This window comes from Arthrobacter sp. BG5, assembly GCF_056680155.1.
The window spans coordinates 1983590-2038477 of sequence record NZ_CM155268.1; the positions used below are offsets into that span (position 1 = coordinate 1983590).

Genomic DNA, 54888 nt, shown 5'->3' on the forward strand with positions numbered 1-54888 from the left:
AACTCGGTGAACGCCAGGCGCAGGCGCTGGCCCGTTCCCTGGCAAACGAGCGGATCGGCCTGCTCTACGCGTCCACCCTGATCCGCACCCAGCTCACGGCTACCCCGCTCGCCACCACCCGCGGCCTGGACATCGAGGTGCTGGAGGGGCTGCGGGAAATCGAAGCCGGGGCGCTGGAGAAGCTCACCGACCGTGAATCCCACCTGCGCTACCTCGGCACCGTCTTCGCCTGGACCGCGGGCGAACTGGACCGGCGGATGCCTTCCGGCCCCAGCGGCCACGACTTCTTCGAACGCTACGACGCCTCGATCGCCCGGATCGCCGCCGCAGCCTCCGCCGGCGACGACGGCGCTGCCGTCGCCGTCGTCAGCCACGGTGCCGCGATCCGGGTCTGGACCGGATTGCGCGCGTCCAATGTCGAGGCGGAGTTCGCGGCGCGGCATGTGCTGGCGAATACCGGCATCGTGGCGCTGGAGGGAGACCCCGACGCCGGCTGGCGCCTGATCCACTGGGATGACAGCCCGGTGGGCGGGCTCACCCTGGCGGACCCGACGGCGGAGGATCCCACCGGCCGCCCCGCCTGAGGCGCCGGCGGTGATTTCGCAGAACCCTTACCTGCAGGAAACACCACCGAAACCGCCGCTCCATAGCCTTGGTCTGCATAACCCTTCGGCGAAGCGAGGCAGCGATGCAGACCAATCCGCGGCTCAACATCCGGCAGGTCCCCTGGACCAACCCCGTGGGCGCCGACCTGCGGGCAGCCCAGCAGGCGGAACTGGATGCCCGCTTCGGCCACAGCGCGCACGAGGCGGGGCCACCGCCGTCGGAAGCCGACACCGCCGTGTTCCTGCTCGCCTACGAGAAGGGCTCCGGACAGCCCGTGGGCTGCGGCGGGCTGCGGCTGCTGGACGAGCACACCGCCGAGATCAAGCGGCTCTACGTGCTGCCGTACACCCGCGGTTCGGGCGTGGCCAGTTCCATCCTGGCGGCGCTGGAGGGGCACGCCCACGCCCTGGGCATCACCACCCTGACCGCGGAGGCGGGGTCGGTGCAGACCGACGGGCGGCAGTTCTACCAGAACTCGGGCTTTGTGGCCGTGCCGAACTTCGGCCCGTACATCGGCGTCGAGCACTCGTACTGCTACGCGAAGCGGATCGATTCGCACAGCGCCGCGCACACCGCGATGGCCTAGGTTCTCAGCGATCGACGGCGGCAGCGCCAGTGCGTCGGGCGGGTAGCCGCAGCAGGCGGTCGCGCAGCGGTTGGGCACTTTCCGCGAGCGCCAGCCGTGCCATGGCGGACGATGCCACTCGCAGGGCCTGGCTGCGCAACAGCCGCTGCCTGGTGTAGGCCTGCAGTGCCGCCGGGATGGGCCTCGTGTTGAGCAGCTCCGCGAGGGTGACGGCGTCGATCAGCGCCTCACATGCGCCGCGTCCCAGGTTGGGTGTCATGCCGTGCGCCGCGTCGCCCACCAGCACCGCCCGCTCCCGCCGGTAGCTGCCCGGAAACGGCACCGTCCACACCCGCTGCGCCAGCGTCCCCGCCGGCTCAGCAGCCCCCAGGACGCGGACGACGGCGGGAGCCCCGCCCCGGAAACGCGTGCGGGTCAACTCCAGCGCCTCCTCGACGTCGATGCCGCCGGGCCCCAGCTCCGAGCGGTAGGAGGCGTACCAGTAGGTCCTGCCGCGGGAGGCGGGGGCGATGCCGAACAACTGCCCGCGGCCCCAGTATTCACCGCCGCCTCCGGGCGGCACCGGCTCCCCGATGACTCCGCGCAGTGCCAGGTAGGGACTCAGCCTGGCACTGGCGTGCTCGCCCCAGACACTCCGGCGCACAACGCTGTGCACCCCGTCGGCGCCGACCACGAGGTCCGCCCCGGGCAGGGTGGCCACCGCGCCGAAGGCCCTGGCCGCTGAGGCGGGCACCGCGGCGTCCAGCAGCCGGAGCAGGTCCGCCCGTGAGACGCCGGTGAGGCCGACTCCCGGGGACTTGAACAGAACGTTCCCGAAGCCGTCCCGCAGCGCCATCTGTTCAAAGGTTGAGCCGGCCGCACGGACGGCCGGAAGGATGCCGATCCTGTGCAGGGCACGCTGGGCCTCCGGCCACATGGCCAGGGACGTCTCCACCGACGGCGACTCTTCGCGCAGTTCGTAAATCGTCACCTGGAAGCGGCCGGGATCAAGGTGCGCGGCGAGCGCCAGCCCCGCAATGCCGCCCCCGACGACTGCCACATTTTCCATGCCCCGAGTCTACGGCCCGCACCGACGCAGTCCGGGAGACTATCGATTCGATAGGCATAATCAGCTGCTGCTGATGGTGCTCACCGGCTTGACGATGTACCTCGTCTACGGCAGGTCCGGGCCGACGGCAGCGGCAACGCCGCGGCCCGTGGCCCGTCAGGCCCAGAAATCGTCCCACGTGGCGGTGTCCGTGGAGTACTCGCGGCCCTCAGCGATCTTTCCGTCGCGGACCACGAACGCGATGACGTTGCCCATGTCCAGTGTCTTGCCGTTGCTTTCAGCGTTGGTTTGCTGGATCGCGACCGTGTGGTTTTCCCCGCCAACGATGTCCGCGACATTGGCCTGGAAATTACCCTGGGTGCGCGCTCCCAGTTCGCCGAAGTAGGCCAGGATCGCGTCGCGGCCCTGCTTCGTTCCCGATAGCACGCCGCTTCCGGCCACGTGCCAGACTGCGTCCTCCGCGAACAGCTCGCTGAGGGTCGCCATATCCCCTGCGTTGAAGGCCTCGTACCCCCGCCGGACCAATTCAACATTCTCTGCGGTTCCCATGATCGGACACCTCTCCGTCGTCCTTGTCGGGCATGCTGGGACGGTTTAAGGCTAGTCCTGGCCCGGGGTGCTGTCGACGGAAATCTGCCCAGCTGCCGGAGCCGGCGGGGCTCCTAGCGGCCTGCGGGCCAGCCGGTGTAGGCCTCGGCCAGGTAGGCGCGGCCGTGCCGCGAAGACACCACGGAATTGAGTTCGCCGAGCTGGCGGGCGCGGGCGAAGTCGTCGGCGTCGGCCGGGGTGTGCAACATGGAGGTCATCCAGTAGGAAAAATGCTGCGCCTTCCAGACCCGGTCCAGGGCGCGGTCGCTGTACAGGTCAAGGAGCATGGTGGACCCGGTCTTGTAGAAGCTGTCCAGGCCCTCGAACAGCACCCGGACGTCGTGGATGGCCAGGTTGAGGCCCTTGGCGCCGGTCGGCGGGACGGTGTGGGCGGCGTCGCCGGCCAGGAACAGTTTGCCGTGCCGCATCGGCGCGTGCACGAAGCTGCGGAACTTGAGCACCGTCTTGTCGATGACCGGGCCTTCCTTGAGTTCGAAGCCGTTGCCGTTGACGCGGCTGCGGAACGCCTCCCAGATGCGCTCGTCGTTCCAGTCGTTGACGTTCTCGTGCGGGTCGCACTGGAAGTACATCCGCTGCACGGTCTCGGTGCGCTGGCTGATCAGCGCGAAACCGTTATCCGAGTTGGCGTAGATCAGTTCATCGGAGCTGCGCGGCGCCTCGGCCAGGATGCCGAACCAGGCGAAGGGGTACTCGTGGAAGTACCACTTTCGGTCCGCCTCGGGGATCTGGACCCGGCAGTGGCTCCGCGAGCCGTCTGCGCCGGCGATGAAGTCGGCCTGCAGCTCGAACTCGGTGCCGTCGGCGTCCGTGAACCACACCCTCGGCGAACCTTCGATGTCATGGATGCTGGTCTCCGTCACGCTGTACCGGACGTCGCCGCCGTCGGCTTCCCGGCGCGCGGCGAGGTCCCTGAAGACGTCGGTCTGGGGGTAGAGCCAGACCGACTCGCCCACCAAGTCCTGGAAGTCGATGCGGTGGCTTTCGCCGTTGAACCGCAGTTCGATGCCGTCGTGTCGGTCGCCGTCGCGCAGCACCCGGTCGGAGACGTCGCTGTCCACGAGCAGGTTGACCGTACCGTGTTCGAGGATGCCCGCCCGGACGGTTTCGGAGATTTCCTGCCGGCTCCGCAGTTCGACCACGGTGGACTCGATGCCCTCTTTGGCCAGCAGGTGGGAGAGCATGAGCCCGGCGGGGCCGCCGCCGACGATGGCCACCTGGGTGGTGATGACTTTTCGGGCTGCCATGGTGTCCTCGCTTCGTTGCGGGTCCGGAACCGCGTGGCGGGTGCACGCGCCAATTCCGGACCGGATCGGTCTTCTGGCTAACAGTGTGCCCCCGGAGGAGTGATCCGGGTTACACGTCTTCCATTGAACGGAAATCAAGGGCCGCGCGGGAGTCCCCCAGCCGGCGTCCGATGCCCCGCGCCGCTGTCTGCAGCGCCGGCACCAGCGCCTGCAGGCGCATCTCGCGCAGCGGGACCACGACGCCGAGCGCCGCCACGGTCCGCTTCCTGCTGTCCCGCACCGGGACGGCGATTCCCCAGGTATCGGGATCCACCACCCCGGCCAGCTGGGCAAACCCCTGGCCGGCGGCTTCGGCCAGGAGGGCTCGAAGGTCACCGGGCCGGAGCTGGCCCGCGGGATCGCTGAACTGGCGCAGGTACGCGGACTGCACGGCGGCCGGCTGGTGGGCCATCAGGACCACCCCGGCGGAGGAGAGGTGCACCGGCATCCGTCCGGCGATCTTCGCGCGGTTCGCCACCGAGCCGCGGCGGGACAGCCGCTCCACAAACAGGGCGTCCCAGCCGTCCAGCACGGCCAGGTTCACGTTTTGGTTCAGCACCTGCTGGATGTCCTCCATAAACGGCATCGCCGCCTGCCGGAGGGCAAGCGTCGGCGAATTCCGGTTGACCAGTTCCCACAGCCGCAACCCCAGCCGAACCGACCCGGCGTCGCCCAACTCGAGCAGGCCGTGCCCGGCCAGCTGCCGGACCAGCCGGTGCGCAGTGGTCAGCGGCAGGCCGGCCCGGTCCGCGAGGTCGGAGAGCTGCAGGGCCGCGGAGCCCTCGGGGAAGGCCTCGAGCAGGCGCACCACGCGGTCCACAACGGAGTCCCCCGACCCGGAATTAGCCACGTGTCCCGCCTCCTGCGAACTGTTGTCTGCCTGGGACCAGTCTTCCATTGAACGGCCACCGCCGCCCGTCCCCTACTGCGAGCTACTTGGGCTGTGGGGCCAGCCGGCGCCAGAGGGCCGGGGCCAGCACGACGCCGACGCCGACTGCCGCTCCGATGACGGTCTCCAGGAAACGGTCCCGCAGCAGGACTCCCGCGGGCACCGGAGCCACCAGCAGGGTCGAGATCAACGCCAGCGGGGTAACAAAGATTTGGGCCAGCATGTATTGGCGGGCGATGAACATCTCGGCGCCGAACTGGCAGGCGGCAATGACCAGCACGGTCTGCCAAGGGGCCGGCTCCAGCAGCAGGATTGCGGCCAGGAGCACCAGCCCCAGCGCGGTGCCGATAATGCGCTGCACGCCGCGGCTGATGCGGTGGCGTGTGCTGTGTCCCACCAGCGGAACGACGGCGGCCACCATGGCCCAGTAGTTATGGCCGAAGCCGAGCCATTCGCCGGCCAGGGTGGCGAGGGCGCCGGCCAGCCCGGCCGCGACGAGGTAGCCCACCGCTTCGAGCCAGGCCACGCGGCGCTCCTCGGCGGTCAGCCGGACACGCCGGGGCCATGCCCACGGCTGGCGGCGGCCCGGTGCCACCCGGGAGGACGGGCCGACCAGCAGCGAGAACGCCACGGTCAGGACAGCCACCAGCATTCCCTGCCAGAGCGGCGGCTGGCTGGGGATCGAGGCGATGGCCGCGAAAGCGAAGATGTGGAACAACGATCCGGCCGGGCGGAGCCGCCACCAGGCCACGACCAGGGAGCAGCCGCCGGCCACCAGCGTGGTTGCGAGGACCTGCAGCCAGGTGGTGGCGGACGGCGTGAGCGCGAAGGCTGACCCGGCGCGGGCGGTCAGGGCACCCAGCAGGATCACGGCGAGCATGAGCGAGCCGGCGCGCAGCTGCAGCACGAACCGCCGGCCGTGGGGCTCGTTCCGTCCGTAGATCCCGGCGAAGGCGCCGAAAGAGGCGAAAATGGCCAGATCCAACCGGCCCAGCAACAGCAGCGTGATCAGCGGGACGAAGACGCCGACGGCGCAACGGATCGCGGCCTGGTGGTCCTTGTTGGCTGGAGCCATGGTGAACATCTCGGCGAGCAGTTTCGCGGGCTTCACAGGTGGAATGTGCTTTCCTTTGCAGTCGAACGGGAAACGACGGCGGCACTGGCATCCCCCTGAATCGTACGCCGGATCCGCTGCCGAACCGGTCTTATCTTCCATTCAACGGAAGAAACGGCAGGCGCGTGGGGTGGTAGCGTCTATCGGTTGAACCACCCACCCCGCACCATTTCAGAGGACTCCATGCTCAAAGGATTCAAGGACTTCATCCTGCGCGGCAACGTGATCGAATTGTCCATCGCCGTCGTCGTCGGCACGGCCTTCACCGCACTGGTCACGGCCTTCACCACGAACATCGTGAACCCGATCGTCGCCGCGACGGGCGGCGTCCACGCCGACGGGCTCGGCTTCGCCATTTGGCCCGGAAACTCCAAGACTTTCGTGAACATCGGCGCCGTCATCACGTCGTTCGTGACTTTCATGATCACCGCGGCGGTGGTGTATTTCATTTTCGTGGCGCCGATGAACCGGCTCAACAGGATGGTCAAGCACCGGCTGGCCACCCAGGAACCCGAGGAAGAGCCACTCCCGGCGGACACCGCGCTGCTCGCGGAGATCCGCGACCTGCTGGCCGGCCTGGCCGGAAGCGGAGGAACCGCTGAGCACGCGGACGACGGCGCCCGTCCCGGGCCGCTCCCGGGCGACAATCTTCACCTGTCCGCAACGGCCCCGAAACAGCCGGCGGACACGATGGGGAGATGAAGCCATGGCCGACGGACAGACCGGTGCCCTGAGCCTCGCCGCCCACCCCTGCGGAATCGGCGCGGGCGCACCGGCTGGCCGTCCTTGCCGAGATCCTCGCCTACCGGCAGGCTTCGGCGCACGGGAGCTAGGACAGCTTCGGAGGCAGCGTCATCCGGATGGTCAGCGCCTCGTGCTCCACTTCGACCCTGAGGTGCTTGGCCTTACCGATGTGGTCGCCGTCAAGCTGGAACTCCAGTTCGTGCTCGAGACTGATTTCCGCGGTCTTCCCGGCGAAATACTCCACCGACTTGTTCTTGCCGTTCTTTCGGCCGAACATGCCCGCCAGCACGCTGAACCAGCCCAATTTGCCCTTCGGGGCCAGGAGCAGCACGTCGAGGATGTTGTCATCCAGCCTGGCGTCCGGAAAGACCTCCACCCCGCCGGTGATTTTGCCGCAGTTGCCCACCATCACGCTGCGGATCCGGCGGCGGACCGGGTGCTGGCCGTCGACGCTGATTTTCACCCGCACCGGCTTGCCGGGCAGGTGCCGGATGCCGGCCTCCACATAGGCGAGCCAGCCCACCCGGTCCTTGAGTTCGTCCACGGTGTTGGCCATGATCGCCGCGTCATAGCCAAGGCCGGCCATGACCAGGAAGAGCTGTTCGTCCTGGCTGTGGTCCAGCGTCGCCTTGACCACATCCACCTTGACGTCCGCGCCGTTGAGGATGTCGTAGCTGGCCGCCACCGGGTCGCTGATGTCGACGTTCATGTTGCGGGCCAGCAGGTTGCCGGTGCCCATTGGAACCAGGCCCATGGGCGTCCCGGTGCCCGCAAGAACCTCGGCCACGCAGCGGACGGTTCCGTCGCCGCCGGCAGCAATCACGACGTCGACCCCCGCCGCGAGCGCTTCCCGCGCCTGGCCCAGGCCGGTGTCCTCGGCCGTGGTCTCCAGCCAAAGCGGCTCGCTCCAGCCCTCCGTTTCGCAGAGCCGGTAAAAGGCTGCTTTGAAGTCCTCGCCGGAGGATTTCATGGGATTGACGATCACGGCGGCGCGCTTAGGCTGAACGGTGGTGTCCTGCGCGGCATTGGTCTGAGTCATGGCGTCCTTTGGCAAGTAGGCGGGAGGTGCCCGCAGGGAAATCCTATCGGTGCCGGCGGCCAACTCTTGCAGCGGGGCGCGGAATCATGGACGCGCTGTGCGGCCGGTCACTACACTGGCCGTGTCGAGGAACTGAAGCGTGCCGGCTCGGCCGGTTGCCTCTCCGGATTCGCCGGGGCGGCCGCGTTCCAGGCGCGGAAGGCGGGGGCACATGACCGGACCAGAAGAAAACTATTCAGCCGAGGCTGAGGCATCAAGCAGGGATCCGCACGACTGGGGCCGCGCGATGGCGCTGGCCCTGACCCGGCTGGCGGAGCAGCTGGCCCCGGAAGACAGCGAAGACATGCACGCCAGCCTCGTGGACCGGCCGCTGAACCTGCTCATCCGTGACGAAGCGGCCGGGGTCACCATCACTGTATCGACGCCGTCGGGTGCCGCGCGGTGACGGCCGGCTGAAATATTGCCGTGCGATTCGCCATTTCCCGGCCTTGTTGTGCCAGACTGGGCGGGAATTACCGGCCCGCTGCGGACCGGGACACTGATCTCATTTGGGGGAATGATGACAGAGCGCGCAAATTTTGACGCCGGAAAACAATCCGATTCTTATCGCCGGGCCGAGCCGGGCCATGGCCAACTCTGGCCGGACGGCGCGCCCTGGCCGGATTCCTCGGAGCACCGGCATGCGCAACTGCCGGCGCTGCCCCTCCCCAAGGCCCGGCCCGAATCCCGCGACCGCCGGATCCGGGGCACCGTCCTTGCCGTGGCCGCGGTCGTGGCGGCGATCGCGCTCTGGCTGATCCTGTGGAAGCTGGGCTGGCCGGCGTCGATCATTGGATTTCTGACGGCTGCCGCGGCCGCCTGGTTGTTCCTGGCCGGCGTCGTTACCGTCCGGCGGAGAGGTCCGCGGAAATGAGTTCGGCGGTGGCGACGGCGGCCTCGCGCACCGCGGAAACGTAGGCCTCCGGATCCGGTTCCGCGGCCACGGCCTGGGCCTGCAGCGAGACGTTGATGGCCGCGACCACCTTGTCCGGCCCGTCATGGATCGGCGCAGCCAGGGACATCAGTCCCAGCTCCAGTTCCTGGTTCAGCAGGCACCAGCCCTGCGCCCGGACGGTGTCCAGCTCCGCCAGCAGCCCTTCGCGGGTGCCGATGGCACGCGGCGTCAGCGGCCGGATGTCGGCCGTGGACAGGTACTCCTGGAGTTTCGCGGGCGGCAGGCCGGCAAGCAGGACCCGGCCCATGGAGGTGGCGTAGGCCGGGAACCGGGTGCCCACGGTGATGCCGACGGTCATGATCCGCCGCGTCGCGACCCGTGCGATGTAGACGATGTCCGTCCCGTCGAGGACGGCGGCCGACGTCGACTCCCCGAGCTGGAGCGAAAGTTCTTCCAGGTGCGGCTGGGCAATCTGCGGCAGGGACAGGCCGGACAGGTAGGCGTAACCGAGCTGCAGCACCTTGGCGGTCAGGGCGAAGGTCTTGCCGTCGGTACGGACGTAGCCGAGCTCCACCAGGGTGTGCAGGAACCGCCGTGCCGTGGCGCGGGTGAGCCCGGTCCGGGCCGCCACCTCGGTCAGCGTCATCAGCGGATGCTCGGAATCGAAGGAGCGGATCACCGCCAGTCCCCTCGCCAGCGACTGCACGTACTGGTCGCTGGCCGACGGCGCCCCGTCGGTCGTCCGGGTGTCCTGTGTTGCCTCAGTCATTTCACGCCTCTCGATCACGCATCACTCTATCGGCGCGAACATACACAACAGGGCCTGGAGGGGCGCTCCGGCGGGCCCTGAAGTGTACGTTCGCGCTACGGGGGGTCAGGCCGCCGCGGCGGCCGTGAGCGGCACCGGCACCAGAGCCTGCAGCTCCTCGAGGGTGCAGCCGAAGGTCTCCCGCACCTGGACGCCGTCGGGGCCGGTCAGGAACACCGCCTTGTCCGTGTAGACCCGCGTGACGCAGCCGATCCCGGTCAGCGGGTAGGTGCACGCATCGACGATCTTGGAGACGCCCTCGCGGGTCAGCAGGGTCATCATCACGAAGACGTCCTTGGCGCCGGTGGCCAGATCCATCGCGCCCCCGACGGCCGGGATCGCGTCCGGGGCGCCCGTGTGCCAGTTCGCGAGGTCGCCGGTCGCGGAGACCTGGAACGCGCCCAGGACGCAGATGTCCAAGTGACCGCCGCGCATGATCGCGAAGGAATCCGCGTGGTGGAAGTAGGAGGCGCCGGGCAGTTCGGTCACGGGAATCTTGCCCGCGTTGATGAGGTCGCCGTCGATCTGGTCCCCGGTGGCTTCCGGGCCCATCCCGAGCATGCCGTTTTCGGTATGGAGCGTGATGTTCTGCTCCGGTTCGAGGTAGTTGGACACCAGGGTGGGCTGGCCGATGCCGAGATTAACGAAGGACCCGGGCCTGATATCCCGGGCCACCAGCCGGGCCAGGTCATCGCGGCCCAGCGGCTTGTCGGAAGTCTGGATGCTCGTCTGGATGCTCATCAGGCCACCTTCACGATGCTGTTGACGTAAATTCCGGGAGTCACGATGATTTCCGGGTCCAGTCCGCCGGTCGGGACGATCTCGGAGACCTGGACAATGCTGTGCTTGGCCGCGGCGGCCATGATCGGGCCGAAGTTGCGGGCCGTCTTGCGGTAGACAAGGTTGCCCTTGCCGTCGGCCTTGAGCGCCTTGATCAGCGCAACGTCGGCGTGGAGCGGGGTCTCGAACACCTGCCACTTGCCGTCCAAAAAGCGGGTCTCCTTGCCTTCGGCCAGCATGGTGCCGTAGCCGGTGGGGGTGAAGAAGCCGCCGATTCCGGCGCCCGCGGCGCGGATCCGTTCGGCCAGGTTGCCCTGCGGGACAAGTTCCAGCTCGATCTCCCCGGCGCGGAACCTCGCGTCGAAGTGCCAGGAGTCGGACTGCCGGGGGAACGAGCAGATCATCTTCTTCACCCGGCCCTCCTTGATCAGCAGCGCGAGGCCCTGGTCGCCCTGGCCAGCGTTGTTGTTGACCACGGTGAGGTCCGTGGCCCCACAGTCCATCAGGGCGTCGATGAGTTCAAACGGTTGCCCGGCGTTGCCGAAGCCGCCGATCATCACGGTGGAACCGTCTTGGATCCCGGCGACGGCCTCGCCGACGGTGTCAATGAAATTGAGCATGGACTAGCCCTTTGCAGCTGGTGCCGACGGTTCATTCCGGCGGTCGGTGGTGACGTTTTCGAGGACGACGGCGAGGCCCTGGCCGACGCCGATGCAGATCGCGGCGACGCCCCAGCGTTCCCCGGAGGCCTGCAGCGACCGGGCCAGGGTGCCCAGGATCCGGCCGCCGGAAGCGCCCAGCGGGTGGCCCATCGCGATCGCGCCGCCGTGCCGGTTCACGATGGACGCATCGATGCCCCAGGCGTGGATGCAGGCCAGGGACTGCGCGGCGAACGCCTCGTTCAGTTCGACGGCGCCGACCTGGTCCCAGCCGATGCCCGCCTTGGCGAGGGCCTTGTTCGCGGCCTCCACCGGGGCGTAGCCGAAGAACTGCGGGTCATTGGCGTGCGCGCCGCGGCCCGCGATCCGGGCCAGCGGCTCCAGCCCCAGGATGCCGGCCGCATCCTCGGACCCGAGCCACGCCGCGGACGCCCCGTCCGACAGCGGCGACGCGTTCCCGGCCGTGACCGTGCCGTTCTCGGCACGGAACACGGTCTTGAGCCCGGCCAGCTTCTCCGCCGAGGACCCGGGCCGGATGCCCTCGTCCCGGACCAGGTCCGTCACCGGGACCGGCGTGACGAGGGTGTCGTAGAACCCCTCGTCCCAGGCCGCGGCGGCCAGGTTGTGCGAGGCCGCGGCGAACTCATCCTGCGCCTCCCGGCCCACCCCGTATTTGTCGGCCAGCCGTTCGGTCGCCTCGCCCAGGGACACGGTCCACTCCGGGCGCATGTTCTTGTTTACCAGCCGCCAGCCCAGCGTGGTGGAGACCAGCGACAGGTCCCCGGCCGGGTAGGGCTTCTCGGTTTTGGGCAGCACCCACGGCGCCCGCGACATCGACTCGACCCCGCCGACCAGCACCAGGTCCGCGTCCCCGGTGTTGATCTGCCGAGACGCGATCATCGCCGCGTCCAGCGAGGACCCGCACAACCGGTTCACAGTCGTACCCGGAACCGAGACCGGCAACCCGGCCAGCAACGTCCCCATCCGGGCGACATTGCGGTTCTCCTCGCCCGCGCCGTTCGCGTTGCCGAACACCACCTCATCGATCCGCCCGGCGTCGAGCCCCGGCGCGCGCCGCACCGCCTCGCCGATCACATGCGCAGCCAGATCATCCGGGCGCACCCCGGCAAGGCCGCCGCCGAACTTCCCAAACGGCGTCCGCACGGCGTCGTACACAAAAGCCTGTTTCATGAGTTCCTCGAAAGTTCTGCCGCGTCCGTTGCGGGGTTGTCCATGGAATGGAAAACCTGCTGCGCGGTCTTGAAGGCGGTGTTGGCGGAGGGGACTCCGCAGTAGATGGCGGTCTGCAGCAGGATTTCCTTGATCTCGTCCCGGCTCAGGCCGTTGGTGATGGCGGCGCGGATATGCATCGCCAGTTCCTCCCAGTGGCCGTGCGCCACCATCGCAGTGATCGTGACGGCGGAGCGCATCTGGCGGCTAATCCCGGGCCGGGTCCAGATCCCGCCCCAGGCGATCCGGGTGATCATGTCCTGGAAGTCCTCAGTGAAGGAATCCTTGTTGGCGTTCGCCCGGTCCACGTGCGCGGCGCCAAGCACCTCGCGGCGGACCCGCATGCCGCCGTCGTAGATCTCCTGGCTGGTGGCGTCCGGCTGCACCACACCGTTCCGTTCCTCGCCGGTCACTGGCCTGCTCCGCGGGATTCGGTCCAGCTGATCAGGCTGCGCAGCAGCCCGGCCACGTGGCCCGGCGCCTCAAAGGGGGCCAGGTGCGCCACGCCCTCGAGGGTCACCGCATTGGCCGTCCCGCCGCCGCCGGCGGTGATGCCGTCCACCATTTCCTTGGCCAGCGACGGCGGCGCGACAGCGTCCTCCGCGCCCGCCACCGCCTGGGTGGGGACCCGGATGCTGCCCAGTTCGCTCCGCACATCGAAACCCGCCAGGGCCTCGCAGCAGAAGGCGTAGCTGAAGCGGTCGGCGTCGCGCAGGGTGTGCAGCAGCCGGCTGCTGCGCTCGGGCTCGCGCTCCATAAAGCCCGGCGCGAACCAGCGCTGGGCGGACCCCTCGATCATCACCGGGGTGCCCTGGTTGCGGACGGTTTCGGCCCGCTCCAGCCAGCCTTCCGGAGTGCCGATCTTCGCGCCGGTGCACTGCACGGACAGGCTCTTGAGCCGTTCGCCGTGCTTGATGCCCAGCTGCAGGCCGGTGGCCCCGCCGAGCGAGACACCGGCGTAGTGGAACCGCGCGCCGGGAGCGATCGAATCGACCAGTTCGACGACGGCGTCGGCCAGCTCGGCGATGGAGAAGGTTTCCGCCGCGGCCGGCGAGATGCCGTGGCCGGGCAGGTCCCAGGCGACGACGTCGACGTCGTCGCCGAGCAGGGCGCCGGCCTGGCTCCAGAGCAGCGTGGACGTGCCCAGGGACGGGCCCACAACGAGCAGGGGCTTGTCGCCGAGCTCGCGCACGGGCGAGAGCAGTACGGCCTTGACGGTTGGTCTAGCCACGGTTGGCGCCTTTCACTTCGGTCGGTGTTTTCGGTTCGGTGCGGGACTGCGCGGCATCAGGCCGGGCGAAGTCGGGCCACGCCGCGAGGATGCGGCGGGAGATTTCGGCGGCCTCGCCGAGGTAGTTGGCCGGGTCCAGCAGTTCCTCGAGCCGTTCATCGGTAAGCAGGTCGGCAGGGACGGCGGCGCGGAGGTGTTTCCGGTAGGCGCCGGGCTGTTCGGCCGCGGGCACCTGCAGGGTCTGGTCCACCACGTCCTGGAGCCGGCGCCGGCCGTCCGTTCCCAGCAGCGGTCCGACGGCGGCGGTCACCGCCTCGGACAGCAGCAGCGGGCCGGACAGGTCCAGGTTGCGCCGCATCGCCGACGGGAAGACCTGCAGGCCCCTGGTCAGCTCGCGGAGTTGGCCGGCGGCGCCCAGGGACAGGCGGAGCAGGGAGCGCAGCGCGGACCACTCGGCGTGCCAGGCGCCGTCGGGCCGTTCGTCGTTGAAGTTGGCCGCCGCGAGGTGCAGCTGGGCGGCCAGCGCCGGTGCCTGCAGCGCGGCGCTGCGGACCAGCACGGACAGCACCGGGTTCTGCTTCTGCGGCATGGCCGAGGAGCCGCCGCGGCCGGCGGCGCGCGGCTCGGCGAGTTCCGCCACCTCGGGGCGGCTCAGGAACAGCACGTCGGCGGCGATCTTGCCCGCGGCGTCCGTCACGGCGGCCAGGGCGTCGCCGAGCGCGGTGACCGCGAGGCGGTTGGTGTGCCACGGTGCCGGGACCGCGGCCAGCCCGAGCCGACCGGCGAGGCGGTCGGCGAGGTCGAGCGGCGCCAGGGCCGAACCTTCGGTCAGCACGGTGCCGGCCGCCAGGGTTCCGGCCGCTCCCCCGGTCTGCACCGGAAACTCCACGCCCTCGAGCCGGTGCGCGGCAGCGGCCAGGCCGTGGAACCATTGCGCGGCTTTCAGGCCGAAGCTGAACGGCAGCGAGTGCTGGGTCAGGCTCCGGCCCACGCACAGGGTCCGCTGGTGCTGGTGCGCGAGGGCCGCGAGGGCCGACGTCGTGCGCTTGATCTCGCCGAGCAGTTCCCGGACGGCGCCGGAAGCCAGCAGCATCAGGGCGGAGTCGAGCACGTCCTGGCTGGTCAGCGAGGTGTGCACGGCCCGCGCGGCGCCGATGCCGGCGGTATCGAGGGCCGTGACCTGCGCGCGGAGGTCGGCGAGCAGCGGGATCACCGGGTTGCCGCCGCCCTGGGCGCGGACGGCGATTGAAGCGATGTCGTAGCGGTCAACGCCGGCGGCTTCCGCCACGATGGCGGCGGACCCGGCCGGGGCGAGGGACGCCTCTTCGAGGACTTCTGCCCAGCCGGCCTCGACCCGGAGCAGGGCGGCGAGGACCGCCCGGTCCCCGGTCAGGGCTGCCACCGAGGGCGACGCCGAAACCGGGCTCAGCAGGCCGACGTCGCCGTCCTGCCCGAAGCCGCCGCCGTTGCCGGCCGTCACTGCGAGGCGTCCTCGGCGCTGTTTTCGTCAGCGCCGGTACCCGCGGCGCCTTCGCCTTCGAAGTCGAGGAACACCGTCTCACCTTCGCCCTGCAGCCGGATGTCCCAGCTCAGGCCGCCATCCGGGTCGCGCCGGGCGATCAGGGTCCGGCGGCGTTCCGGATCGAGGGAGGACAGCAGCGGATCCGCGGCGAGGGCTTCCTCGTTCTCCGGCAGGTAGACGCGGGTGAAGAGCCGGTTCATCAGTCCGCGGGCGAACACGACCACGGAAATGAACGGTGCGGCGCCGGGCGCGGTGGGGCCGGGGTTGACAGTGGTAAAGGTGAAGACACCGGTGTTGCCCACCGCGCTGCGGCCGAAGCCGGTGAAGGTGTAGCCGTCGCGGACCAGGGAGCCGGTGCGCTGCGGGACCTGTCCCTCGGCGTCGGCCTGCCAGATCTCCAGGATGGCGTCCGGCACCGGGTGCCCCGCGCCGTCGTACACGGTGCCCTGCAGGCGGATGGAGCTGGCGGAACCGGGCGCCAGCAGCTCCCGGTCCTTGGCGTAGGGCAGGGCGTAGCCGTAGAACGGGCCCACCGTCTGGCCGGGGGTGGGGGTCAATTTACTCATGGTCGTCTCCTTCTGCACCCAATGCCTCGTTTTCGGTCCAGGTCCGCTTTGAACCGGTCAGGACAATGTCCCAGTTGTAAGCCAGCGCCCACTCCGGTTTGGTCTGGTCGTGGTTGTAGCTGGCCACCAGGCGGTCCCGGGCGTCCTGGTCCACGATCGACTGGTAGATCGGATCCAGCGCGAAGAGCGGGTCGCCGGGGAAGTACATCTGCGTGACGATCCGCTGCGTGAACTCTTGGCCGAACAGGGAGAAGTGGATGTGGGCGGGGCGCCAGGCATTCAGGTGGTTCTTCCACGGGTAGGCGCCGGGCTTGATCGTGATGAAGCTGTAGGACCCGTCCGCGCCGGTGATGCAGCGGCCGACGCCGGTGAAGTTCGGGTCGAGCGGGGCCGGGTGCTGGTCGCGCTTGTGGATGTACCGGCCGGAGGAGTTGGCCTGCCAGATCTCCACCAGCTGGCCCGCCACGGGCCGGCCGTCGCCGTCGAGCACACGGCCGGAGACGATGATCCGCTCGCCCAGCGGTTCGCCGTTGTGCTGGATGGTGAGGTCGGATTCCAGCGCGTGCACGTCCATGTGCCCGAACGCCGGCGAGTACAGCTCAATGGTCTCCGGATCCGCGTGCTGCAGGCTCTTCGTCGGGTGCCGCAGGATGCTGCTGCGGTACGGCGGGTAGTCCAGCCGCGGCTGGGTTTCCGCCGGGGCGCCGGTGCGGCGGGCCTGTGCGTAGGCCTCCCCCAGCGCCTTCATCTCGTCGCTGAGGATCTGTTGCGATTCCGCCGCGGTGTCCAGGGCCGGGACAGCCTTTGCGGCCTGAGCCGGTGCCGCGGGCGCTGCGTCGGACACGTCTTCGGTGAGCGGGTCCGCGTTGAAAATCTCAAGGTTGATTTCTTCAGGCACAGCAGCCTCCTTTCGTTGGGGTGGGTCGATCCTGGCCGGGTGCGGTCAGGCGGTGAGTTTCAGCTGGTGCAGGTGGTCGTACTGGACGGCGTGCCGGACCGGGGCGTTGGGGGCCCCGTAGCCGTCGTAGGTGCCGCGGCGTTCCACCATTTCGAAGAACACGCTGCCGACGGTGGCGGTGTAGAAGTGCAGGAACTCGCCGTCGGCGTCACGGTCATAGAGCAGGTTCAGTTCGCGCAGGGTGGCCAGGAACGCCGGGTCCAGGTCGAAGCGCGCGTCCAGGTCCTCGTAGTAGTTCGCCGGGATGCGCAGGAATTCCAGGCCGCGGGCGCGGGCGGCCCGGGCCGTGGCCACGAGATCGTCGACGGCGAACGCGATGTGTTCCTGGTAGGTCCGGCGCTGCGTTCCCGCGGCGGTGGCGCCTGCGTCCGGTCCCGCCTCCTGCTGCAGCAGCGGGGCCAGGTTCAGCACCAGCCGCACTCCGCGGTCCCGCGTGGTCATCACCTGGGACCGGACCAGCCCGGTGGGGCTCGCCACCTCGGCGTACGGCTGCGGCTCCAGGGCCAGGGCGCTGGTGTAGAAAAGCACCGCCTCGTCGAAGTGCTGCCAGGGCTGCGCGAGGTTGACGTGGTCGATCACGGCCTGCGGGCCCCCGCCCGGGCCGGCTGCGTCGCCGGAGGTGCCGAATTCGTTGACCCAGGCGGCGGTGCCGTCCAGGCTGCCCTGGCACAGGAAGATCTCGGTGGAATCGGGCGCGGCGAAGCCTTGGAAGATTTCCTCGTTCGCCTGGCTCTTGCGCGGCACGGCCGGGGCTTTGAGCTGCTGCGCCCGCGCGGCGGCGATCACCGGGGAGTCGACGTCGAAGCCGACCGCGGCAATGGCGGTCTCCGCCGCGGCGGGCGCTTCCTCGTTGATGATCACGCGTGCGTGGCCCATGCTCCACAATTGCACATTCTTGGTCCGGTGCCGGCCGTTGAACGCGAACCCCAGCTGGCCCAGCAGGGTCTCCAGCGCGGCGGTGTCCGCGGCCCGCACCTCGGCGAAGTTGAACCCGGCCGGTTCGGCCACCCGCGGCAGCGTGGCCAGTTCCATCGGGTAGCGGCGGCGGCCGGCACCGCCCGCGGCGGCCTCGGCCGGCTGTGCCGCCGAGGGGTGTGCCTCCAGCCATTGGGCGCTTTGTTCCTCCAGCCAGATCAGCGAGCGCATGGCATCCACGGCGGTGCGTTCGACGTCGGACTGCCGGAAGACGTCGTTGAAGACCTCCAGCGAGACGGGGCCGGTGTAACCGGCGCGCACCACATGGCCCATGAACTTGGCGAGCTCGAACTGCCCCTCGCCCGGGAAGACCCGGTAGTGCCGGCTCCAGGACAGCACATCCATCGACAGCTTCGGCGCGTCCGCGACCTGGACGAAGAAGATCTTCTCCGGGTTGAACTGCTCGATCGGGGCGGTGTCCCAGTCCCGGGACAGGATGTGGAAGGAGTCCAGGCAGGTGCCCAGGTTCGGGTGGTCCACCAGTTCCACCAGGCGGTGGGCGTGTTCATAGTCGTTGACGTACCTGCCCCAGGCCAGGGCCTCGTAGGCGACCTTCACACCGTGGTCACCGGCGAGGGCGGCGAGCCGCGACAGCTGGCTCGCGCGGAGCTCGTCGTCGTCGATGCTGGCGGTGGCCACATTGGAGCAGACCAGGATGGTGTCCATGCCCAGCCGCGACATCAGCCGGAACTTGGCCTCCGCCCGGCGCAGGTTGGCCGCGAGCAGCTCCTCCGGCACGCTGTCGAAGTCGCGGAACGGCTGGTAGAGGTCGAGGCTGAGGCCCAGGTCCGCGGCCATCGCACGGATGTCTTCCGGGCTCAGGGACGAGGTCACGAGGTCCTGCTCGAAGATTTCGATCCCGTCGAAGCCGGCGACGGCGCAGGCCTGCATCTTCTCCTTCAGGGTGCCGGAGAGGCAGACGGTGGCGATTCCGGTGCGCATCAGGCGGCCACCTCCTCGGCGGCGACGAGCTCCAGGAAGTGGGCCCGCATCCGGTCCGCGTCGGCCTCGAGGCCGGTGAAGATCCGGAAGGCGTCGGCGGCCTGCCCCACGGCCATCCGACCGCCGTCGAGCACCTCGCAGCCCTTGGCCCGGGCTTCGCGGACCAGCTCGGTCTCGATCGGCCGGTAGACAATGTCCGCGACCCAGTGCCGGGACTCCACCAGGGACATGTCCAGCGGGACGCCCGGGTGGGCGGCCATGCCCACCGGCGTGCAGTGCACCAGCCCGTCGGCGAGCGGCATAAGCTCCGGCAGCTCCGCCGTCGTCCGGGCCGTGACCTGGCTGTCCGGGAAGAATCCGGCCAGCTCGCCCGCGCGGGCGGCGCAGCGGGCTGCGTCGGTGTCCACAAGGTCCAGCTGCCGCACCCCGGCGGTCAGCAGGGCGTAGGCGACGGCGGATCCCGCGCCGCCGGCGCCGAGCTGCACAACGCGGCCCAGCTTCGCACCGGGCAGGCCGGTGGCCAGGGCGGAAGCGAAGCCGGAGAAGTCGGTGTTGTGGCCGATAAAGCGGCCGTCCTGGATGGTCACCGTATTGACGGCACCGAGGCGCCGGGCGTCCGGTGAAATCTCGTGGAGGTGTTCGAGGACCAGCTGCTTGCAGGGGTGGGTGATGTTCAGTCCGTTGAAGCCGAGCCGGTGGGCGCCGGTCAGGAGTTCTCCGACGGCCTGGCCGGGGAGGCCCAGTTCGGTGAGGTCGATGGGGCGGTAAAGGTACCGGAGGCCCTGCACATCGCCTTCGCGTTCATGCATGGGGGGCGTGAGGGACGGCGTGACGCCATCGCCTACCAGGCCCACGAGGAAGGACTCTGCTCGATTGCTCATCCGTCTAGCTCCTTTGACAACGGCACTCGGCGGCCGCGACGTGGGCGGCGGGCCGGGTGGTAGGGATTACATTAGCGCAAGTGTTCACATATTGCACGGATGTTCTTATTGCGAACACAAAGTGGTGACTCGTAGTGTCGGACCGTAGGGATCCGCCCGTTTCAGCCCTGGGGAAGGCGGGCCGAGAGTTCGGCCGCGGCGGACTGGAGCAGCGGCACGAGGGCCACCAGGGCCTCCATGCTCATCCGGAAGACGGGGACCGCGGTGGCCAGCGAGGCGAAGGCGTGGCCCTGCGAATTGAAGACGGGAACCGCAACGGCGCGCATGCCCAGCTCGTTTTCCTCGTCCATGGTGGCGTAGCCGCGCTTCCGGACCAGCTCGATCTCGGCCCGGAAGGCGTCCCGGTCGGTGATGGAGAGGTCGGTTAGCGCTTCCAGCTCAAGGTCCTCCACCAGCTGCTGCCGGGTGGCGTCGTCGGCAAACGCGACGAGCGCCTTGCCCACGGAGGTGGTGTGCAGGGCGCCGAGGTGGCCCGGGTCTGACGTGACGCGGAAGGTCTGCGGACCGTCCACCTTGTTGACGGTGAGGTGATGCTTCCCGTCGCGGACCGAGAGGATGGTGGCCTCGCCGGTCTCCTCGGTGACGCGCCGCAGGATCGGGAGCGCGGTGCCGGCGAAGCCGTGGTGGTTGGAGACCCGCTGGCCGAGCTGGAAGACCCGCAGGCCCAGGTGGTAGCGGCGGCCGTCAGCCTCATAGTCGACAAAACCGTCCCTGGTCAGCGAGCCGAGCAGCCGGTAGGTGGTGCTGAAGGGCAGCTCCGCGCGGCGCGACAGCTCGGCGGCACTGGCCCCGCGGGGCTCGTCGCCCAGCAGCACCAGCAGCCCGAGGGCCTTGCCGACCATGTCGGTGCGCGAGTCCTCCTTGGCGGACTTGGCCGCCTTGGCGGACGTGGCCGGCTGGAGGGCCTCGTCCGGACCGGCGCCGTCGCCGGGGGTGCCGGCGGCGGGGGCCACCTCTGTGTCTTGGTTCACACTCATGGATCGATGTTCTCACATGATGAGAGCTATTGCTAGATCGTGATTATTTTTCTTGACAAGTGATGGCGCTCACAGCCATGCTTGCTACATCGCACAAGTAGCTCCCACCATGTGGCTACTAGTCCGGGTCTTTCCTCGGTCCACCGGCTGCCGCACACTTGAAGCCAGCGGCCGGCGAGACCTTCCCGATCCATCCGCGACAACGTCGTCACACCAAAGGAACACCATGAGCCAGACACTCCCGTCTACGACGCCGGGCACTGCCGCACCGGCCGGGACACCAAAGAAGGCAGCACTCGCCAGCTTCCTCGGCAGCGCCGTCGAGTACTACGACTTCTTCATTTTCGGTTCTGCCGCCGCGCTGATCTTCCCGAAGGTCTTCTTCCCGGACGCGGACGCCAACGCCGCCATCATGTCCTTCGCGACCTTCGGCTTCGCCTACGTGGCGCGGCCGGTCGGCGCCGTCATCCTGGGCCACTTCGGTGACCGGGTGGGCCGCCGCAAGGTCCTGATGTTCACCCTGCTGCTGATGGGCGCCTCCACCTTCGTGATCGGCTGCCTGCCGGACTTCAAGACCGTCGGCTGGTGGGCGCCCGCGCTGCTCGTCGTGGCCCGGCTCTGCCAGGGTCTTTCCGCCGCCGGCGAGCAGGCCGGCGCTTCGTCCATGACCCTGGAGCACGCGCCGGACAACCGCCGCTCGTTCTTCACCTCCTGGACACTGACCGGCACCCAGGGCGGCCAGATCCTTGCCGCGCTCGTCTTCATCCCCGTCCTGGCCCTGCCGGACGAGATCAAGTACGGCATCGGCTGGCGCATTCCGTTCTGGCTCAGCGCCGTCGTCGTGGTGGTTGCGTTCTTTATCCGCCGCACGCTGCACGAGCCGCCCGCCTTCGAGGAAGCCCAGAAGAGCGCCCAAATCTCCAAGCTCCCCGTCGCGGACCTGCTCAAGCACCACTGGCGCGACGTTCTGCGCGTGGTTGCTTGCGCCTTCATCGCCGCCGTCTCCACCGTGTTCGGGACCCTGGCCATCGCCTACGCCAAGAACGTCGCCAACGTGGACGGCACCGTCACCCTCTGGCTCGTGGTGGGCGCCAACCTGGTCGCCCTCGGCACCCAGCCGCTCTTCGGCAAGCTGGCCGACCGGATCGGCCGCAAGCCGGTCTTCATCTACGGCGCACTCTCCAGCGCGGTGCTGACCCCGGTGTTCCTGCTCAGCCTCGAATCCGGCAGCGTCCCGCTGATGTTCCTGGCCGCCATCGGCTTCTTCTCCTTCGGCTACGCGGCCTCCAACGCCGTCTGGCCTTCCTTCTACGCCGAAATGTTCAGCACCAAGGTCCGCTTCTCCGGACTGGCGATCGGCACCCAGCTCGGCTTCCTGATGGCGGGCTTCGCCCCGGCCATCGTTGCAGCCATGGGCGGCATCAAGCCCGGCGGCTGGGTCCAGATCACCATCTTCACCGGCATCATCTGCGTCATTGCCGCGGTCTCGGCACTGACCGCCAAGGAAACCTTCAAGGTTCCCACCAAGGAGCTCGGCCTGCGCTAAGGGTCCCCGACGCTCCAGCCCGGTTCTGCCTGGAAAAGCCCGGCGTGTTTCCGCAACACGCCGGGCTTTTCCGCGTGTCGGGGCGGACTCGGGCGGAAGAACCGGGCGGGAGCGTCGCGTGGAACGCTCGACGGCGGGAGTTCAGCCGCCGCCGGCGCCCAGCACGGCGGCCAGGTCGTAGCTGACCGGCTCCTCCAGCTGGGCGTACGTGCAGGAGGTCGGCTCCCGGTCCGGACGCCAGCGCACAAACTGCGTGGTGTGCCGGAAACGTTCGCCCTCCATGTGGTCATACTTCACTTCCACCACGCGCTCGGGCCGCAGCGGCGTGAAGCTCAGGTCCTTGCCCCCGCTCCAGCGGCTGCCCTCGGCGTTGCGCGGCGTCCGGGATCCTTCCTCCTGCCTGGCCCAGGCCCACGGGTGGTCCGCGAAGTCGGTGACGAGCGGCTGGAGTTCCTCGAACAGTTCCTTGCGGCGCTGCATCGGGAAGGCGCCCACCACGCCTACGTTGGCCAGCACGCCATCGTCGTCATACAGTCCCAGCAGCAGCGAACCGATCCGGTCCGGGCCGGAGGTGTGCACCCGGTAACCGGCAAGGACACAGTCGGCGGTGCGTTCGTGCTTGACCTTGAACATGGTGCGTTTGTCCGGCTGGTAGCTGGCGTCGAGTGCCTTGGCCACGATCCCGTCCAGGCCGGCGCCTTCAAACTGCCGGAACCACAGCCCCGCGGTGTCCCGGTCCCGGGTCGCGGCGGTCAGGTGCACCGGCGCCGAGCTGTCCGCGAGCGCCTGCTCCAGGGCCGCCCGGCGCTCCTGGAACGGCCGGCCGGTGAAATCCTCGTCGCCGAGGGCCAGCAGGTCGAAGGCGACAAAACTCGCGGGGGTCTGCTCGGCGAGCAGCCGGACCCGGCTCGCCGCGGGGTGGATTCGCTGCTGGAGCGCATCGAAGTCGAGGCGGTTCCCCGGCGCACCGACCAGGACGATCTCGCCGTCCAGCACGCAGCGCGGCGGCAGGTTTGCCTTCAGCGCCTCCACGAGCTCCGGGAAGTAGCGGGTCAGAGGTTTGCCGTTGCGGCTGCCGATCTCCACCTCGTCGCCGTCGCGGAAGATGATGGAGCGGAACCCGTCCCACTTGGGCTCGAAGCTCATGGCCCCCTCCGGCAGGGCGCTGACGGCCTTCGCCAGCATCGGCGCAATCGGGGGCATCAAGGGCAGTCGCATAAGGCCCATTCTGGCGCGGCCGGACGCCGACGTCGATCCCCCGGCCCGTCCGGCGCGCCGGGCCGCCGCCGGCCGGTTCCCTCGACAGACCCGCGGCCCGGCGGTAGACATTAACGATGGCTACCCTCGGATTTCACGCCTCGCACGAACAGATCAGCCCGGGCCGGCTGCTCAAGGACGTCCAGCTGGCGGAACAGGCGGGATTTGACGCCGCCATGTGCTCGGACCACATTGAGCCGTGGTCGGCCCGGCAGGGACACTCGGGATTCGCCTGGTCCTGGCTCGGCGCCGCCCTGGCCACCACGGGACTGCGCTTCGGCGTGGTGACGGCCCCGGGGCAGCGCTACCACCCGGCCATCATCGCGCACGCCTCCGCCACCCTGGCGGACATGTTCCCCGGCCGGTTCTGGATGGCTCCGGGCAGCGGGGAGAACATGAACGAACATGTGACCGGCGATCCGTGGCCGGCCAAGGAAACCCGCCAGCGCCGGCTGGAGGAGTGTGTGGACATCATCCGCCGCCTCCACAACGGCGAAGAGGTGACGCACCACGGGCTGGTCACCGTGGAACAGGCCCGGCTGTGGGACGTCCCGGAGATCAAGCCCCCGCTGATCGCGCCGGCGGTCAGCGTGGACACGGCCCGCCGCGGCGCTGCCTGGGCCGACGGCCTGGTGACCGTGAACCAGCCGCCCGGCAAGCTGCGGGACGTGCTGGCCGCCTACCGGGACGCCGGCGGGCGCGGGAAGGCCGTCCTGCAGGTCCACCTGTCCTGGGCTCCGACCGAGGAGGAAGCCCTCGCAATCGCCCTCGACCAATGGCGCAGCAACGTTTTCAGCCCGCCCATCCCCTGGGACCTCCCCGGCGCCGCGCACTTCGACGGCGTCAGCGCCGACGTCGGCCCGGACCAGGTGCGCAAGGTCGTCAACGTCTCGGCGGACACGGGGGAGCATGCCCAGTGGCTGGCCGAATACCTGGACCTCGGCTTCGACGAGCTCTACCTGCACTTCGTCGGCCAGGACCAGGCGCCGTTCATCGACGCCTTCGCCGAACGCGTGCTGCCCCAGCTGCGCTCCGGCAGCCGGACCCGGGAGGTGACCGCGTGAGGATCGCCGAAACCTCGGACCTGTGGTGGAAGAACGCCGTGATCTACTGCCTGGATCCGGAGACCTTCTTCGACAACGACGGCGACGGCACCGGGGATTTCTCCGGCCTCACCCAGCGCGTGGACTACCTGGCCGCCCTGGGAATCACGTGCATCTGGCTGATGCCGTTCTACCCGTCCCCGGACCGGGACGACGGGTACGACGTCACGGACATGTACGGGGTGGACCGCCGCCTGGGCACCCTCGGCGACGTGGTGGAATTCATCCGCACCGCCCACGACCGGGGCATCCGGGTGATCGCCGACTTCGTCATCAACCACACCTCGGACAAGCACCCGTGGTTTGTCGAAGCCCGTAAATCGGTGGACAACCCCTACCGGGACTACTACGTCTGGCGGAAGGACACCCCGCCGGACACCTCGGACCAGGTGGTGTTCCCGGGCGAGGAAACCGCCATCTGGACCCAGGACAAAGCCACCGGCGAGTGGTACCTGCACATGTTCGCCAAGCACCAGCCGGATCTGAACGTGATGAATCCGCAGGTCCGGGACGAGATCGCCAAGTCCATGGGCTTCTGGCTGCAACTGGGCCTGGACGGCTTCCGCCTGGACGCGGTGCCGTTTTTCCTCGAACTGCGGGGGGAACCAGAGGACAAGGCGGCCAGAACCGATCCGCACGATTACCTCAGCGCCCTGCGCAGCTTCCTGAACCGGCGGCACGGCAGCGCCGTGCTGCTCGGCGAGGTCAATCTGCCGTACAAGGAGCAGCTGAAGTACTTTGGCGGCGCGGCGGGAAATGAACTGAACATGCAGTTCGATTTCCTCTCCATGCAGAACATGTATCTGTCCCTGGCCCGTGAGGATGCCCGGCCGCTGGCTAAAACGCTGGGATCCCGGCCGGCGATCCACCCGGACAACCAGTGGGCCATGTTTGTCCGCAACCACGACGAACTAACCCTGGACAAGCTCAGCGACGCCGAACGGGAAGAAGTCTTCGCCGCGTTCGGGCCCGACCCGGACATGCAGATGTACGGCCGCGGCCTGCGCCGCCGGCTGCCCAGCATGCTCAACGGCGACCCCGCCCGGATCCGGATGGTCTATTCGCTGATGTTCTCCCTCCCGGGCACCCCCGTGCTGTTCTACGGCGAGGAGATCGGGATGGGCGAGGACCTGCGGGCAAAAGGCCGCTCCGCGGTCCGCTCCCCCATGCAGTGGAATGACACGGCCAACGCCGGCTTCTCCACCGCCCGGGAGCAGGAGCTGGTGGCCCAGGTGGTGGACGGCTACTTCGGTCCCAAGAACATCAACGCGGCCGCCGGCAAGCGGGATCCGGAATCCTTGTGGAACTTCATTGCCTCGCTTATCCAGCGTTACCGCGAAAGTCCCGAACTGGGCTGGGGCCGGTTCGAGCTCGTCAAGCAGCCGGTGGCCAGGGTGCTGCTGCACCGCTGCAGCCGGGATGGCTCCGCCCTGCTCCTGGCCCACAACTTCGGCGCCGAACCGGCCTCGGTGAGCGCCAACGCGGGCTCCGCGCAGGAACCGGGCCGCTCCTACGCCGGTGCGGTGCTGCAAGATCTGCTGGACGGCGAGGACATCCCGCTGCAGGACGACGGCGGTTTCGACCTGGAGCTGGACCGTTACGGCTACCGCTGGTTCCGGATCCACCATCCGGAGGACCGGCTCAGCCCCTGAGCCCGGCGGGCTCGCGCGGAAACACGGCGGCTCCGGAGAACTAACCCACCGCTTACCGGGCCGAAACGCGGCGGCAACAATGGCGCAGGACACTGGAGATGCCGGCAAGAGCAGGCACCAGCTCCAGTCCAGGAGGCCCGCCATGTTGCAGGAAGCCAAAGCCCAAACGACCCGCATCCGCGCCCTCGACCAGCTGCACCGCGGCGACGAGATCGAGGCCCGGCTGCGCGTGGGCCCCAATTACGACGACGTCGTGATCCGCCGCGGGAGCGTGCAGGAAACGGCGCCGGGGATCGGCGTCGTCTGGATCCTGGACCGGCAGTCGGGGACGCGCAAGGCCGTTAACGCGGACGAATGCAGCCTCTGGCGGGTGGCCTGAGGCGGCCCGGGGCGTTCCGCGGCACAGCCAACCGACCGGGCCGGCGGGCGTAGTCAGTCAGGACTGCCCGCGGCCAGCGAATGCAGCCACTCGATCGTGCCATCCGTGATCGGATGCGCGGCCCCGAGCGATTCGAGGAACGAGCGGGCCTGCCGCATCTCCTCCTCCCGCCGCACGGCATGCACCCGGCTGCCCTCCAGCAGCCGCGCCACCACCGCGTGGCCGGTGGGGCCCAGTTCCGCGGCGATCTGCCCGATCATCCAGTCCCCGGCTCCCACTGCCCGGGCCGCCGCCACGGACTCGAGGACGGTCGCGGCCAGGCCCTTCATAAAAACACTGCGCAGCAGCTTCAATTCCGCGGCCCGGCCGGCGTCGCCGCCCACACTGGTCCCCGGGATCCCCCATCCGGCGAGGACGGCGAGCAGCTCATCGGCCCCCGGCCCGCTCAGCACCAGGGGCGTCAGGATCCGTGCGCGGGGAACCGGTGCCATGACGGCGACGTCGACGAAGAGGATGCCGTGCCGGTCCGCGCGTTCCGCGAGCCGCCGCTTGTCCCCGGGGCCGGCGGTGTTCATATCGGCGAAGAGGGCCGTCGGTGCCATGGCCGTCAGAGCCTCGTCCAAGACAGCGCCCGCGGCGGCTCCCCCGACCAGGCTCAGCACCAGGTCGGCACCGCGGACGGCGTCGCCGACGCCGGCGGCGGGCGTCACACCGGCGGGGACGGCGGTGACGGCCGGATCGGCCGCCGTGACGGCCACTCCGGCCCGGGCAAGATCCGCGGCGTAGATGCTTCCCGCCTCGCCGAGACCCAGAACGGCGACGCGCCTGCGGACACTGCCGTCCGTTGCTCCTAGGATTGTAGACAATATGGTGTCTCGCATCGGGGCCCCTTCCTTGTCCGGCCATTCTGGGAGTTGAATGCACATGTCGTCAGTCACTGGCGGTCCACCGCTGGGGGCCGAAGCCGCCGCCACCGTTGACCCGAGCGTCACCGACGTCATCCGGCAGGCGATCATCCGCGGCGACTATGCGCCCAACCAGCGGCTGATCGAGGCGGACCTCAGTGCCGCGTTCTCGGCGAGCCGGGCCACCGTCCGGACCGCGCTGCTCGAACTCGCGGGCGAAGGCCTGGTGGAACGGCTGCCGAACCGCGGGTCCCGGGTACGGGCGATCTCCGTGGACGAGGCCATCGAAATCCTCGAGGTGCGGATCGGCGTCGAGGGCCTGTGTGCCGCCAAGACCGCCGCCCGCCTTTCCGACGAGGATGCCGCGGCCCTGGCGGACCTGCGGACCCGGATGATCGAGTCGGTCGCCGAGGGCGACCTGGTCGAATACTCTGGCCTCCATCTGTCCCTCGACGTCCGGCTCCGCGAACTGAGCCACCATGCCACCGCCTCCGAAGTGCTGGCCCGGCTGCACGCCCAAAGCGTCCGGCACCAGTTCAAGCTCTCGTCACGGCCCCAGCGGGCGAAAGTCTCGGTACTGGAGCACGCGGCGATCATCGACGCCGTCGTCGCCCGTGATCCCGACGCCGCCGAACTCGCCGTGCGCCGCCACCTGCTCAGCGTCATCGACGCCCTGCGCGAGGTCTCAGCGGCGGAAGCCGGCCCGGCGGCCGCGGGCTGAGGTGCGTCCCGTGCCTGGCCGGAGCCAGGCAGGGGGCGCGTCCTCACCCGGCTGCGGTGCCCGCGGTACGCCAGCCACCGTGGTACTCGGTGCGAGCGGTGACAGCGTAGGGCACCGGGCTCACGACGGCGCGCACGCTGAGCTGCTCGTGCGGTTCCACGGTGGTCTTGCGCGATCCGCCGTCGGGTTCGCCCCAGACCACACGCACCTCGGTGCCGATTTCCACGTTGGGGTCCACCGTCGCCAGCGACAGCCCGCGGCGCTCGTTGGCCGTGACACCGGTGAAGAGCGAAAGACCCACCGCCGCGCCGTCGGCGTCCACCACGGAGTCGTAGTTCGACGACCCGTAGTTCGCGTTCGGGACGTCGAAGAACTGGTAGCCGGGGGTGTCGCGGTCCAGGAAGGACGCCCAGATTTTTGCCAGGTCCTCGTCGTTCCAGGCGAGCGTGACCTTCTTGCGCTGGGCGGCCGGATCGATCTGCTCGAGGGCGTCGCGGCCGATGAAGTCGTGATCGAACTTCACGAACGAGCCATAGCCGAGTTCCCACGGCGTGAGGTAATAGTCCTCAATGTCCGCCGACACGAAGGAGCCGGCGAGCGCGTTGATCGCCTCGTAGCTCGTGGCCGGCAGCCATTCCCGGTAGGCCTGCTCGGCGTCGCTGCTGTAGATGGCCGGCAGGGGCGAGGGAATCCAGCCCGACTCGAGTGTGTTCGACGAGTACGCCCGGGAGCCGCAGGGCTCGATGCCGAATTCGGCGCCGGCTTCGAGCACCGCGTCCCGGATCTTGCCGTGCTGCTCGTAGGGTCCCCAGATCTCCAGCCCCGGGGCGCCGGCCATCCCGTGGCGCAGCGTGCGGACCCGCCCGCCGGCGATGTCCAGGTGCCCCATGTGGAAGAACTTCACCTGTTCGAGGGTCCCGCCGTTGAGTTTCTCGATGATCTGCCAGGCGTTCGGACCCTGGATCTGGAAGCGGTAGTAGTCGCGCTGGACGGCCTGGCCGTAGGGGCGCGACGGCGACCGGTCGTCGTAGCGGCACTCGACGTCGTACCCGCCGGTCTCGGCGTGGAACTGGAGCCAGTTCGCGGCGGGGGCGCGTCCGACGTAGACGAAGTCGTGCTCGGCCTGATGGAAGAGGATGCCGTCGCCGATCACGCCTCCGTTGGACGCCGTCGGCACGAACTGCTTGGCCGTGTTCACAGGGAAGTTCGCGAAGCTGTTGATGCCGGTATCGGAAAGGAGCTTGAGCGCATCGGGGCCCTTCATAAAGAAGTTCACCATGTGGTGGGACTGGTCGTAGAGCACCGCGGTCTCACGCCAGGCGCGCTGTTCCCGCCGCCAGTTGGTGAATTCGGCGGGGACCACCGGGTAGATGTAGGTGCCGAGCTGTGAATTGCGCAGGTGTTCAACGGTGTTGCCTGCCGCATCGAGCACATCCTGCAGGGACTTCTGGGCCATCGGTTTTTCTCCTTCGGTAGTCGATCAGGTGCCTGGGCCGCGCAGCGTGGCGGCGCGGTAGCTTTCACGGGCATATTGGACGAACGGGGCCGGGGCGACGGTGGCGCGCACGGCGATCTGCCGGTGCGGCTCGACCTGGAGCTTGGCCGAGTTGGGTTGCTCACCCCAGAGCACTGTGACCTCGGCACCGGGCTCGGCGCGGCCGGGGTCCAGGGAGGCGAGCGAAACGAACGACTGCTCATTGGCGATATAGCCGCAGTCGAAGGACTGGCCGACGGTCACCCCGTCCTGGAGCACCCGGTCCACCTGGTACAGGGCGTACCGTGCCTTTGGCAGGTCGATGTACTTCGCCGGGGTGCCCGGGCGAAGCAGCGAGCCGATCGCCGCCTGGACATCGTCAGGGTTCCAGACCAGCGTCACCTTGCGCCGCTGCGGGCCGGCGGCCAGCGCCTCCAGCGCCTCGCGTCCGACGAAGTCGTGGTCGAACGCGACCGAGCGTCCGTAGTCCAGGTCGTACGGGGTCAGGTAGTAGTCCTCGATGTCCGGCGGGTCGAAGCTGCCGCCCAGCGAACCCGCCGCCGGGGCCGGAAGCCACTCGCGGTAGGCCCGCAGCCGTTCGTCCGTGAAGATCGCCGGCACCGGCGAGGGCACCCATCCCGACTCAAGGTTCGCCGTCGAATAGCCCTTCGCGCCCACCGGGGTCAGGCCGAACTCGGCCCCGGCCGCCAGCAGCGCGTCCCGGACACGCGCGCCGTCGGCCCATGGTCCGAAAAGCTCGTAGCCGGGCTGGCCGGCCATGCCGTGGCGGATGCCGCGGACTTCCAGTCCCGCGATCGGGAAGCGCCCCATGTGGAAGAAGCCGATCTGCGGCACCGGGCCGCCGATCAGCTTCTCGATGATCGCGACGGCGGTGGGGCCCTGAAGCTCGTAGCGGAACAGCCGCGGGTCGCCCTGGCGCACGATCGAATTGCCGTCGCGGACGACGTCGACGGCGTGGTGCCCCGTCTCCGCGTGGAACTGCACCCAGTCGATCACCATCGGATGCCCAACCAGGTTGAAAGAGTCGTCCTCAAGGTGGGCGAGGATGGCGTCGCCGATGATCTGCCCGCGGTGGTTCACCGCGATGAACTGCTTGGCGCGGTCCACCGGGAACCTGGCGAAGGAGTTCACCGCGAGCCCGCTGAGCAGACGCTCCGCGCCGGGACCGCTGAGGAAAAGGTCGGTCATGTGGTGGGACTGGTCCAGCAGCGCGCAGCTGGTCCGCCAGGAATGCTGCTCGGAGCGCCAATTGCTGAACTCCGCCGCCACCGGGAACACATGGGGGCGGGCCGGTGAGTTCCGCAGCAGCTCGACCGGCGAACCGGCCCGGTCCAGCGCTTCCTGCAAGGACTCCGTCACCGCACGGCCTCCGTCACTGTGAACTCCTTTGTTCGGCACGGGACTCTTTGGTCCGCAGGACGAATGCAGCGGGCGAAAATCGCCGCAGGAGCCATCAGCCCGCGATTGCTAACAAAATTGTAGCCGATGCCTTGACCGCGGTGCCAGAGCGTGGTTCTCTGGCATTGTCCGCGGCTGCCGGGGGCTAGATCGGGAACGCACGTCGTGAACGCACGTCGAGGATGGGCAAGCAATCCGGGAAGGACACCTCATCATGGGCAACGGAGGCACTGTGCTGGTGGTCAGCGCGCACGCGGGCGACTTCGTCTGGCGGGCCGGCGGGGCGATCGCCGCCGCCACCGCCCGCGGCGACCGCGCCGTCGTCGTCTGCCTCTCCTACGGCGAGCGCGGCGAGTCCGCCAGCCAGTGGCTGGCCGGGAAGTCGCTGGAGGAGATCAAGGCGCTGCGGCGCGGTGAGGCCGAGGCCGCCGCGGCGGCCCTCGGGGCGGACATCGAATTCCTCGACGCCGGCGACTACCCGCTCCTGCCGAGCCGGGAACTGCTCGATGACCTCGTCCGGATCTACCGCCGGGTGCAGCCCACCGTCGTGCTGACCCATCCGCTGCTGGACCCGTACAACGGCGACCACCCGACGGCCGCGAAGCTGGCGATCGAGGCCAGGATCCTGGCCCAGGCGATCGGGTACGACGCGCCCGGCGAGGTGCTCGGCGCGCCGCCGGTGTTCTTCTTCGAACCGCACCAGCCCGAGCAGTGCGACTTCAAACCCGACGTCCTGCTCGACATCACCGCCGCTTTTCCCGCCAAGGAGCGGGCAATGAAGTGCCTGCCCGCCCAGCAGCACATGTGGGACTACTACAGCTCGCTCGCCGTGCGCCGGGGTGTGCAGGTCAAACGCAATGCCGGACCGAACCTGGGCCTGCCCGTCGATACCCGGGGCGAGGCCTACATGCGCTACTACCCGCAGGTCACCGAGGTGCTCGAGTGAAACCCGTTGTGGTCACCGGCGTGGAGCGGGCGGACGCGCCGTCGGTCGAGGCCCTCGCCGCGCACGGGGTGGCGACGGTGCACGAGGCCATGGGCCGCAGCGGGCTGGTGGGCACCGCGCTCCGGCCGATCCAGGACGGGGTCCGGATTGCCGGCTCGGCCGTGACGGTGCTCTGCTGGCCGGGGGACAACCTCATGATCCACGCGGCCGTCGAACAGTGCCGGGAGGGGGACGTGCTGGTGGTGACCACCACCTCGCCGTGCCTGGACGGCTCGTTCGGCGAACTGTTCGCGACGGCGCTGCGGTACCGCGGGGTGCGCGGGCTCGTGACCACCGGCGGCGTCCGCGACGTCGCCGAGCTGCGGGAGATGGGTTTTCCGGTCTGGTCCGCCGCGGTCAACGCGCAGGGGACGGTCAAGGCCACAGCCGGCTCGGTGAATGTGCCGATCACGGTCGGCGGGGCCCTCGTCTGCCCGGGGGACGTGATCGTGGCCGACGACGACGGCGTGCTGTGTGTGCCGCGCGGCGGCGTGCGGGCCGCCCTCGAGGCCGCCGACGCGCGGGTCGCGAAAGAGGCCGAAGCGCGCGCGGCCTACCGCGCCGGAGAGTTGAGCCTGGACCGGAACCGGCTCCGCGGCCTGCTGGACGGGCTGGGCGTCCGCTACCTGGGTGCGGCGGAGTACGAGGCGGACGATGGCCGCGGCTGAAGGCATCCCGTGCCTCCTGATGCGCGGCGGCACCTCCAAGGGCGCATATTTCCTCGCCTCGGACCTGCCTGCGGACCCCGGTGAACGCGACGGGCTGCTGCTGCGGATCATGGGCACCCCCGACCCCCGGCAGATCGACGGGCTCGGCGGCGCGCACCCGCTCACCAGCAAGGTCGCCGTGATCGCACCGTCCCCGGACGACGACGCCGACGTGGACTACCTGTTCCTGCAGCTGGGGGTCGACACGGCGTTTGTCACCAGCCGCCAGAACTGCGGCAACATCCTGGCCGGGGTGGGACCGTTCGCGCTTGAGCGCGGCCTGGTGCCGGCTGGCGGGGAGCAGACCGAAGTGCGCATCCGGATGGTCAACACCAACAGCATCGCCACCGCGCGCTTCGCCACCCCCGGCGGCGCGGTGGACTATGACGGGGGCCTCGCGATCGACGGCGTCCCCGGCACGGCGGGCGCGATCCGGCTCAATTTCGAGGGCACCGCGGGCTCGTCAACCGGGGCGCTGTTCCCCACGGGCCGGGTCCTGGACCGCGTCGGGGAGGTGGAACTGACCTGCGTCGACAACGGCATGCCGAGCGTGCTGCTGCGTGCCGCCGACCTCGGCGTCACCGGGGACGAACCGCCGGACGAGCTGGAGGCTGACGCCGGCCTGGCCGCCCGCCTGGCCGAACTCCGCCTCGCCGCGGCCGGCCTGATGGGCATGGGCGACGTCACCGGCGCGACCGTGCCGAAGTTGGTCCTGCTGGCCCCGCCCCGGGCCGGCGGCAGCATCGCCACCCGCAGTTTCCTGCCCGTGCGCGTCCACACCTCGATCGGCGTCCTCGGGGCGCTCACGGTCGCCGCCGGAGTGCTGGCGGACGGGTCGGTGGGCCACGGAATCGCCGCGCTGCCGCCGCCGGACGCCCCGTTCCGGGTCGAGCATCCCACCGGCCACTTCGACGTCGAGGTCGGGGTCGAGCCCTCCGCCGGCGGTTTCACCGTCACCCGCTCGGCCGCCCTGCGCACGGCGCGAAAAATCTTCGAGGGGTACGTCTATCCCCGCCCCCGCCTGTGACACCCACCCCTCAGAGAGGACAGTTCCATGACCGAGTTCACCTCGTTCGACGTCGCCCACCTGGGAAACGTGGAGCTACTGACTCCCACCTTCGAGCAGAGCCTGTGGTTCTTCCGCGACCTGCTGGCCATGCGCGTCGTCGCGGAAACCGGCGGAGCTGATGGAGCCGGGATGAAGAGGTCCGCCTACCTGCGGACGTGGGACGAGTACCAGGTCTACACGGTAAAACTCACCGAGTCGGCCGACGCCGGCGTCGGCCGGACGTCCTTCCGGACCAGCAGCCAGGCGGCGCTGGAGCGCCGGGTGGCGGCCATCGAGGCGACCGGCCTCGGCGTCGGCTGGGTGGACGGCGAGATGGGGACGGGCCCCGCGTATGCCTTCCGCGACCCCGACGGGCACGACATGGCCATCTACTACGAGACGGAGCGGTATGTGGCCACCGACGACAAGCCCGCGCTGAAAAACCAGGCCTCGGCGTTCCCCGGCCGCGGCGTCAACGCCAGGCGGCTGGACCACATCAACTACCTGGCCAGGGACGTGGTGGCCAACGGCGAGTTCGTGGCGAAGGCGCTGGGGGGACGGGAGAGCGAACGGATCAAGCTCGACGACGGCGGCTACGCCGCCTGGTGGTTCCACTTCAACAACAAGTCCTACGACATCGTGTACTCCGACGACTGGCTCAAGCACGGCAACCGGCTGCACCACATCGCCTTCGCCCCCGACACCCGCGAGGACATCCTCAAGGCCGCCGACATTTTCCTGGAGAACGGCATCCACATCGAGTCCGGCCCGCACAAGCACGCCATCAACCAGACCTTTTTCCTCTACGTCTGGGAGCCCGGCGGCAACCGGATCGAATTCGCCAACGCCGGCGCCCGCCTGCTGTTGGATCCCGACTCGCCGGTGGTGGAATGGACCCAGGAGGAACGCAAGAAGGGCCAGGCGTGGGGCATGAAAACGATCGAGACGTTCCACACCCACGGAACGCCGAACGTGAAGGACGCAACGAACGACCCAATGAACGGACCCGGCAATACCGCACAGAGCAATACTGCACAGAGAGGTGCGAAGTGATGACCAACGCAACGAACACGTCGACGCCGGTGACAACCGGACTGTATATCGGGGGCTCCGAGCGCCAGGCGGCCTCGACCCTGGCGATCGCGGACCCGGGCAAACCCGGCGTCACGGTCGGGCACGCGGCCGCGGCGGGCCCCGCCGACGTCGACGACGCGATTGCCGCAGCGAAGGCGGCCTACCCCGGATGGTCCGCGCTAAGCGCCCAGGAACGCGCCGGGCAGATGCGGGCGGCCCTTGAAGGCATTGCCGACTTCCGCGACGAGGACGCCGCCATCCTGTCCCAGGAGAACGGGAAGATCCGGATGGAGGCATGGGTCGACTCGCTGGTGTTCGAGATCCGCTGGAACCTTGCGCTGGCGCTGGCCGACGAGGTGGAGGCCACCAAGGTGCTCCCGCCCGCACCCGGCATCCCGGTCACCACCACGGTGGCGTTCCAGCCGCTGGGGGTGGTGACGGTGATCGTGCCGTTCAACTGGCCGATCGCGATCCTTGCGGCCTCGCTGCCGCACGCGCTGCTCGCCGGCAACACCGCCATCGTGAAGCCGCCGCCCACGGCGCCGCTGGCGACTACCCGGGTGGTCCAGAGGATCGCGGAGAAACTGCCGCCGGGGGTGCTGAACGTCGTGACGGGCAAGGATGCCGACATGGCTGCCCTCATCACCAGCCCCGACGTCGCGAAGGTGTGCTTCACCGGCAGCGTCGGCGGCGGCCAGCGCATCATGGAGATGGCCGCGAAATCGCTGACCCGGGTGACGCTGGAACTTGGCGGAAACGACGCCGCCGTCATCCTGGCGGACGCCATCCTCGATGACACCCATCTGGACCGGCTCTACGCCGCGATCTTCGACACCACCGGGCAGATCTGCATGAACGCGAAGCGGATCTACGTCCACCGTTCGCGCCTGGACGATGTTGTCGCGGGGCTGGCGGGCCGGCTCGAGCAGGCCGTGATCGGCTACGGGCTCCAGGAGGGGACCACCATGGGGCCCCTGCACTCGCCGGCGCAGAAAGCCTTCGTCACCGGGCTCATCGAGGAGGCGAAGGCGGCCGGAGCCGACGTCAGGGAGTACGGGACGCTGCCGACGGACCCGGCCTTGCAGGGCGGGAACTTCCTGCGCCCGGCCCTGGTCATCGACCCGGACCCCGCGCTGCGCGTCGTCACCGAGGAGCAGTTCGGCCCGGTCATCCCGCTCATCCCGTTCGACACGGAGGAGGAAGGGATCGAGGCCGCGAACGCCACCTGGGCCGGGCTCTGCGGCTCGGTCTGGACCGCGGACCCCGCCACGGCGGACCGCGTCGGCGGGAAGCTGGTCTGCGGCTACGTCTGGGTCAATGACCACGGCGCCACCCGGCTGGACCTGCGCGCTCCGTTCGGCGGCATGAAGCAGTCCGGCATGGGCCGGGAGCAGGGGATCGAAGGGGTCCGGGCATTCCAAGACACCCGGGCGATCGCCCACCTGGAGCCTGCTGACCCGTCAGCAGGCTGACCGGCGGGGCGGGCTAAGCCAAGGGGCAGGAACGCCCCCGCTGCGTCTTGACCGGCGCAGCGGGGGTAGGACCGCCACTTCGCTGCAAATACCTATGGACAGTCCCTATCGACATAGCTAAAGTCGGGAGTGGGCGCACCGTTGCACCCACCGAAAGGACTCCCCGATGGCGACTCGAATCACGCCCGCGATCAACCGGGCAGCATCGCTGGAACTCATCCATGATTTTTCACTAGAGATGACCGGCAAGGACATCCCCGCCCTGAATGAGGCGAAAGACCAGATCCCTCCCGGCACCCGGATCAACGTCACCTTCCTCGGCAACGAGGACCTCGAGATGCGGGTGGCCGCCGCAAAGGCAGTCCGCGACCTCGGCTTCGTGCCCGTCCCGCACATTTCCGCCCGCCGCTTGAAGAGCCAGGGGCAGCTGGAGGAGTTCCTCGGCCGGCTGCAGGAGGTCGGCGCCGCCGACCGTGTGTTCGCCGTCGGCGGTGACCCGGGGACGCCGGAGGGCCCTTACGAGGATTCGCTCGCTGTCATCCGCAGCGGCATCCTGCAGCAGTTCGGCGTCCGCGAGGTGGGCATCGGCGGATATCCGGAAGGCCACCCGGACATCCCGAAGGACCGCCTCTGGGGCGCCCTGGAGGACAAGGCCGCCGCCCTTGCCGAGCAGGAGCTCGGCGCCGTCATCCTGACCCAGTTCGCGTTCGATACCGACCCGGTCGCCGACTGGATCGATGCAGTGCGGGCCAAGGGCATTAACGCCCCGATCCGCGTCGGTACGCCCGGGCCGGCGGGCATCAAACGGCTGCTTGGCTTCGCGCGCCGCTTCGGCGTTGGCGCCAACGCCATGATCGTGAAGAAGTACGGCTTCTCGCTGACGAACCTGATGGGGGATGCGGGACCGGACCGGTTCGTCAACGATCTTGCGGCTGTCCTCGCGGCACATACGCCGGGGGCGCAGCCGCAGATCGGCGGCCGGGTGGGCTTGCACTTCTACACCTTCGGCGGCCTGCTGGCGACGGCGGAGTGGGCCCGGCACTTCACCGCCGAGCAGGGCTGAGGAGGCGGCGGTGGCCCTTCATACCGAATCGCTGAAGGATCAGTCGTGCCTGATCGTCCACGGTCCCGACCAGCCCGGGATTGTGGCAGCGGTCGCGGCCCTGGTCACCCGCAACAACGGGAACATCGTCTCCCTGGACCAGTACTCGTCCGACCCGACGTCGGGCGATTTCTTCCAGCGGGTGGTGTTCAACCGGCCCGACCTTGCCGCCGCGATGCCGGCGATCGAGGCGGACCTGGACAAGACCCTGGCCCCGCTGGGGCTCTCCTGGACGCTCACCGACCGGTCCGTTCCCAAGCGGATGGCCATCCTGGTGTCGACGTCGGACCACTGCCTGCTCGAACTGTTGTGGCGGCACCGGCGCGGTGAGCTGCCGGTGACCATCCCGATGGTGATCTCGAACCACACAAACACGGCGGAGGACGTCCGTTCCTTCGGGGTGCCCTTCTTCCACGTCCCCTCCCTGGGCGAGGACAAGTCGCAGGCGGAAGCCGAGATCCTGAAACTGCTGGACGGGAACGTCGATTTTGTGGTGCTGGCGCGCTACATGCAGATCCTGTCACCGGACTTCCTGGACCGGGTGGGGGTGCCGCTGATCAACATCCACCATTCCTTCCTGCCCGCGTTCATCGGCGCGGCCCCGTACCGCAAGGCCAAGGAGCGGGGCGTCAAACTCATCGGCGCGACGTCGCACTACGTGACCAAGGACCTTGATGAGGGCCCGATCATCGAGCAGGACGTCGCCCGGGTGACCCATGCCCATTCGGCGCTCGATCTGCAGGCCCGCGGCGCGTACGTGGAGCGGGCCGTGCTCTCGCGCGCCGTCCAATGGCACGCCGAGGACCGCGTCATCCGGCACGGCAACCAGACCATCGTTTTCTGACCCATCAACCCGGCGCCGCGGGCTTCCTTCCCGCGGCCCTAACCGAACAGTCCGACAGCACCAACCGACACAGAACAAGAGGTTCACCGTGGCACCTAAGAATCTGCAGGAAGTCCTCGACGCGTCCCGCGGCGCAGTCGACCTCCTCCGCAACTCCCAGATCGGCTCGTACATCTACCCGGTGGTTCCGGCCGACTTCCAGAACTGGATCAAGGAGCAGACCGCCTGGCGCCAGACCGCGGTGCTCTATGACCAGTCCCACCACATGGACAACCTGTTCATGAAGGGCTCGGACGCGATCAAGCTGATCACGTCCACGGCGATCAATTCGACCGCCGTGTTCCCCGTCAACAAGGCGAAGCAGTATGTGCCGACCACCGAGTCCGGGCACGTCATCGGCGACGGCATCCTCTTCCGCGAGGCGGAGGACGAGTATGTCTACGTCGGGCGCGCCCCGGCCGCGAACTGGCTGCTCTACCACGGCGAGACCGGCGGCTACGGGAATCTTGACATCACGGTGGACCGCCGTTCGCCGTCGCGGCCCTACGGCAGCCAGGTGACCCGCCAGTACTACCGCTTCCAGATCCAGGGCCCGAACGCCTGGCAGGTGATCGAGAAGCTCAACGGGGGCCCGCTCGAACAGCTCAAGTTCTTCAACATGTCGACCATGACGATTGACGGCACGACCGTCCGCACCCTCCGCCACGGCATGGCCGGCGCGCCGGGGCTCGAGATCTGGGGCCCGTACGCCGACCACGGCCGCATCCGCGACGCGATCGTCGAGGCCGGCGCCGAGTTCGGGCTCGTCCCGGTCGGGTCGCGCGCCTACCCGTCCAACACGCTCGAATCAGGCTGGATCCCCTCGCCGCTGCCGGCCATCTACACCGGCGAAGCCGAGCGCGGCTACCGCGAGTGGCTTCCCGCGGACGGCTACGAGGCGACCGGAACCCTGGCCGGCTCGTTCGTGTCCGGGAATATCGAGGACTACTACCTGACCCCCTGGGAGCTCGGCTACGGCTCGTTCGTGAAGTTCGACCACGACTTCATCGGCCGCGACGCGCTGCAGCGACTGGACCCGGCCGCCCAGCGCAAGAAGGTCACACTGGCCTGGGACGCCGAGGATGTCACGTCGATCTACGCGTCGCTGTTCAACGTCGAGGGACCGAGCTACAAGTTCTTCGACCTGCCGCTGGCGAACTACGGCTCGGCCAACTATGACTCGGTCGTCGACGCCGACGGAACGGTCGTCGGGTACTCGATGTTCACCGGGTACAGCGCGAACGAACGGCGCGCCCTCTCGCTCGCGACGATCGACCCCAACGTCCCCGAAGGCACAGAACTGAAGGTCGTCTGGGGGGAGCCGAACGGCGGAACCGCCAAGGCCGCCGTCGAGCCGCACGTGCAGACCGAGGTGCGCGCCGTCGTCAGCCCGGTGCCCTACTCCACCGTCGCCCGCGCCACCTACCAGGGCGGCTGGCGCACGAACTACCAGTCGGCCTAGGCTGGGGACCCCGGTACAAGGGGGCGGCGGCGCCCCCTTGTACCTCCCCCGGCCACTGAAGGAGTGCCGCATGAGCCTGCGATACGCGCTGCTGGCGCTGCTGCGGGTGGGTCCGCTCTCGGGCTACGAACTGCAGAAGCAGTTCGCCATGTCGGTCGGCCACGTGTGGCACGCGCCGGACTCCCAGATCTACCCCGAGCTGCGCAAGATGGAGGCCGAGGGCCTCATCGAAGGCGAAGAGCAGCCCAGGGGCCAGCGCGCCACCCGGCGCGTCTACCACGTGACCGACGCCGGGAACGGTGCGTTCCTCGACTGGATGCAGACGCCGCTGGAGTACGCCCGCGTCCGCGACCCCGCCCACCTGCGCGCCGCCTACCTGGAGGCGGCGTCACCCGCGGCGGCGCGCGAATTCTTCCGCGGGCACATCGCCCAGTGGGAGCGAGAACTGGCCCAGTGGGAGGGAGAGCTGGTCCGGATCGCGCAGACCGCCAACCCGATGCTGGTGCGGCGCCTCGCCGTCACCGAGCCGGAGGACCGCGAACGGACCATAGCGTTCAAACGCTTTACCTACGAGGGCCTGGTGGAGCGGGCCCGGATCGAGATCGCCTGGGCCCGCCGGGGCCTCCAGCTCATCGATGAACTGGAGGCCTCGGGCGGGGTGTGGTCCGGCCCCGGTGCCGCGCTGGTCTAGCTAACCGAAGTTCTCGGCCGTCGCGTAGCCCTTGCCGTTGTACTTCTGCACGATGACGGACGACACGGCCGGCTGGCCGTCGACCGTCGTGTCGACCGCGGTGCCCGAGAGCATCAGGGGCGCCTTCAGGTCCTTGATGTTCCGCAGCGCCGTCATAAAGCTGTCACGCGTCGGCTCGGTCATGGACTTGAACGCCTGCTCAAGCGTGGCTCCCACCATGTAGCTCCACATGCAGTGCGGGAACGCCGGCATATCCGGGTAATTGCCGTACTGCTTGAGTTCGGCGAGGAATTTCACGACGTCGGGATCCTTGGCGAACGCCGGGCTCTGCGGCGCCTTGGCGAAGGACACCGAGTAGACGCCGGGGTAGGCGGACCCGCCGCCCGGTTCGAGGATCGCCGTCGGGCTTGAAGTGTTGGACGGGAGGAACCAGCTGGGCTTCCAGCCGATCTGCTGCGCCTTCTGCAGCGCGGCGATGGTCAGCGGCGTGATCGACATGGCGTTGAAGAAGACGTCGGCCTTCGACGACGCCAGCTGGGTGAGCTGCGCGTCCACCGAGGTGTCGGTGGCCTCATAGGTCTGTTCGCCCACCACCGAGATGTTGGAGGCGCCCTTGATGGCGTCCTTGAAGCCCTGGACGTAGCCCTTGCCGTAGTCGTCGTTCTGCGACAGGATGGCGACCTTGTGCTGGTCCTTGGAGGCCGCAAGCAGCTTGCCGAACGCCGCTCCCTCGTTCTGGTAGACCGGCACGAACCCCAGCTGCCAGGGGCTTTGCTTCCGGTCGCTGAACAAGGGATCGCCGGTCATCACGAGCACCTGCGGGACCTTCTGGCTGGTCGCGGCTTCCCGGAAGGCCCGGTTGGTCGGCGTGCCGAGGCCTGCGGTGGCGGCGAAGACGTTGTCCGACACCATCTGCTGGAAGTTCGCCAGCGACTTCTGCGGATCGTACGCATCGTCGTAGGACTTGATGCTGACGGTGCGCGTCTTGCCGTCGCCGAACTTCACGCCGCCGGCCGCGTTGACCGCGCCGAAGTAGGCGGAGACGCCGGCGACGGTGCATTTGCCCGGGCCCGCCGTCGCGCCGCTGAGCGGGGTGGTGATGCCGAGCGTGATGGACGTGTCCGTGATACCGGGGGACGCTCCCGAGCCGCCGCCCTGGCCGGCGCCGTCGCGGGTACACCCTGAGAGGGAGAGCGCGAGGACCGATGCCATCGCGACGATGCCGAGGACCCCGCCTGGCTTTGTTCTAATCTTCATGGTCGGTCTTGCCTCTCTGTGTTTTCGACTCCCTCCGGCGCGGCGTCCGGAACCGGATGATGCGCAGGAGCGGGCTGCGGGGGATTCCCGGCTTGGGGGCGGCCGGTCCGCCGCCGGCTGAGCCGGCGACCCGCGGAAGGCTGACCAGTCCTCCGGGCAACAGGAACAGCACCGCGAGGAGGATCACGCCCTGGCTGAGGGTTGTGAAGTTCGGATCGATCGCGTTCGTCAGCTGCGGCACGAACACGTAGTAGGCGCCGCCGAGGAGCGCGCCCGCGATGCTGCCGGCGCCGCCGATGACCATCGCCGCCACGAGGCTGATCGAGTGGCCGAAGCTGAGGGTCTCCGGTGAGGTGTACTGCACGGCCGCGAGGTAGAGGAACCCGCTGGCCCCGCCGAAGATCGAGGCGATCGTGAACGCGAGCACCTTAGTGCGATAGGGCGAGACGCCCATCGAGGCGGCGACGGCTTCGTTTTCGCGCACCACCGCGAAGGCCCTGCCGTACTTGCCCTGCACCAGGCTCCGGGCCAGCAGGAACGCCACAGCGGTCACCAGCAGCACGATGTAGAACTGCCACTGGTCGCTGTACAGCCCAGACCAGTCGGGGGCATCCGAGAAGCGGGCCGAGATGCCCTGCGAACCGCCGGTGAACTCCGAGAGGCGCTTGGCTAGGGGGACGCCGACAATCGGCAGGGCAATGGTCACCATGGCGATCGCCAGGCCGCCGAGCCGGGCAGCGGCCAGCGCCACCAGCAGCCCGACAATCCCCGCGACGGCGCAGGCCGCAAGGAACACCACCAGGATGTTCCAGCCCTGGTTGACGCCGTAGGCGGTGACGTAGGCGCCGAGCCCGACGAAGAAGATCTGCCCGAGGTTGACCTGCCCGGTGTAGCCCATGACGATGTTCAGCCCCAGCACCGCGACGGCGTAGACGCCGATGCGCACCAGCGTCTGGTTCGCAAACGCGGGGAGGACGAGCGGGGCAACGATCAGCATCACCGCGGCCACGAGGCCCAGGGCAATCCGTGCCGGCCGGTTGCGGAAAGCGGACGCTACGGTAGCCATCAGACCCTCACCACGACCTTTCTGCCGAACAGGCCCTGGGGACGGAGGATAAGGATGACGAAGATCAGGACGAACGGGACGGCGATCTTCAGGTCATGGCCGATCAGGGGCACGTAGACGGCCACCAGGTTCTCCAGCACGCCGATCGCCGAGGCGGCCACGACGCAGCCGATCGGGCTGCTCAGGCCGCCGAGGATAACGGCGGCGAGCGCGTACACCAGCGCGGTGTCGAGCATGCCCGGCGTCAGTGTCAGCTGCGGGGCGACCAGGACGCCCGCGATCGCTCCCAGGGTCGCGGCCAGCCCCCAGCCGACCATCAGCAGCCGCCCCACCGGGAGGCCGGAAAACGCTGCCGACGCCGGGTTGTCCGCCACGGCGCGGAGCGCGAGCCCGAGCTTGGTGCGGAGGAACAACAGCTGCAGCACCACCATGATCACCACGATGGTCACCGTGGTGGCCAGCGACCGGACACTCACCACCGCGCCGAGGATTTCCACGCTGGTGAGCGGGAACAGCGACGGGAATCCGAGGTTGTTGTAGCCCCAGAGCACTGCGGCGATGCCGGTGACAAGGGTGAGCAACCCGATTGTCACCACCACGGCCGTGTCCGGATCGCCGCGTTCGAACCGGCGGACCAGGAACCGCTCCACCAGCGCGCCGATGAAGAAGGAGAGCACCACGGCGATGAGGATTGCGAGGATCAGCGGCAGGCCGGTCTTGACGAAGGCGTAGGCGATGTAGCTGGACAGCACTGCCATGCCGCCCTGGGCGAAGTTGATCAGGCCGGTCGCCTGGTTCACGAGCACGATCGCGAGGGCGAGGGCCGCGTAGATGGAGCCGGTCGAGAGGCCGTCGACGACGAGCTGGATAAAGGTTCCCATGTCCGTTCAACCCCCCAGGTAGGCGCGGCGGATCTCGTCCATGCCCTTGAGTTCGGCGGAGGACCCGGTCAGCACGTTGCGGCCCGTTTCGAGCACGGTCGCCGTGTCGACCAGCGAGAAGGCCAGGTTGGCGTTCTGCTCGACGACGAGCATGGCGATCCCCGACTCGCGCCGGAGCCGGCGGATCGCGTCGTACACGGTCCTGGCCGTGCTGGGCGCCAGGCCCAGCGACGCTTCGTCGAGCAGCAGCAGCCGCGGCTTGGCCATAAAGGCCCGGCCCACGGCGAGCATCTGCTGCTCACCGCCGGAGAGTGCGGCCGCGCGCGAGCCGACCCGGTCCTGCAGCTGCGGGAACAGGTCCAGGCAGTAGTCGATGTCCGCGGCGATGGCCTGCCGGCCATTGCGGAGGTACGCGCCGACCATCAGGTTCTCCCGGACGGTCAGCTGGCCGAGGGTCCCGCGGCCCTCCGGGACGTGGGCGATCCCCAGGGCGGCGACCTGGTCGGGGCGCAGGCCCCGGATATCGCGTCCGGCGAAGGTGATCCGGCCGCCGGTGCGCACCGTGCCGCTGATCGCGCGCAGCGTGGTGGTCTTGCCGGCGCCGTTCGCGCCGAGAATGCCGACGGAGCCGCCCTCCGGCACGCCGAGCGAGACCCCGTCGATCACCTGCACAGGACCGTAGGACGCGGTCACGTCGGTGAGTTCAAGCAGCGTCATCCGCGGCGTCCTTCCCGATGTAGGCCTCAATGACGCGCGGATCGGACTGCGCCTCTGCCGCGGTGCCTGCCATCAGCTTGCGTCCGTGGTCGAGCACCACGACCTGGTCGGTGAGTGCCGAGATGAGTCCCATGTGGTGCTCAACGATGATGATGGTGATGTCCTGCTCGGCGCGGATCCGTTTCACCGTCGCGATGAACTGTTCCACCTCGCCATGCGAGAGTCCGGCCGCGGGCTCATCGAGCAGCAGCAGGGCGGGTTTGGAGAGCAGGGCCCGCCACAGCTCAACCCCCTTGTGCAGCCCGTGCGAGAGCTCATCGGCCGGCAGGTCCGCGGCCCAGCCGAGCCCGGCGCGGTCGAGGAGTTCGAGCGCTTCCCCGCGGATGCCGCGCTCGGCGCGGGCGGTGTACGGCAGCCGGAGCGCCCAGGACACCGGTCCGCCGGGAAGCCGGATATGCCCGCCGAGGAGCACATTCTGCAGCACGGTGGCGTTCAGCTGCAGGGCGGGGTGCTGGAACGTGCGCGCCAGGCCCAGCCGGGCCAGGCGGGACGGGGCACTTCCGGACACCTCGGTGCCGTTGATGGTGATTGATCCGGAGCTGGGCTTGTAGTGGCCGCTGATGCAGTTGAACAGCGAGGTCTTGCCGGCCCCGTTGGGACCGACCAGGCCGAAGATCGCACCGGGCTCGACGTCGAAGCTCACGTCCTGCAGCACCTTGACCCCGCCGAAATGCAGGTTCACGTCCTTGAGGCTCAGGCTCGCCGCCACCGGAGTACCTTCCTGTCGCACCATTGCTAGGAATCGGCGCGATCAGTTCCGACCGCCCGAGACCGACGGTACGGATCGCAGACACAATTGTCAACGATTTGAAGAGAGGCGCGACGCCGGGTGTTCAGGCACCGCTGACCGGCCGCGCGTACCCGGTCAGCGGTGCCGGCCGGTGCGTGCCGGCGCGGTCAGCCGCCGGCGACGGACTGGATGATCAGGACCTCCTGGCCCGGAGACACTTCCGTGCCCAGGCCCTGCAACCGCCGGATCTCATTGCCGTTGACGTAGATGTTCACGTAGCGGCGGACGGCACCGGTCTCGTCCCGCAGCCGCCTGGACAGGGCCGGGAACTCTCCGGTCACGGAATCCAGCAGCCCTTCGACCGTCACGGCCGCGTCCGCGGGCGCCGTCAGGACGGACTGCCCGCCGGCCAGCGGCGCCAGGACGCTGGGGAGCAGCACGCTGATCTCCGGCACGGCGCAGCCTCAGGCGGAGGCCGCCGCGGCGGCGGGCTGCTGCGTCCCGGGAACCCGGGCTCCGGTCACCTGCGCGGCCCGGACGCAGAGCACGTCGGGCAGGTGGGAGGCCACCTCGGTGAAGTGTTCGCCCTCGTCCGCGCTGGCGTAGACGCTGCCGCCGCGGGTGCCGAAATAGACCCCGGCGGGTTCGGCCGCGTCGACGCAGGCGGCGTCGCGGAGCACGGCATTGAACTCGGACTCCGGCAGCCCGGCATCGAGCCGCTTCCAGCTCGCGCCGGCGTCGTCGGTCCGGTGCACGGCCAGCTTTCCGCCCGGCGGGATCCGTTCGCCGTCGGCCTTCAGCGGAATGACCCAGGCCGTTCCGGCCCGGCGCGGATGCGTCAGCATGACGAAGCCGAAATCGGCCGGCAGCCCCTCGGCGATCGACTCCCAGCTCTCGGCGTCGTTGTCGCTGCGGTAGACGCCGTGGTGGTTTTGCGCGTACAGCCGCCCGTCCACGGCCGCGTCCGCGGCGATCTTATGGACACACTGGCCGAATTCGGGGTTGGGATCGGGCATGAAGTACGCGGAGATCCCCTTGTTCCGAGGCTCCCAGGAGGTCCCGCCGTCGAGCGAGCGGTACACGCCGCCGGTGCTCATGGCGACGTGCACCTTCTCGCCGTCCGGGTGGACGACGATCGAGTGCGCCGCGGCCCCGCCGTACCCGGCGCCCCATTCGCTGCGGTGCGGGTGGTCCCACAGACCGCGGTTGAGCTCGAAGTGCTGGCCGCCGTCGGTGGATTTCCAGACCGAAATTGGCTCGCAGCCGGCCCAGACGACGCCGGGGCGGGACTCCGCGTCGGGATAGATCTGCCAGACGCGCTCCAGCGCTGCGTCGGTGTCCTCGGGGAAGCGGATGGCACCGTTTTCGGGCTCGTCCCAGGTTTCGCCGAGGTCGTCGGAGTGGAAGACGGTAGGTCCCCAGTGTTCCGAGCGGACCCCGACCAGGATCCGGGTCCTGCCTTCACGGGTGTCAATGCCGATGCTGGGGATCTCGCTCATCAGGAAGTGCGGGCCGGAGAGGGACCACTCCCGACGGTCCGGGCTGGTTGCCAGCCACAGGCCTTTTTTGGTTCCAATCGCCAGGACATAACTCTCTGCGGTAGCCATGCCCTACATGCAACCACTGCGGCCCGGAGGCCGCAATGGTTTTTCGCCAGTCAATCGACGAATTCGGACTGGGTTTCGACGAAGTCCCAGTCGGCGGCGCTCAGCACGCCGGACGCCTTGTCCGGGTGCGGGCCGCCGGCCTCCGCGATGCCCTGCAGCACCGGCAGGGGCAACTCGTCGGCCCGCAGGTTCGCGCGCAGCCATTCCTTGCTGGCGAGATCCAGGTCCAGCCACCACATGAAGATTTCCACCGCTGCCCGCCTTTCCGTGTCCTTCCACGGTAGGTCCGGGGCGGGAGGCGGGCAAGGGACCGGGGAGGAAGGCCCTAGCCGGGGAGCCAGGCCGGGTCAACAATCGAGTATGCCTGCCGAGCGCATGAGCCCCGCACCCCTGGTGGTCGGCGTCCTGCCGGGCCAGCCGCGGGAGGTGCTGGAAACGGCGGCGGCCCTGGCGAATAGCCTGGCCGCACCGCTGCTCTGCGCCTACGTGGACGAGGCCAGCTTCCTCGTGGAATGGGATCCGGCACGTTCCGCCCACCGGCTCTCGCTCCACCCCGAAGCGGACAGCGCGGAGATCCAGGCGACCGCCGAAGCGCTGCGGACCAGCATCGCAGCCGTCTGTGAGGGTGCCGGCGTGCCGTGGAGCCTGCGGACGCTGGCCGGGGATCCGGCGCGGGCGCTCGGGCGGCTGGCTGCGGAAGCCGGCGCAGCCATGATCATCGTGGGCACCCCGGAGCCGGGACTGGGACACCGGCTCACCGCCGCCCTCAACGGGACGGTAGCGGCCTGGCTGAGCCAGCATCAGGACCGTCCGGTCCTGATGGTCCCGGCACGGAGCGCCGGCGCCCGCCGGGCACCTCGCGGCCCCTGACGGGCCCGGGAAAATAAAGCGAAAGTAGTTATTCGAGGTGCTGGCGCATCGTCTCTACCGCCCCGTAAGGTTGTATCCGTAGGCGGGAAGCCCCCTACCCCATAGCTGCTCCGGAGTGCGTATCCCCCAATAACGCACTCCGGAGCTCTTTAATTTCCGGACCGTTCCCATAACGCCGCGGTACCCCCGGAGGGTACTTGCCCAGATACCCCTAGGGGGTATATGTTGGGTGGCATGAACGAGTCCGAAGCCTCCCTTGCCGGCCCGCTGGAAGGCGCACCGGCCCAGCAGCACGGCTACTCCGCCAACAAGGACGCTTACCTCAAGCGGCTCAAAAGGATCGAGGGCCAGGTCCGCGGGATCGCCCGGATGGTCGATGAAGACAAGTACTGCATCGACATCCTGACCCAGGTTGCCGCCGTCACCAAGGCCCTGCATGCCGTCAGCCTCGGGCTGGTGGAGGAACACATCGGGCACTGCGTCGTCGGGGCAGCCGCGGAGCCGGATCCGGACCTCCGGGCCGAAGCCATCGACTTCAAAGTCAAGGAGGCCACCGATGCCATCGGGCGCCTGCTGCGGTAGCGGCACCACCACCCACCACACAATAGGACTGATCAACCATCACCAGTCCCCCACCAAGGAGCAAGCCATGAGCACCGTTTCCACCACCGTCGAGGTATCCGGCATGACCTGCGGGCACTGCGTGTCCTCCGTCTCGGAAGAACTTGAGTCGCTGGCAGGCGTCGAAAGCGTCGACGTCGACCTCAACGCCGGCGGGATCTCCACCGTCACGATCACCTCGAACAAGGAGCTCTCCCCTGCCGAAATCGGCGAGGCAGTCGCCGAAGCGGGCTACCTGGTGGTCGCGAACGAGGCCTGAACCCCGCCGCGGGATTTCGGCGGTACCCCGGCCGGAGCCGGGCAGGACTTCACCGGGCAGGATTTGACCGAGCAGGACGAGAGGAACATACCGTGAGCAACGCGAAACTGCTGGACCAGCCCGGGAGCCGGGTGATTGAGCTCGACATCGAGGGCATGACGTGCGCCTCCTGCGTCGGCCGGGTCGAACGCAAGCTCGGCAAGCTCGACGGCGTGCAGGCTTCGGTCAACCTCCCGCTGGAGTCCGCCCGGGTCACCGTCCCGGCCAACATCACGGACGAACAAATCGCCGCCACCGTGAACGCCGCCGGCTACAAGGCCACCGTCAGGACTCCGCAGGCGCCGGCCGCCGCGGCCGAGGACCCCGCACTTGGCACGGCGGCGAAGCTGCGGCCCAGGCTGATCGCCGCGGCCGCACTCACCGTGCCGGTCTTTGTGCTCTCCATGGTCCCGGCAGTCCAGTTTCCGAACTGGGGCTGGGTTGCCGGCGCCCTCGCGTTGCCCGTGGTCACCTGGGCGGCGTGGCCATTCCACCGGGCCGCGGCGGTGAATGCCCGGCATCTGTCATCCACCATGGACACGCTGGTGTCGATCGGTGTGACGGCCGCCTACGTCTTCTCCGCCTGGCAGCTCCTGGCCGATCCCCGCCTCACCGAACATCCGGGCATGGAGGGGATGGGGTCCGCCGGCCTGTACTTCGAGGTCGCCGCCGTCGTCACCACCTTCCTGCTGCTCGGCCGCTACCTGGAGGCCAACGCCAAGCGCAAGGCCGGCGACGCGCTCAAGGCCCTGCTGGACCTGGGCGCCAAGGATGCCACCGTGCTGCGCGACGGCACGGAAGTGAAGATTCCCGCGGACCGGCTCCAGGTCGGGGACGTCGTCGTCGTCCGCCCCGGCGAGAAGATCGCCACCGACGGTGTGGTCACCGAGGGGACCTCCGCTGTCGACGCCTCCCTCGTGACCGGCGAATCGGTACCGGTCGAAGTTGGTCCGGACAGCCCGGTCACCGGCGCGACCATCAACACTTCCGGGCGGATCCTGGTCCGCGCCACGCGGGTCGGCGCCGACACCACCCTGGCCCAGATGGGCCGGCTGGTCTCCCAGGCACAGTCGGCGAAGGCCCCGATCGCCCGGCTCGCAGACCGCATCAGCGCCGTCTTCGTCCCGGTGGTCCTTGCCATCGCCGCGCTCACCTTCGGCGCGTGGCTGCTCTCGGCCGGCCCCGAGATCAGCGACGCCGAGCTCCGCGCTGCCTTCACCGCCGCCGTCGCGGTGCTGGTCATCGCCTGCCCCTGCGCCCTGGGCCTCGCCACCCCGGTGGGGCTGCTGACCGGCACCGGCCGCGGCGCCCAGCTGGGCATCCTGATCAAGGGCCCGCAGGTGCTGGAGGACACCCGCACCGTGGACACGATCCTGCTGGACAAGACCGGCACCGTCACCACCGGACACCTGGCCGTCACGGGCACCCGCGCGTTCGCCCCGTTCGGGGACAGCGAGGTGCTGCGGCTCGCCGGAGCGGCGGAGGCCGCGTCCGAGCACCCCATCGCACGGGCCATCGCGGCAGCGGCGCTGACCGCGGAGCGGGAAACCGGCGACGCCGCCCGGCTGCCCGACGTCGTCGGCTTCCACTCCGCCCCCGGCGGCGGCGTCCGTGGCAGCGTGGAAGGGCGCGTCGTCACGGTGGGCCGCTCCGGCTGGCTGCGGGAGAACGGCGTCGGGGTCTCCGGCCCGCAGCAGGAAGCGCTTGCAGCGGCCGAGGCCGCGGGAGCCACCGCCATCTGGGTGGCCGTGGACGGGGAACCGGCCGGCATTGTCAGCCTGCGCGACACCCTGAAGCCCGGCTCCGCGCCGGCCATCGCGCGGCTGCGTGAACTGGGGCTGCGGCCCATTCTGCTGACCGGCGACAACGCCGCGGTGGCAGGCCAGGTGGCCGCCGCCGTCGGCATCCCGCCGGAGGACGTCTTCGCCGGCGTCCTGCCGGAGGGCAAGGTGGAGGCCGTGCGGACGCTGCAGGCCGCCGGCGCCACCGTGGCCATGGCCGGCGACGGCGTGAACGACGCCGCGGCCCTGGCCCAGGCGGACCTGGGCATCGCGATGGGCTCCGGCACCGACGTCGCCATCGAGGCCGCGGACCTGACCGTGATGGGCAACGAGCTGGGACAGGTCGCGCAGGCGATCGAGCTGTCCCGCCGGACCCTGGCCACGATCAAGACGAACCTCTTCTGGGCGTTCTTCTACAACGCGGTGGGCATTCCGGTGGCCGCGCTGGGGCTGTTGAATCCGATGATCGCCGGCGCGGCAATGGCGGCCAGCTCCGTGCTGGTGGTGGCCAACTCGCTACGGCTGCGCAGCTTCGGCAAGTAGCCCGATGGGGAGTGCTGCCCATCGACAGGTTTTTGCGGGGCAGGGTAGGTTCGAGGCATTGGATCTTCCGGAACAGCCGGGGGCCGCTGGGGATGCCGAGAGTGTTCGGGTCCGATGAACTAAGGAGTTTTTTCAATGGCTATGTGGGGTGCGGATGTTACTCAGCTCAAGGCGCTGGGTTCGAAGCTGCTGGCGGGTTCGCAGGAGATCGACAACCAGAGGTCGCTCCTGACGAAGGCGCTGGCGTCCACCGATTGGATGGGACCGGACGCGACGAAGTTCCGCAACGAGTGGAACGGCGAGCACTCGGCCAACCTCACCCGGGCGGCCCAGGCCCTGCAGCAGGCCAGCCAGCAGGCCAGCCGCAATGCTGCCGACCAGGAAAGCGCTTCCTCCAACTAAGGCCGAAAATGGTCAACGGAGGGCCCGGACGCACCTGCGTCCGGGCCTTACCTTTAAGTCCCGGGCGACCGGGCAGCGCCGGCCGCCTAGGGGACGGGTTCGACGTCGTTGGCGTGGTCGAGTTCGGCGGGCAGCGGCGCCGCGCGGCGCAGTTCGTCGAGCCGGACCAGCACCACCCCGCCGACGATCAGCAGTCCGCCCAGCAGCTGCACCGGGCCGGGAAGCTCGCCCAGGAGCAGCCAGGCCCAGATGACGGCGAACAGCACCTCGGTCAGCGAAACAAAGGACGCCACCTTGGAGCCCAGCGCCCGCGCGGCCACTACGCCGGAGACGTAGGCGAGCACGGTCGCGAGGATCACCAGCCCGCCCAGCGCCACCCACCACGGCGTGATCCAGGGGCCCAGCCTGGTGTCCGCCGTACTCGCGGCCATCGGCAGCAGCCCGGTGGCGGCAGCCAGCCACATGACGAGCGCGCCGACCATCAGCCCGCCGGAGGCCAGCACGATCGGCGGCAGCGTGTCATTCTCTTTGGCGGTAATGAAGAAATAGATGGCCAGGCAGACGGCCGCCGCGATGCCCCACAGCACGCCGATCAGGTCGATCTTCACGGCTCCGGTGAGGTCCAGCACCAGGACCAGGCCCGCTAGGGAGAGCAGGGTGCCGGCGATCGTCAGGGACCGCGGCCTTGTCCGGCTCGCCGTCCAGAGCCACAGCACAATAATGACCGGGGCGAGATACTCGAGCAGCAGTGCGACGCCGACCGAAAGCCGGGCAACGGCATTGAAGTAGAACAGCTGGCAGGCGGCCACACCGATCAGCCCGAACAGCAGGACGGTGAGCCAGTTGTCGCGGAGCTGATGCCAGCGGCCGCGCAGGGCGAGCAGGGCCGGGACGGCCAGCACCAGCGCGGCTCCGGTGAGCCGGGCGGTAACCGCGGCGCCCGGCGTCCAGCCCGTTTCCAGCAGCGCCTTGGCGAAGGAGCCGGAGAGTCCGAACACGGCCGAGGAGAACAAGGCCATGCCCAGCCCGGAGGCCAGGAAGCCCGAAGCGTGCGGCGTCCCGGCACCGCGGACCGGGGTGCGGTTCTGGGCCGGGGCCCCGGCGGGGTGGCGTGCGGCAGACACGGGCTGCCTCCTGTCAGGAGTAAAGTTGGGTTATGGTCATGACAGTACGCCCGGCGAACGTAAGGAGTCAAGATGGTATTTGCCCCTGACACGGAAGTTGCGCTGCGCTCGGTGGTCGGCCTGATCAACACGGCGGCCAACGGGGCGGAGCAGCTATCGACTATCGCCGAGCTGGACCGCTTCCTCGAGGGCGAGGGCTTCAGCGGATCCCGGCGGCGGGACGCCGACGAACTGGCCAGCGTGCACCGGCTGCGTGCCGAGCTCGCGGCCCTGTGGCTGGCCGACGAGGCCGCCGCGGTGAACACGGTCAACCGCCTGCTGCGCGAGGCGAAGGCCCTCCCGCAGCTGACCAAACATGACGGCTGGGACTGGCACCTGCACGCCACCACACCCGAGGCGCCGCTGGCCGACCGGATGAGCACCGAGGCCGCCATGGCCCTGGTGGACGTCATCCGCAGCAAGGAAATGGACCGGATGCTGGTCTGCGCCGCGGACGACTGCGACGCCGTCGTACTGGACCTCAGCCGGAACCGGTCCAAGCGCTACTGCGACACCGGTAACTGCGCCAACCGCGCGCACGTGGCGGCGTACCGGGCCCGGAAAGCGGCGTCCTAGCGGACGGACTAGAGGACGTCGCCGCGCTCTTCGCGGGACTCGCCGCGGGACTCGGAGCCGGGGGCCGGCGGTGCGGCGTGGCCGCCATGGGACGACGGCGACTTGGAGCTCAGGTTGATGCCGGAGCCTTTGCCGAGGTGCTCGGCGTTGTCCTTGTAGCTCATCGACAGCATGGCCGCGATGACCAGCGTGACGATGAAGGCGATGCCTGCGCCGGTAAAGGCCAGATCGAAGCGGGGCGTTTTGGCGCTGCCGCCGGACGCGAAGATCAGGACGGCGACGAAGGCCAGCACTGCCCAGAACGCGGAGAACATGAGCGGCCCCTTGACCGAGGTCCGCAGGCTGCGGCGTTCTCCTGATTTCTGCTCTGCCAAGGTGCTTTCCTCCTGCCGCCAGCGCCGGGCAGGCGTGGCAGTCGTGATACCGCGGTTGTTCTACGCCGGGTAGAACCTGTCGCTACTAGTTTACGGCCTCGGCGGAAACGTCCCGCGCATCGTGCCGCAGGGTCAGCCCGGCCAGGGTCCAGAGCACACCGCCGAGGATCGCGCCGCCGCCGGCGACGCCGAGCAGCGCATGCGGGCCGAGGTCAATGAAGAACGGCAGCGCCGCCGCGGTACCGAGGCCGATCACGCCGGAGGCGATCCAGTCCCGCGCCAGGACGGAGCGGCGCCGGGTGGCCAGGCCCAGGTAGAGCTCCGCGGCTCCGGCGAGGCCCAGGCCGAGGGCTCCGATGATCCCGAACACCAAATTGCCGGCAAGCAGGCCGAGGGCCGCGCCGGTGCCCACCAGGACCGCCCCTGCGGCCGAGAGGGCTTTGGCGGTGCGGTCCCCGTGCCGCAGTCCGGTCTTTTTGACGCTCCCGATCAGCACCAGGCCGGTGGCCAGCAGGTAGAGTCCGCCGGCCCAGCCCATGCCGGCGACGGGCGGCGCCGCCCAGAAGACCGTCAGGGCGCCGAACGCCAGCGCGATGACGGCGCGCAGCAGCACCGGCTTCCAGAGGTCCGTGGCGGCGGGCAGGGCAGTAGGGGCGTGGGGGTCCGCGGGGTGAGTCACCCGCCCAGTTTAGTGCGTGCCGGTTCCGGGCGGCGTCAGCGGTCGCCGAGCAGCATCCACTGGTCCGTGCGTGCCCGCAGCCCCAGCGTGATTGCCCGCGCGCCCATGTAGCCCAGCGAGAAGGCCGCCCAGAGCCAGAGCAGTGCCGCGCCGCCGTCGGCCCCGGCCAGTCCGACCGCCAGCAGCAGCGGCAGGTAGGCGGCGAGATTGACGACGCCGGCAATCGCCAGGTAGCGCGCGTCGCCGGCGCCGATCAGCACCCCGTCGAGGACGAAGACGTAGCCCGCGATGGGCTGTCCGGCGGCCAGCATCCACAGGGCGAGCGTGAGCGCGGACCGGACCCCGGCGTCGGAGGTGAACAGCAGCCCGGCCCACGGCGCGACGGCGGCGAGCAGGATCCCGGTCAGCACTCCGAAGCCGAGGCCCCAGCGGATCATGGTCCCGGTGAGCCCCCGCGCCGCCGCCGGGTTGGAGGCGCCAAGTTCCTTGCCGATCAGGGCCTGGGCGGCGATCGCAAGGGCGTCCAGGGCGAAGGCGAGGAAGGTGAAGACGGTCATCGCGAGCTGGTGGGCCGCCAGGTTGACCGGGCCCTGGGCGGTGGCCACCAGTACCGTGGCGAGGATCGCGATGCGCAGGCTGAGCGTGCGCAGCATCAGCCACGAACCGACCCTGGCCAGGGACCGGATGCCGCGCCAGTCCGGAAGCAGCGACACCCCGTGGTTGCGCGCATTGCGCTGCACCATCACCACGTAGACCAGGGCCATGGCCCACTGGGCAATGCTGGTGCCCAGGGCGGATCCCGTGACGGAGAGCCGCAGCCCGTAGACGAGGAAGAGGTTGAGCACGATATTGACGGTGAACCCGGCGGCGGCCACGGCCAGCGGGGTCCGGGTGTCCTGCAGCCCCCGGAGCACCCCGGTGCCGGCGAAGATCAGCAGCATC

Annotated in this window: 59 protein-coding genes (2 of these 59 only partly in view); 25 read left to right on the top strand and 34 right to left on the bottom strand. The window is 69.3% G+C overall.

Annotated features, from left to right (window positions below):
- Both AC1MBE_RS09130 and AC1MBE_RS09135 read left to right on the top strand, forming a co-directional pair.
- Positions 1–584, top strand: the 3' portion of a protein-coding gene (locus tag AC1MBE_RS09130; protein ID WP_479777517.1) for a histidine phosphatase family protein. The gene continues 88 nt to the left of window position 1, outside the view; only the last 584 of its 672 coding nucleotides appear in the window; its start codon lies off the left edge, out of view; the stop codon is at positions 582–584.
- 104 nt (positions 585–688) lie between these two features.
- Positions 689–1192: a GNAT family N-acetyltransferase gene (locus tag AC1MBE_RS09135; RefSeq protein WP_479777519.1), complete on the top strand. Its 504-nt coding sequence runs from the start codon at positions 689–691 to the stop codon at positions 1190–1192.
- A 4-nt stretch (positions 1193–1196) separates the two neighbouring features.
- Here the strand turns inward: AC1MBE_RS09135 and AC1MBE_RS09140 are convergent, their stop codons facing one another.
- The 5 genes from AC1MBE_RS09140 to AC1MBE_RS09160 all read right to left on the bottom strand — a co-directional run bounded on the left by AC1MBE_RS09140 (position 1197) and on the right by AC1MBE_RS09160 (position 6105).
- Positions 1197–2240, bottom strand: a complete 1044-nt coding sequence (locus AC1MBE_RS09140; RefSeq protein WP_479777521.1) for an FAD-dependent monooxygenase — start codon at positions 2238–2240, stop codon at positions 1197–1199.
- Between the two features lie 156 nt (positions 2241–2396).
- Positions 2397–2789, bottom strand: a complete 393-nt coding sequence (locus tag AC1MBE_RS09145; protein ID WP_479777523.1) for a nuclear transport factor 2 family protein — start codon at positions 2787–2789, stop codon at positions 2397–2399.
- A gap of 113 nt (positions 2790–2902) precedes the next feature.
- Positions 2903–4093, bottom strand: a complete 1191-nt coding sequence (locus tag AC1MBE_RS09150) for a 4-hydroxybenzoate 3-monooxygenase (protein WP_479777526.1) — start codon at positions 4091–4093, stop codon at positions 2903–2905.
- Positions 4094–4202: 109 nt separating this feature from the next.
- Positions 4203–4982, bottom strand: a complete 780-nt coding sequence (locus AC1MBE_RS09155; protein WP_479777528.1) for an IclR family transcriptional regulator — start codon at positions 4980–4982, stop codon at positions 4203–4205.
- Between the two features lie 82 nt (positions 4983–5064).
- Positions 5065–6105, bottom strand: coding sequence for an FUSC family protein (locus AC1MBE_RS09160; protein WP_479782551.1), 1041 nt, complete (start codon positions 6103–6105; stop codon positions 5065–5067).
- Positions 6106–6282: 177 nt separating this feature from the next.
- Here AC1MBE_RS09160 and mscL point away from each other — a divergent pair, with 177 nt between their 5' ends.
- Positions 6283–6837 (top strand): large conductance mechanosensitive channel protein MscL, encoded by a 555-nt coding sequence (gene mscL, locus AC1MBE_RS09165; RefSeq protein ID WP_479777530.1) that lies wholly within the window; start codon positions 6283–6285, stop codon positions 6835–6837.
- 127 nt (positions 6838–6964) lie between these two features.
- Here mscL and AC1MBE_RS09170 read toward each other — a convergent pair whose 3' ends face one another.
- Entirely contained in the window at positions 6965–7918 is a 954-nt protein-coding gene (locus AC1MBE_RS09170; protein ID WP_479777532.1) for a diacylglycerol/lipid kinase family protein, read from the bottom strand.
- A 211-nt stretch (positions 7919–8129) separates the two neighbouring features.
- On the opposite strand from AC1MBE_RS09170, the gene AC1MBE_RS09175 reads away from it, so the two are divergent.
- Together AC1MBE_RS09175 and AC1MBE_RS09180 are read left to right on the top strand one after the other, a co-directional pair.
- Complete coding sequence (locus AC1MBE_RS09175; RefSeq protein WP_479777534.1) at positions 8130–8363, top strand: hypothetical protein; 234 nt, start codon at positions 8130–8132, stop codon at positions 8361–8363.
- A gap of 111 nt (positions 8364–8474) precedes the next feature.
- On the top strand, positions 8475–8831 hold the full coding sequence (locus tag AC1MBE_RS09180) for a hypothetical protein (protein WP_479777536.1): 357 nt from the start codon (positions 8475–8477) through the stop codon (positions 8829–8831).
- Here AC1MBE_RS09180 and AC1MBE_RS09185 read toward each other — a convergent pair.
- From AC1MBE_RS09185 to AC1MBE_RS09240, 12 genes are all read right to left on the bottom strand, one after another.
- Complete coding sequence (locus tag AC1MBE_RS09185; RefSeq protein WP_479777538.1) at positions 8800–9621, bottom strand: IclR family transcriptional regulator domain-containing protein; 822 nt, start codon at positions 9619–9621, stop codon at positions 8800–8802. The genes AC1MBE_RS09180 and AC1MBE_RS09185 overlap by 32 nt on opposite strands.
- 105 nt (positions 9622–9726) lie before the next feature.
- Positions 9727–10401 (bottom strand): 3-oxoacid CoA-transferase subunit B, encoded by a 675-nt coding sequence (locus AC1MBE_RS09190; protein ID WP_479777540.1) that lies wholly within the window; start codon positions 10399–10401, stop codon positions 9727–9729.
- On the bottom strand, positions 10401–11060 hold the full coding sequence (locus tag AC1MBE_RS09195) for a 3-oxoacid CoA-transferase subunit A (RefSeq protein WP_479777542.1): 660 nt from the start codon (positions 11058–11060) through the stop codon (positions 10401–10403). The genes AC1MBE_RS09190 and AC1MBE_RS09195 overlap by 1 nt, the downstream gene beginning before the upstream one ends.
- 3 nt (positions 11061–11063) lie before the next feature.
- Positions 11064–12290, bottom strand: coding sequence for a thiolase family protein (locus AC1MBE_RS09200; RefSeq protein WP_479777543.1), 1227 nt, complete (start codon positions 12288–12290; stop codon positions 11064–11066).
- Entirely contained in the window at positions 12287–12742 is a 456-nt protein-coding gene (gene pcaC, locus AC1MBE_RS09205) for a 4-carboxymuconolactone decarboxylase (RefSeq protein ID WP_479777545.1), read from the bottom strand. Before pcaC ends, AC1MBE_RS09200 begins: the two co-directional genes overlap by 4 nt.
- On the bottom strand, positions 12739–13560 hold the full coding sequence (locus AC1MBE_RS09210) for an alpha/beta fold hydrolase (protein WP_479777547.1): 822 nt from the start codon (positions 13558–13560) through the stop codon (positions 12739–12741). The genes pcaC and AC1MBE_RS09210 overlap by 4 nt, the downstream gene beginning before the upstream one ends.
- Positions 13553–15040 (bottom strand): lyase family protein, encoded by a 1488-nt coding sequence (locus AC1MBE_RS09215; protein WP_479777549.1) that lies wholly within the window; start codon positions 15038–15040, stop codon positions 13553–13555. The genes AC1MBE_RS09210 and AC1MBE_RS09215 overlap by 8 nt, the downstream gene beginning before the upstream one ends.
- Complete coding sequence (gene pcaG / locus AC1MBE_RS09220) at positions 15037–15648, bottom strand: protocatechuate 3,4-dioxygenase subunit alpha (protein ID WP_479777551.1); 612 nt, start codon at positions 15646–15648, stop codon at positions 15037–15039. The genes AC1MBE_RS09215 and pcaG overlap by 4 nt, the downstream gene beginning before the upstream one ends.
- The gene (gene pcaH / locus AC1MBE_RS09225) at positions 15641–16546 is read right to left on the bottom strand and encodes a protocatechuate 3,4-dioxygenase subunit beta (RefSeq protein ID WP_479777554.1); all 906 of its coding nucleotides are present in this window, start codon (positions 16544–16546) and stop codon (positions 15641–15643) included. The genes pcaG and pcaH overlap by 8 nt, the downstream gene beginning before the upstream one ends.
- A gap of 45 nt (positions 16547–16591) precedes the next feature.
- Positions 16592–18523: a TIM barrel protein gene (locus AC1MBE_RS09230; RefSeq protein ID WP_479777556.1), complete on the bottom strand. Its 1932-nt coding sequence runs from the start codon at positions 18521–18523 to the stop codon at positions 16592–16594.
- Positions 18523–19404 carry a shikimate dehydrogenase gene (locus AC1MBE_RS09235; RefSeq protein ID WP_479777558.1) on the bottom strand — a complete coding sequence of 294 codons (882 nt, stop codon included), beginning with the start codon at positions 19402–19404 and terminating at the stop codon, positions 18523–18525. Before AC1MBE_RS09235 ends, AC1MBE_RS09230 begins: the two co-directional genes overlap by 1 nt.
- A 161-nt stretch (positions 19405–19565) precedes the next feature.
- Positions 19566–20441 (bottom strand): IclR family transcriptional regulator, encoded by an 876-nt coding sequence (locus AC1MBE_RS09240; RefSeq protein ID WP_479777560.1) that lies wholly within the window; start codon positions 20439–20441, stop codon positions 19566–19568.
- A gap of 226 nt (positions 20442–20667) precedes the next feature.
- On the opposite strand from AC1MBE_RS09240, the gene AC1MBE_RS09245 reads away from it, so the two are divergent.
- Positions 20668–21987, top strand: a complete 1320-nt coding sequence (locus AC1MBE_RS09245; RefSeq protein WP_479777562.1) for an MFS transporter — start codon at positions 20668–20670, stop codon at positions 21985–21987.
- 141 nt (positions 21988–22128) lie between these two features.
- Here AC1MBE_RS09245 and AC1MBE_RS09250 read toward each other — a convergent pair whose 3' ends face one another.
- Positions 22129–23205: an ATP-dependent DNA ligase gene (locus tag AC1MBE_RS09250; RefSeq protein WP_479777564.1), complete on the bottom strand. Its 1077-nt coding sequence runs from the start codon at positions 23203–23205 to the stop codon at positions 22129–22131.
- Positions 23206–23321: 116 nt separating this feature from the next.
- On the opposite strand from AC1MBE_RS09250, the gene AC1MBE_RS09255 reads away from it, so the two are divergent.
- From AC1MBE_RS09255 to AC1MBE_RS09265, 3 genes are all read left to right on the top strand, one after another.
- Entirely contained in the window at positions 23322–24308 is a 987-nt protein-coding gene (locus tag AC1MBE_RS09255; RefSeq protein WP_479777566.1) for a TIGR03885 family FMN-dependent LLM class oxidoreductase, read from the top strand.
- The gene (locus AC1MBE_RS09260; protein ID WP_479777568.1) at positions 24305–25999 is read left to right on the top strand and encodes an alpha-amylase family protein; all 1695 of its coding nucleotides are present in this window, start codon (positions 24305–24307) and stop codon (positions 25997–25999) included. Before AC1MBE_RS09255 ends, AC1MBE_RS09260 begins: the two co-directional genes overlap by 4 nt.
- A gap of 142 nt (positions 26000–26141) precedes the next feature.
- Positions 26142–26378 carry a hypothetical protein gene (locus AC1MBE_RS09265; protein WP_479777570.1) on the top strand — a complete coding sequence of 79 codons (237 nt, stop codon included), beginning with the start codon at positions 26142–26144 and terminating at the stop codon, positions 26376–26378.
- Positions 26379–26431: 53 nt separating this feature from the next.
- Here the strand turns inward: AC1MBE_RS09265 and AC1MBE_RS09270 are convergent, their stop codons facing one another.
- On the bottom strand, positions 26432–27244 hold the full coding sequence (locus AC1MBE_RS09270) for an NAD(P)-dependent oxidoreductase (protein ID WP_479777572.1): 813 nt from the start codon (positions 27242–27244) through the stop codon (positions 26432–26434).
- Between the two features lie 58 nt (positions 27245–27302).
- Here AC1MBE_RS09270 and AC1MBE_RS09275 point away from each other — a divergent pair, with 58 nt between their 5' ends.
- On the top strand, positions 27303–28004 hold the full coding sequence (locus tag AC1MBE_RS09275) for a GntR family transcriptional regulator (protein WP_479777574.1): 702 nt from the start codon (positions 27303–27305) through the stop codon (positions 28002–28004).
- Between the two features lie 43 nt (positions 28005–28047).
- Here the strand turns inward: AC1MBE_RS09275 and ligM (AC1MBE_RS09280) are convergent, their stop codons facing one another.
- Together ligM (AC1MBE_RS09280) and AC1MBE_RS09285 are read right to left on the bottom strand one after the other, a co-directional pair.
- Positions 28048–29460 carry a vanillate/3-O-methylgallate O-demethylase gene (ligM, locus tag AC1MBE_RS09280; protein ID WP_479777576.1) on the bottom strand — a complete coding sequence of 471 codons (1413 nt, stop codon included), beginning with the start codon at positions 29458–29460 and terminating at the stop codon, positions 28048–28050.
- A 24-nt stretch (positions 29461–29484) separates the two neighbouring features.
- Positions 29485–30858: an aminomethyl transferase family protein gene (locus AC1MBE_RS09285; RefSeq protein WP_479777578.1), complete on the bottom strand. Its 1374-nt coding sequence runs from the start codon at positions 30856–30858 to the stop codon at positions 29485–29487.
- Positions 30859–31111: 253 nt separating this feature from the next.
- Here AC1MBE_RS09285 and AC1MBE_RS09290 point away from each other — a divergent pair, with 253 nt between their 5' ends.
- The 9 genes from AC1MBE_RS09290 (at position 31112) to AC1MBE_RS09330 (ending at position 40321) form a co-directional block, all read left to right on the top strand.
- Positions 31112–31843 carry a PIG-L deacetylase family protein gene (locus AC1MBE_RS09290; RefSeq protein WP_479777580.1) on the top strand — a complete coding sequence of 244 codons (732 nt, stop codon included), beginning with the start codon at positions 31112–31114 and terminating at the stop codon, positions 31841–31843.
- Positions 31840–32550, top strand: a complete 711-nt coding sequence (locus AC1MBE_RS09295; protein WP_479777582.1) for a 4-carboxy-4-hydroxy-2-oxoadipate aldolase/oxaloacetate decarboxylase — start codon at positions 31840–31842, stop codon at positions 32548–32550. Before AC1MBE_RS09290 ends, AC1MBE_RS09295 begins: the two co-directional genes overlap by 4 nt.
- Complete coding sequence (locus AC1MBE_RS09300; protein WP_479777584.1) at positions 32537–33616, top strand: 4-oxalomesaconate tautomerase; 1080 nt, start codon at positions 32537–32539, stop codon at positions 33614–33616. The genes AC1MBE_RS09295 and AC1MBE_RS09300 overlap by 14 nt, the downstream gene beginning before the upstream one ends.
- Before the next feature lie 27 nt (positions 33617–33643).
- Positions 33644–34690, top strand: a complete 1047-nt coding sequence (locus AC1MBE_RS09305) for a VOC family protein (RefSeq protein WP_479777586.1) — start codon at positions 33644–33646, stop codon at positions 34688–34690.
- Entirely contained in the window at positions 34690–36183 is a 1494-nt protein-coding gene (locus AC1MBE_RS09310) for an aldehyde dehydrogenase family protein (protein WP_479777588.1), read from the top strand. Before AC1MBE_RS09305 ends, AC1MBE_RS09310 begins: the two co-directional genes overlap by 1 nt.
- A gap of 166 nt (positions 36184–36349) precedes the next feature.
- Positions 36350–37246, top strand: a complete 897-nt coding sequence (locus AC1MBE_RS09315) for a methylenetetrahydrofolate reductase (RefSeq protein WP_479777590.1) — start codon at positions 36350–36352, stop codon at positions 37244–37246.
- Between the two features lie 10 nt (positions 37247–37256).
- Entirely contained in the window at positions 37257–38129 is an 873-nt protein-coding gene (gene purU / locus AC1MBE_RS09320) for a formyltetrahydrofolate deformylase (RefSeq protein WP_479777592.1), read from the top strand.
- 88 nt (positions 38130–38217) lie between these two features.
- On the top strand, positions 38218–39630 hold the full coding sequence (gene ligM / locus AC1MBE_RS09325) for a vanillate/3-O-methylgallate O-demethylase (RefSeq protein ID WP_479777594.1): 1413 nt from the start codon (positions 38218–38220) through the stop codon (positions 39628–39630).
- A 70-nt stretch (positions 39631–39700) separates the two neighbouring features.
- Positions 39701–40321, top strand: a complete 621-nt coding sequence (locus tag AC1MBE_RS09330; RefSeq protein WP_479777596.1) for a PadR family transcriptional regulator — start codon at positions 39701–39703, stop codon at positions 40319–40321.
- On the opposite strand, the gene AC1MBE_RS09335 is transcribed toward AC1MBE_RS09330, so the two are convergent.
- From AC1MBE_RS09335 to AC1MBE_RS09370, 8 genes are all read right to left on the bottom strand, one after another.
- Positions 40322–41578 (bottom strand): ABC transporter substrate-binding protein, encoded by a 1257-nt coding sequence (locus AC1MBE_RS09335; RefSeq protein ID WP_479777598.1) that lies wholly within the window; start codon positions 41576–41578, stop codon positions 40322–40324.
- Complete coding sequence (locus AC1MBE_RS09340) at positions 41568–42644, bottom strand: branched-chain amino acid ABC transporter permease (RefSeq protein ID WP_479777600.1); 1077 nt, start codon at positions 42642–42644, stop codon at positions 41568–41570. Before AC1MBE_RS09340 ends, AC1MBE_RS09335 begins: the two co-directional genes overlap by 11 nt.
- Entirely contained in the window at positions 42644–43525 is an 882-nt protein-coding gene (locus AC1MBE_RS09345) for a branched-chain amino acid ABC transporter permease (protein WP_346958796.1), read from the bottom strand. Before AC1MBE_RS09345 ends, AC1MBE_RS09340 begins: the two co-directional genes overlap by 1 nt.
- A gap of 6 nt (positions 43526–43531) precedes the next feature.
- A complete protein-coding gene (locus AC1MBE_RS09350; protein WP_479777602.1) occupies positions 43532–44242 on the bottom strand; it encodes an ABC transporter ATP-binding protein in 711 nt (236 codons plus the stop codon).
- A complete protein-coding gene (locus tag AC1MBE_RS09355) occupies positions 44229–45035 on the bottom strand; it encodes an ABC transporter ATP-binding protein (RefSeq protein ID WP_479777604.1) in 807 nt (268 codons plus the stop codon). The genes AC1MBE_RS09350 and AC1MBE_RS09355 overlap by 14 nt, the downstream gene beginning before the upstream one ends.
- Before the next feature lie 164 nt (positions 45036–45199).
- Complete coding sequence (locus AC1MBE_RS09360) at positions 45200–45487, bottom strand: MoaD/ThiS family protein (protein WP_479777606.1); 288 nt, start codon at positions 45485–45487, stop codon at positions 45200–45202.
- A gap of 9 nt (positions 45488–45496) precedes the next feature.
- Entirely contained in the window at positions 45497–46639 is a 1143-nt protein-coding gene (locus AC1MBE_RS09365; RefSeq protein ID WP_479777608.1) for a WD40/YVTN/BNR-like repeat-containing protein, read from the bottom strand.
- A gap of 50 nt (positions 46640–46689) precedes the next feature.
- On the bottom strand, positions 46690–46890 hold the full coding sequence (locus tag AC1MBE_RS09370; RefSeq protein ID WP_346958791.1) for a hypothetical protein: 201 nt from the start codon (positions 46888–46890) through the stop codon (positions 46690–46692).
- A gap of 109 nt (positions 46891–46999) precedes the next feature.
- On the opposite strand from AC1MBE_RS09370, the gene AC1MBE_RS09375 reads away from it, so the two are divergent.
- The 5 genes from AC1MBE_RS09375 (at position 47000) to AC1MBE_RS09395 (ending at position 51154) form a co-directional block, all read left to right on the top strand.
- On the top strand, positions 47000–47509 hold the full coding sequence (locus AC1MBE_RS09375; RefSeq protein WP_479777610.1) for a universal stress protein: 510 nt from the start codon (positions 47000–47002) through the stop codon (positions 47507–47509).
- A gap of 234 nt (positions 47510–47743) precedes the next feature.
- Positions 47744–48091 carry a metal-sensitive transcriptional regulator gene (locus AC1MBE_RS09380; protein ID WP_479777612.1) on the top strand — a complete coding sequence of 116 codons (348 nt, stop codon included), beginning with the start codon at positions 47744–47746 and terminating at the stop codon, positions 48089–48091.
- 67 nt (positions 48092–48158) lie between these two features.
- The gene (locus tag AC1MBE_RS09385; protein WP_346958788.1) at positions 48159–48389 is read left to right on the top strand and encodes a heavy-metal-associated domain-containing protein; all 231 of its coding nucleotides are present in this window, start codon (positions 48159–48161) and stop codon (positions 48387–48389) included.
- Positions 48390–48481: 92 nt separating this feature from the next.
- On the top strand, positions 48482–50752 hold the full coding sequence (locus AC1MBE_RS09390) for a heavy metal translocating P-type ATPase (protein ID WP_479777615.1): 2271 nt from the start codon (positions 48482–48484) through the stop codon (positions 50750–50752).
- Positions 50753–50887: 135 nt separating this feature from the next.
- On the top strand, positions 50888–51154 hold the full coding sequence (locus AC1MBE_RS09395; protein ID WP_479777617.1) for a hypothetical protein: 267 nt from the start codon (positions 50888–50890) through the stop codon (positions 51152–51154).
- An 86-nt stretch (positions 51155–51240) separates the two neighbouring features.
- Here the strand turns inward: AC1MBE_RS09395 and AC1MBE_RS09400 are convergent, their stop codons facing one another.
- On the bottom strand, positions 51241–52173 hold the full coding sequence (locus AC1MBE_RS09400) for an EamA family transporter (RefSeq protein WP_479782553.1): 933 nt from the start codon (positions 52171–52173) through the stop codon (positions 51241–51243).
- A 177-nt stretch (positions 52174–52350) separates the two neighbouring features.
- On the opposite strand from AC1MBE_RS09400, the gene AC1MBE_RS09405 reads away from it, so the two are divergent.
- Entirely contained in the window at positions 52351–52893 is a 543-nt protein-coding gene (locus AC1MBE_RS09405) for a CGNR zinc finger domain-containing protein (protein ID WP_479777619.1), read from the top strand.
- Positions 52894–52901: 8 nt separating this feature from the next.
- Here AC1MBE_RS09405 and AC1MBE_RS09410 read toward each other — a convergent pair whose 3' ends face one another.
- The 3 genes from AC1MBE_RS09410 to AC1MBE_RS09420 form a co-directional block, all read right to left on the bottom strand.
- Positions 52902–53267, bottom strand: coding sequence for a hypothetical protein (locus AC1MBE_RS09410; protein WP_479777621.1), 366 nt, complete (start codon positions 53265–53267; stop codon positions 52902–52904).
- A gap of 85 nt (positions 53268–53352) precedes the next feature.
- A complete protein-coding gene (locus tag AC1MBE_RS09415; RefSeq protein ID WP_479777623.1) occupies positions 53353–53946 on the bottom strand; it encodes a hypothetical protein in 594 nt (197 codons plus the stop codon).
- 35 nt (positions 53947–53981) lie between these two features.
- Positions 53982–54888, bottom strand: partial view of an MATE family efflux transporter gene (locus AC1MBE_RS09420; protein WP_479777625.1) — the 3' portion only. 449 nt of this gene lie beyond the right edge of the window; the window shows 907 of its 1356 coding nt (coding positions 450–1356); the start codon falls outside the window, past its right edge; the stop codon is at positions 53982–53984.

What these genes read in the sequence shown, in the direction of transcription:
- AC1MBE_RS09135 (WP_479777519.1), top strand. Translation starts at nt 689, where the DNA reads ATGCAGACCAATCCGCGGCTCAACATCCGGCAGGTCCCCTGGACCAAC.
- AC1MBE_RS09140 (WP_479777521.1), bottom strand. Translation starts at nt 2,240, where the DNA reads ATGGAAAATGTGGCAGTCGTCGGGGGCGGCATTGCGGGGCTGGCGCTC.
- AC1MBE_RS09145 (WP_479777523.1), bottom strand. Translation starts at nt 2,789, where the DNA reads ATGGGAACCGCAGAGAATGTTGAATTGGTCCGGCGGGGGTACGAGGCC.
- AC1MBE_RS09150 (WP_479777526.1), bottom strand. Translation starts at nt 4,093, where the DNA reads ATGGCAGCCCGAAAAGTCATCACCACCCAGGTGGCCATCGTCGGCGGC.
- AC1MBE_RS09160 (WP_479782551.1), bottom strand. Translation starts at nt 6,105, where the DNA reads ATGTTCACCATGGCTCCAGCCAACAAGGACCACCAGGCCGCGATCCGT.
- AC1MBE_RS09170 (WP_479777532.1), bottom strand. Translation starts at nt 7,918, where the DNA reads ATGACTCAGACCAATGCCGCGCAGGACACCACCGTTCAGCCTAAGCGC.
- AC1MBE_RS09175 (WP_479777534.1), top strand. Translation starts at nt 8,130, where the DNA reads ATGACCGGACCAGAAGAAAACTATTCAGCCGAGGCTGAGGCATCAAGC.
- AC1MBE_RS09180 (WP_479777536.1), top strand. Translation starts at nt 8,475, where the DNA reads ATGATGACAGAGCGCGCAAATTTTGACGCCGGAAAACAATCCGATTCT.
- AC1MBE_RS09185 (WP_479777538.1), bottom strand. Translation starts at nt 9,621, where the DNA reads ATGACTGAGGCAACACAGGACACCCGGACGACCGACGGGGCGCCGTCG.
- AC1MBE_RS09190 (WP_479777540.1), bottom strand. Translation starts at nt 10,401, where the DNA reads ATGAGCATCCAGACGAGCATCCAGACTTCCGACAAGCCGCTGGGCCGC.
- AC1MBE_RS09195 (WP_479777542.1), bottom strand. Translation starts at nt 11,060, where the DNA reads ATGCTCAATTTCATTGACACCGTCGGCGAGGCCGTCGCCGGGATCCAA.
- AC1MBE_RS09200 (WP_479777543.1), bottom strand. Translation starts at nt 12,290, where the DNA reads ATGAAACAGGCTTTTGTGTACGACGCCGTGCGGACGCCGTTTGGGAAG.
- pcaG (WP_479777551.1), bottom strand. Translation starts at nt 15,648, where the DNA reads ATGAGTAAATTGACCCCCACCCCCGGCCAGACGGTGGGCCCGTTCTAC.
- AC1MBE_RS09230 (WP_479777556.1), bottom strand. Translation starts at nt 18,523, where the DNA reads ATGCGCACCGGAATCGCCACCGTCTGCCTCTCCGGCACCCTGAAGGAG.
- AC1MBE_RS09235 (WP_479777558.1), bottom strand. Translation starts at nt 19,404, where the DNA reads ATGAGCAATCGAGCAGAGTCCTTCCTCGTGGGCCTGGTAGGCGATGGC.
- AC1MBE_RS09240 (WP_479777560.1), bottom strand. Translation starts at nt 20,441, where the DNA reads ATGAGTGTGAACCAAGACACAGAGGTGGCCCCCGCCGCCGGCACCCCC.
- AC1MBE_RS09245 (WP_479777562.1), top strand. Translation starts at nt 20,668, where the DNA reads ATGAGCCAGACACTCCCGTCTACGACGCCGGGCACTGCCGCACCGGCC.
- AC1MBE_RS09250 (WP_479777564.1), bottom strand. Translation starts at nt 23,205, where the DNA reads ATGCGACTGCCCTTGATGCCCCCGATTGCGCCGATGCTGGCGAAGGCC.
- AC1MBE_RS09255 (WP_479777566.1), top strand. Translation starts at nt 23,322, where the DNA reads ATGGCTACCCTCGGATTTCACGCCTCGCACGAACAGATCAGCCCGGGC.
- AC1MBE_RS09265 (WP_479777570.1), top strand. Translation starts at nt 26,142, where the DNA reads ATGTTGCAGGAAGCCAAAGCCCAAACGACCCGCATCCGCGCCCTCGAC.
- AC1MBE_RS09275 (WP_479777574.1), top strand. Translation starts at nt 27,303, where the DNA reads ATGTCGTCAGTCACTGGCGGTCCACCGCTGGGGGCCGAAGCCGCCGCC.
- ligM (WP_479777576.1), bottom strand. Translation starts at nt 29,460, where the DNA reads ATGGCCCAGAAGTCCCTGCAGGATGTGCTCGATGCGGCAGGCAACACC.
- AC1MBE_RS09290 (WP_479777580.1), top strand. Translation starts at nt 31,112, where the DNA reads ATGGGCAACGGAGGCACTGTGCTGGTGGTCAGCGCGCACGCGGGCGAC.
- AC1MBE_RS09300 (WP_479777584.1), top strand. Translation starts at nt 32,537, where the DNA reads ATGGCCGCGGCTGAAGGCATCCCGTGCCTCCTGATGCGCGGCGGCACC.
- AC1MBE_RS09305 (WP_479777586.1), top strand. Translation starts at nt 33,644, where the DNA reads ATGACCGAGTTCACCTCGTTCGACGTCGCCCACCTGGGAAACGTGGAG.
- AC1MBE_RS09310 (WP_479777588.1), top strand. Translation starts at nt 34,690, where the DNA reads ATGACCAACGCAACGAACACGTCGACGCCGGTGACAACCGGACTGTAT.
- AC1MBE_RS09315 (WP_479777590.1), top strand. Translation starts at nt 36,350, where the DNA reads ATGGCGACTCGAATCACGCCCGCGATCAACCGGGCAGCATCGCTGGAA.
- AC1MBE_RS09330 (WP_479777596.1), top strand. Translation starts at nt 39,701, where the DNA reads ATGAGCCTGCGATACGCGCTGCTGGCGCTGCTGCGGGTGGGTCCGCTC.
- AC1MBE_RS09335 (WP_479777598.1), bottom strand. Translation starts at nt 41,578, where the DNA reads ATGAAGATTAGAACAAAGCCAGGCGGGGTCCTCGGCATCGTCGCGATG.
- AC1MBE_RS09340 (WP_479777600.1), bottom strand. Translation starts at nt 42,644, where the DNA reads ATGGCTACCGTAGCGTCCGCTTTCCGCAACCGGCCGGCACGGATTGCC.
- AC1MBE_RS09345 (WP_346958796.1), bottom strand. Translation starts at nt 43,525, where the DNA reads ATGGGAACCTTTATCCAGCTCGTCGTCGACGGCCTCTCGACCGGCTCC.
- AC1MBE_RS09350 (WP_479777602.1), bottom strand. Translation starts at nt 44,242, where the DNA reads ATGACGCTGCTTGAACTCACCGACGTGACCGCGTCCTACGGTCCTGTG.
- AC1MBE_RS09355 (WP_479777604.1), bottom strand. Translation starts at nt 45,035, where the DNA reads ATGGTGCGACAGGAAGGTACTCCGGTGGCGGCGAGCCTGAGCCTCAAG.
- AC1MBE_RS09365 (WP_479777608.1), bottom strand. Translation starts at nt 46,639, where the DNA reads ATGGCTACCGCAGAGAGTTATGTCCTGGCGATTGGAACCAAAAAAGGC.
- AC1MBE_RS09375 (WP_479777610.1), top strand. Translation starts at nt 47,000, where the DNA reads ATGCCTGCCGAGCGCATGAGCCCCGCACCCCTGGTGGTCGGCGTCCTG.
- AC1MBE_RS09380 (WP_479777612.1), top strand. Translation starts at nt 47,744, where the DNA reads ATGAACGAGTCCGAAGCCTCCCTTGCCGGCCCGCTGGAAGGCGCACCG.
- AC1MBE_RS09385 (WP_346958788.1), top strand. Translation starts at nt 48,159, where the DNA reads ATGAGCACCGTTTCCACCACCGTCGAGGTATCCGGCATGACCTGCGGG.
- AC1MBE_RS09395 (WP_479777617.1), top strand. Translation starts at nt 50,888, where the DNA reads ATGGCTATGTGGGGTGCGGATGTTACTCAGCTCAAGGCGCTGGGTTCG.
- AC1MBE_RS09400 (WP_479782553.1), bottom strand. Translation starts at nt 52,173, where the DNA reads ATGGCCTTGTTCTCCTCGGCCGTGTTCGGACTCTCCGGCTCCTTCGCC.
- AC1MBE_RS09405 (WP_479777619.1), top strand. Translation starts at nt 52,351, where the DNA reads ATGGTATTTGCCCCTGACACGGAAGTTGCGCTGCGCTCGGTGGTCGGC.